Consider the following 43,842-nt stretch of genomic DNA (forward strand, 5'->3'; position numbering starts at 1 on the left):
CCATCAACGTCCCCCCGAAAGGTTCAGATGATTTCCTGCGCTCGACTTGCATGTATTAGGCACGCCGCCAGCGTTCGTCCTGAGCCAGGATCAAACTCTCCAAAGAATTTGATATAGCTCTTTAAAAATGACGAAGCTTGCGCTTCATTCAAAAATTGTAAAACATTTTTGCCTCATCGTTCAGTTTTCAAAGTTCGTCTGTCGCTCATTGGCGACTCTTAAAATAATACAAGTCATCGACACAGTTGTCAACCACTTTTTTTATTCTTTTCCGCTGCCATCAGCGGCAACGTTTATTACTTTACCGCATCCTTAAATAGAACGCAAGACTTTTTACAAAAGTTTTTCTAAAAAAGTTTTTAGTATCTTTAAACCGGCAACTACTCCCCATAGAAAAACCTCTCGCCCGTAAGAGCGAGAGGTTAAAACGATTCTTTACTGTTGGTGTCGCATCGTTGGGAACAATAGGACATCGCGAATCGATGGTGCATTCGTCAACAACATGACGAGGCGATCGATTCCGATTCCAAGACCTCCTGTTGGCGGCATTCCGTATTCGAGTGCTTCAAGGAAATCGTTGTCCAATTCATGGGCTTCATCATTACCGGCTTCTTTCTCAAGAAGTTGGGCCTCGAAGCGCTCACGCTGATCAATCGGGTCATTCAATTCCGTGAAGGCGTTGGCATGTTCACGACGAACGATGAACAATTCAAACCGATCCGTGAAGCGTGGATCTGTATCGTTCTTTTTCGCCAATGGTGATACTTCGACAGGATGTCCTGTAACGAACGTTGGTTGCAACAATGTTTCTTCGATTTTCTGCTCAAAGAATTCATTAACGATATGACCGAACGTCATGTGGTCTTGAATTTCGACACCGTGCTCTTTCGCAAGCGCACGTGCCTCTTCATCAGACATCTGTTTCCAGAAATCGACGCCTGTTTCTTCTTTCACCAAGTCGACCATATGCGCACGTTTCCAACCGACGGCCAAATGAATCGTATCTTCTCCATATTGAACGTCCGTCGTGCCGAGTACTTCTTGTGCTACGTGTGCCACAAGCTCTTCCGTCAAATCCATGATGTCATTATAATCTGCGTACGCTTCATATAGTTCAATCATCGTAAACTCTGGGTTATGGCGCGTTGAGATCCCTTCATTACGGAAGACGCGGCCAATCTCATACACGCGCTCGAGACCACCAACAATCAAACGCTTCAAGTGAAGCTCGATGGCGATTCGCATATACAATTCCATATCAAGTGCGTTATGGTGCGTCAAAAATGGACGGGCAGCAGCTCCACCGGCGATGGTGTGCAGCATCGGCGTCTCGACTTCCAAGTAACCGCGATGGTTCAAGAAGTTCCGAATTTCCGAGATGATTCGGCTACGCAAAATAAACGTTTGGCGTGAATCGTTGTTCGTAATCAAATCCAAGTAACGTTGGCGATAGCGTTGCTCGACATCTTTCAAGCCGTGATATTTATCAGGAAGCGGACGAAGTGCTTTCGTCAACAGTTCGAACTCTTCGACGTGGATCGATAATTCGCCGACGTTCGTCTTAAACAACTTCCCTTTCACCCCGACAATATCGCCAAGGTCAGATGATTTAAATAAATCGAACGGTTCGTCACCTACGTCATTTTTGCGCACGTAGATTTGGATTTGTCCTGTAACGTCTTGAATGTGGGCAAAGAAGACTTTCCCTTTTCCACGTTTCGTCATGATTCGTCCGGCAAGCGTCACTTCGACGTCTTGTTCAGCCAAGGCTTCTTTTTCAATTGCCTCATATTGTTCATGTAATTCACCGGCGTGGGCCGAACGTTCAAATCGACGTCCGAACGGGTCAAGCCCTTGTTCACGCATCTCGGTCATTTTTTCAAATCGAACCTGCATTTGGTCATTCATTTCCAACTCGTGACTCACTACTCCATTCACTCCTCTATACGTATTGGGGGATCTTCCTAATAAAAAACTGTCAGCCTCACGGCCAACAGCACAGCCTAAACCGTTTGCTTGTGTGGTTCACTTTTTCGCCAAACAAGCTTACCACAAATCAATTTTTTTCACTAGTTCACACTTCTTGCATTTGTCGCTCGAGTTGCTCCACAAAATGATATAACACAATGCCGAAAGCATCTCGCGATTCTGTTTCATTGATTTGCTTCCGAACCGGGCCGCTGCCTTTCAACCCTTTCAAGTACCACGCCGCATGTTGACGCATCTCGCGAACGGCTGTCACTTCTCCTTTGATGGCAATCAAACGATCAAGATGCAACATACAAATGTCGATCTTTTCACGCGCCGCTGGTTCTGGCGGAAGTTCTCCTGTCTCTAAGTATTGGACGGTTTGATACAACATCCACGGATTTCCTAGCGCCGCCCGTCCAATCATGACGGCATCGACACCAAAATGGTCAATCGCATGCTTCGCTTCTTGAGGTGTCGAGATATCGCCGTTCCCGATAATCGGAACCGTCGCAATCTTCTTGGCTTCGCCGATCCAGTCCCAATTCGCGGTTCCTTCATATTGTTGGGACCGCGTGCGACCATGAATCGCAATCGCTGCGGCACCACCCGATTGGGCGGCACGAACGTTATCAAGAATATAAATGTGATCATCATCCCAACCGAGTCGCATTTTGACGGTGACTGGTTTGTCGACCGCTTGCGACACGGCATTCACCATCTCATAAACTTTATTCGGGTCAAGCAACCATTTGGCGCCCGCCTCACACTTCGTGACTTTCGGGACCGGGCACCCCATGTTGATATCGATGATGTCCGCATTCGTATTTTGGTCCACATACTGGGCCGCCCTGACGAGTGTATCTTTCGAGCCACCAAAAATCTGAAGACTGAGCGGCTTTTCCCGCTCATCGACGTACAGCATCCGGAGCGTTCTCGCATTCTCCAATAAAATCCCTTTATCGCTGACCATTTCGGCACAGACGAGTCCCGCACCGAATTCTTTCGCGATCAAACGAAACGCAGGGTTCGTCACCCCGGCCATCGGGGCAAGGACAGCGCGGTTCTTTATATCAATGTTTCCAATTGTAAACCCTGACACTTCTCCACTTCCTTTGCTAACGTTAAACCGAGTTGACCAATGATTGTAACGGTCCGAGAGGGACGACATCTTGCCGTTCCGACTCTGGGAGGACTTCAAGCAACGCCCGCACCGTCATTCCCTTTACCTCGACCGACGGAGCAATCTCCGCGAACGGGGCAAGGACAAAAGCACGTTCATGCATCCGCGGATGCGGAACAGTTAACTGCTTCGATTGTATATCTTCGCTGTTATAGACCAAGATGTCAAGGTCGATTGTGCGTGGCCCATTTTTGAATAACCGCTCTCTACCTAAAGTCCGCTCAATCTGTTGGAGCTGGAGTAAGACGGCTTCTGCTGGTGCAATCGGCTCAACTTCGACAACCATATTATAGAAGGACGGCTGATCCGTATATCCGACTGGTGCCGTTTCATAGACGGACGATTCCTTGGTCACGCGAAGACCCGTTTCTGTCATCGCTTGAATTGCTTCCGCGAGGTAACGAGCACGATCTCCGATATTTGACCCGAGTGCCACGTATATCATACGTTTCTCCTCCGCGTCATCTCGATTGCGACCGAGTCGTAGTGGCCTGGGATGGGCGGGTCCGGCTTGATGACTTTAACGGTGACGCTTTGAATCTTGTCGCTGTGGGCTAAGACAGCCGTCGTGATACGCTCGCCCAGCGCTTCGAGCAGATTGACCGATTCCCCAGTGACGATGTCTTCCGTCAACTGATAGAGACCGGCATAGCTGACTCCTTCTGATAAATCATCCGTTTGCCCGGCCGGCGCCAAGTCCAACTCACACATCAAATCGATGTTGAACCGTTGACCGAGTCGATTCTCCTCCTCAAACACACCGTGATAGCCATAGAAACGCATCCCATTCACAAACATCTTATCCAATTTGTCCGCCTCCCAGCATTGCGTCCATCATAAGTGACGCTCGTTTATTCTCTCTTACGTCATGAACCCGGATCCACGCACAGCCTTTCATGATGCCTAAACACGTCGTCGCCAATGTCCCTTCCAATCGTTCTTCGGTCGGTAAATCAAGTGCTTGGCCGATAAATGATTTCCGCGACGTCCCGAGTAAAACCGGATAACCGAGGTTCGTGATCACGTCGAGTCGATTCATCAACTTCATATTTTGCGCATAGTCTTTCGCAAAACCGATTCCCGGGTCTAGCCAAATCATCTCATCCGGCACACCTGCCGCTTGAGCGATTTCAATCGATTCATGCAAGTCCCCGACGACCTCCTCGATGAAATGACCATAATTACGATTGTCACGATTGTGCATCAAGATAATGGGAACGTTATGCGCCCGTGCCACTTGTGCCATCGACTGATCTCCCCACTTCGAACCCCAGACATCATTGATGATATCGGCCCCGGCTTCTAATGCCGCCTTTGCCACCAACGGTTTGTACGTATCGATCGAGATGAGCACGTCAAGTTCTTGCTTCAGTTGACGAATGACAGGAACGACTCGCTCGATTTCTTCTTCCGCGGAGACGAACCGAGCTCCCGGCCGTGTCGATTCCCCGCCGATATCAATCGCGTCCGCTCCGTCTTGAACGAGTTGCTTGGCGTGAGCAACCGCCTGATCGAGCGCCGTGTACCGTCCCCCGTCCGAAAACGAGTCTGGCGTTACATTCAAAATGCCCATGATTTTTGTCATCGCGTTTCTTCCCTTTCAATCGCATGCAACAGTTTAGACCAACATGCTTTAAATCTCACTCCGTCCTTGCCCGGGTACGTCCTCCCGGCATAGTCTGTGACCGGAGCGATCTGTTGAACCGAATTGGTCAACCAAATTTCGTCCGCTCGAGCAAGTTCCGCAAACGTCACATCACGTTCCTTCACATCAAACGTATCCATCACCCAACGTCGCGTGACCCCAGCCAGAGGTCCCGTCGCGAGCGGCGTCGTCCAAAGTTGGTCAGCTTCGACCCAGAAGATATTCGAGACAAGCCCTTCCACCACATGTCCTGATTCATCGGCGAACAGACCTTCCGCCTCCCGATCGACGAGCATCCGTTTGCCTAATATATTGTTCATATAATGATGGGACTTTAAGCGGAATGCTGCTTCGGGCCGACTTCTTGGAAACGGGATGGCTTCCAACCGTTTTTCTGTGGGCTGGAACGATTCCGATAACGGTTTGACGATCAGCGTCACGTTCGGACGAGTGTAGCGTCCGTCATAGAGCCCGAGTGGCGCCACCCCTGCTGACACGTTCAAGCGCACATACAGGTTCGAGGTTCCGTTTTGCCGAACGACGTCTTGGATCGCCTGCTCCATCTCTTGTTTCGTATACGGTAAATCAATCCACAGTTCCGCCAAACTCCTCTCAAGCCGTTCCCAGTGGAGATCAAACAAGAACGGAATCCCGTCGAACGTTCGAAACGTCTCGAATAGGCCCATCCCATATAAAAATCCGTGATCCTCCACCGGGATCATCACTTCAGAACTGCCTCGCAGTTCGCCGTTATGCCAAAGCCACATGACGATACACCTCGATGAAGTTGCGAATCATGTCTTTGCCGTGTTCTGTCAAAATCGCTTCTGGATGAAACTGCACTCCTTCAATCGGCAACGTTTCATGCCGGAGTGCCATCACCTCTCCTAGGCTCGTTTCGGCCGTGACATGCAAGCATGCCGGTAGCGAATCTCGTTCGACCGCGAGCGAATGATACCGTGTCACAATCGTCTGTTGTGGGACCCCGGCAAACAGCGTCTGGCCGTCATGTCGAATCGCTGACGTCTTTCCATGCATGAGTCGTTCAGCATGGACGACTTTCCCGCCGAATGCTTGGGCAATCGCTTGATGGCCGAGACAGACTCCGAGAATCGGGATGCGACCGGCAAACGCTTGAATCGCGTCGATACTGATTCCGGCCTCGTTCGGTGTGCACGGTCCTGGTGAAATGACGAGATAACTCGGGGCGAGCGCCTCAATTTCTTCAAGCGTGATGTCATCGTTGCGACGGACGACGAGCTGTTCACCGAGTTCCCCAAAATATTGCACTAAATTGTATGTGAACGAATCATAGTTATCGATGAGTAAAATCATACCGTCGCCTCCGTCATTTCTTTCGCCGCCCATAGCGCTTTCGCCTTCGATAGTGATTCGGCATACTCCGCTTCCGGATCAGAATCAATCACGATCCCGGCCCCTGCCTGAACATGAGCCATCCCGTCCTTGACGACCATCGTCCGAATCGTGATGTTGAACACAAGGTCGTCATCCCAACTGAGCCAGCCGTATGAACCGGTGTAAATCCCACGTCGGACCGGTTCGAGTTCCTCGATGATTTCCATCGTCCGAATCTTCGGTGCCCCGGTGATGGTGCCTCCCGGGAACATCGCACCGAGTGCTTCAGCACCCGATACGCCATCCCGCATCAGACCGCGTACGTTTGAGACGATGTGTTGGACATGCGAGTACTTCTCGATGACCATCAACTCATCGACATGCACCGTTCCGTACACCGCGACTTTGCCCAAATCGTTTCGTTCAAGGTCGACGAGCATGACGTGTTCAGCTCTTTCTTTTTCATTGTCGAGCAACGTCCGCGCCAGTTCTAAATCCTCTGCCTCGTCTCGGCCTCTCGGTCTTGTCCCAGCGATTGGACGGGTCGAGATGGCAGCGCCATGTTTTTCGAGCAACAGTTCCGGTGAAGCCGACACCATCGTGAGCGAATCGTCAGCGAAATAACCCATATACGGTGAAGGGTTCACTTTCCGAAGCGTGTCGTAGATGTGACGCGGGTGTGCGAGGAGCGGTTCCGATTGCCGGACGCTCAAATTCACCTGAAACACATCGCCCTCGACGATATAGTCTTGAATCTTTTGCACCGCCGTCACAAACTTCTCTTGTGACAGCGAACGCGAACGTTCGAGCGTTCCACTCGCGACCGGCGGGAATGTATAATGCGTCTCCGTCCGCCAGAGGGCAGCAAAGCGATCGAGTTTCACCTCTAGCTGATCCTCTGCAGTAACGAGCATATATAAGAGCGACTCTTCTTCATCGAAGACCGCCACTTCATCGAATAATAAGAACGAGACGTCAGGGGTCGCCAAATCGTCTTCCGCTTGCCGTGGTAAACGTTCAAGCGTACGGGCTACGTCATAGCTCACATAACCGATCATCCCACCGAAAAACGGGGGCGCACCTTCTGGTCGCTCGGTGGCGTAACGGGCTCGAACCATTTCGACGATATCGAGCGGCTCACCATGTATCGTTTCCGTCATCTCTGACGTGACGAACGTCCCGACACCATCTTTCACGTGAAGCGTAGCGAACGGCTCGAATCCGGCCATCGTATAGCGGCCGACTCGTCCACTCTCTAACCACGCATAGTTTTTCTTCCCTTCAGTCAATGTCATATACGTGTCGTACATTTTCTCTTTTGTCATGCTCATGGTTTTGAACGCTGTTCGTCTCAAGCCACATTCCCCCGTTCCACTGATTCATGCCTTTAATTGTACACAAGAAAAGGCAGTTACCGAAAGAAGTTGTCTCCCGGTAACTGCCGTTTGTTTACGAACGTACGCTATCTGATTCTTCATCGAATTGGTAGAGCGGTGTGCTGAGGTAGCGCTCTCCGTTTGACGGGATGATCGCCAGCACGTTTTTCCCTTTGCCGAGACGTTTCGCCGTATCGACAGCCGCAGCAATCGCTGCACCTGACGAGATACCTCCGAGCACGCCGTTCGTTTTAGCGGCATGACGTGCATATTCAAACGCCTGATCGGTCGTGATTTGAAGGACACCTTCATAAATCTCTGTATCGAGAATCGACGGGATGAATCCGGCCCCGATGCCTTGGATTTTATGCGGGCCTGGTTTGCCACCCGACAAGACCGGTGAATCGACCGGTTCGACCGCTAGGATTTGAACGTTCGGGTAGTGGGCTTTCAACACTTTACCCGCTCCCGTGATCGTTCCACCTGTCCCGACGCCAGCGATGAACGCATCGACTTGAAGACCTGACGCATCGAACGCGTCGACGATTTCAGGCCCGGTCGTCATCTCGTGCACGTTCGGGTTGGCTTCATTGTTAAACTGCTGCGGGAGGAAATAACCATTTTGTTCAGCCTCTTCCGTCGCACGGCGAATCGCTCCGCCCATCCCTTCAGGACCCGGCGTCAAAATGAGCTCGGCACCGTAGCCACGAAGCAGATTGCGACGTTCCATGCTCATCGTTTCCGGCATGACCAAAATCGCTTTATAGCCTTTGGCCGCACTGACCATGGCAAGACCGATTCCCGTGTTTCCACTGGTCGGTTCGATAATCGTATCTCCTGGTTTCAAGACCCCTTCACGTTCCGCCGCTTCAATCATGGCGAGTGCAATCCGGTCTTTTACGCTAGAACCCGGGTTCATATACTCTAATTTCAAGTAAACCGTGGCATCTTCAGCGCCAGTCAATCCATTTAACTTCACAATCGGTGTCTTTCCAATCAAATCTGTTACTGAATCTACGATACGCATTTCATTTCCTCCTCCATAATTCCGACTATTCCGATATTGTAATCATACCCTATCGGATTCAAAATATGCAATTTGGAGCCAAGCGGTCAGCGTGCTTGTTGTTTCATCGCCTCTAACTGTTCCGCCGAGAAGTGGTATTTCTCGCCGCAGAAATGGCAGACCGCCTCAGCGCCGCCGTCTTCTTCAATCATTTGACGAATCTCTTCGGTACCGAGACCGATGATTGCACTTTCCATGCGGTCACGGCCACATGTGCAGTTGAATTGAACCGGCTTTTGGTCCAACACTTCGAGGCTGTCGCCAAGGAGCATATGGAGCATCTCTTCCGGCGTCTTCTCTTCACCGATCAATACAGATACTGGAGGGAACGTCTTCAAAGCGTTCTCAAGTGCTTGAATCGTTTCTTCTGACGCATCCGGCATCAATTGAACGATGATACCGCCGGCCGCAAGAATCGATTCATCTTCTGGAAGCACGAGAACACCGGCACCGACGACTGATGGCACTTGTTCTGACGTCGCGAAGTAGTATGTGAAGTCTTCGCTAATTTCGCCCGTTTGAATCTCAGACGAGCCTCCGACGTAGTCTTTCAAACCGAGGTCTTTAATGACCGAGATTGTCCCACGTCCGACCGCTTCGCCAACCTTCAATTTCGTCAAGCCGTGATCGTTCACGAACGTCCCACCTTCGACGCGAGGGTGTGACACGTAACCACGTACGTCTCCAGCCGTATCAGCGTCGACGATGATTTTCCCGATCGGCCCATCGCCTTCGACTTTAAGCGTCACGCGAGCGGCACCTTTTTGCATCGCACCAATCATCGCACCGACCGTCATTGTCCGACCGAGCGCTGCTGAAGCGACCGGTGTCGTCTGATGACGGAGTTGCGTTTCAAAAATTGTTTTCGTTGTCCGAACGGCAAACGCACGGACTTCACCGTTAAATCCGAGGGCCCGGACGAGGTAATCAGCTTTCATTTGGTCAAGTAATGCTTGTTGTTCTGGTTGAATCATATCGAGTAACTCCTTTAAGTTTATTTCTGGTTTCGTTCATAGATGAGACGAAGTCCATCAAGTGTCAAAAATGAATCGACAGTGTCAATCGTCTCGGCATGCTCGCTAATCAAACGCGCGAGACCACCTGTGGCGATCACAGTCGCTTCTCCGACTTCACGTTTCATGCGGCCGACAATCCCGTCGACTTGCGCGACATAGCCGTAATACGTACCCGACTGCATCGCTTGAATTGTATTTTTTCCAACGACCGTAGGTGGTGTCGCGAGCTCAATCCGCGGCAACTTCGCCGCCCGTTGATAGAGCGCCTCAACCGAGATCATGATACCCGGCGAGATGATTCCTCCGTGATAGCGGCGGTTCTCATCGATATAGCAGTATGTCGTCGCCGTACCGAAATCGACGATGATGAGCGGTCCATCATACTTAGCGATTCCTGCGACCGCATTGACGATGCGGTCCGCACCGACTTCCCGTGGATTGTCCACATGAATGTCGAGACCCGTTTTCACACCAGGACCGACGACAATCGGTCGGACGTTGAAATAGCGCTGCGACATCTGTTCGAGCGGAAAGATGACCGGTGGGACGACCGAAGACAGAATCACGCCGTCAATCTGATCGAACGAGACGTTCGAGTGATCAAACAGCGATTTTACGAGCATGCCGTATTCATCAGTCGTTTTCGTGCGGTCTGTCGAGATGCGCCAATGATGGACGAGTGTCTCGTCATCATACATCCCAAGGACAATATTTGTATTCCCAACATCAATCACTAAAATCATGATAGCGTTCCTCACTTTGTTGTCAATTACAGTTCGCTCGAATTATAACACGAAAAAAGACGAATGCCTTGTTTAGGGCATTCGTCTCTTTCACTTAGCGTGATTCGTTGTTCGGGCGTTCCGTCGGTGTCGCTTCAGGCTTATCGCCTTCAGGGACAACATCCGGTTTCGCTTCTTGGACGACTCCAGGTTGATCGATGACTTGTCCGTGCTTGACGGCCGCCTCATCTTTTTTCGCTTCGTCGTTCGCATCGTCGTTCGATGGTTCAGACGGCTCTTCCGGTTCGTGCGGAAGATATTCGCGCGTCTTGATCAAGTGACGAATTTGTTTCGAATCAAGCGTCTCGACTTCGAGCAACGTCTTCGCGACGAGCTCGAGATCGTCTTTACGATCCGTCAAGATTTGTTTCGCTTTCGCGTAACAACGGTTGATGATATCGCGAATCTCGAGGTCGATATCTTGCGCAATCGCATCCGAGTAGTTCTGTTCCGTTTGGAAGTCACGGCCGAGGAAGACTTGTCCACCATGGTTCGATCCAAGTTGGAGCGGTCCGAGCTTGTCGCTCATGCCGTAATCCATGACCATCTTCCGAGCGATACCAGTCGCGCGTTGGAAGTCATTGCTCGCTCCTGTTGACACTTCACCGAAGATGACGTCTTCCGCCACGCGGCCCCCGAGGAGACCAACGATTTTATCTTCAAGCTCAGGTTTCGTCATAAAGTAGCGATCTTCTTTCGGAAGCATGACGACATATCCACCCGCGTTGCCGCGAGGAACAATCGTCACTTTATGCACTTCGTCTGCGTTCTCGAGTTCAATCCCGATAATCGTATGACCCGCCTCATGATAGGCGACGATTTGGCGTTCTTTCTCCGAGATGACACGGCTCTTCTTAGAAGGACCGGCGATGACACGGTCGATCGCTTCCTCGACATCCACGACCGAGACCGCTGAACGGTTAGACCGGGCTGCGACGAGCGCTGCTTCATTCAACAAGTTTTCAAGGTCAGCACCTGAGAATCCAGGCGTACGCTGCGCGATTGACTTCAAGTCGACTGTCGAATCGAGCGGTTTGTTGCGGGCATGGACTTTAAGGACTGCTTCACGGCCCTTCACATCTGGACGATCAACCGTGATTTGACGGTCAAATCGACCTGGACGAAGAAGGGCTGGGTCAAGAATGTCCGGACGGTTCGTCGCGGCAATCATGATAATCCCTTCATTGTCGCTAAATCCATCCATCTCAACGAGAAGTTGGTTAAGCGTTTGTTCACGTTCGTCATGTCCGCCACCGAGACCGGCACCACGTTGACGTCCGACTGCATCGATTTCATCGATAAAGATGATACACGGTGCGTTCTTTTTCGCATTCTCGAATAAGTCACGAACACGTGACGCCCCGACACCGACGAACATTTCGACGAAGTCAGAACCTGAGATTGAGAAGAACGGTACACCGGCTTCTCCCGCAGCTGCACGAGCGAGTAACGTTTTACCTGTTCCTGGAGGACCAACGAGCAAGACGCCTTTCGGAATCCGTGCTCCAAGTTTCGAGAACTTGCGAGGGTCTTTCAAGAATTCGACGACTTCGATGAGTTCTTGTTTCTCCTCATCGGCCCCGGCAACATCTTCGAACGTGACGCGACGTTTTTCTTGATCGTAAAGTTTCGCCTTCGATTTCCCGAAGTTCATCACACGACCACCGCCACCGCCACCTTGGGCTTGGTTAAGCAAGAAGAAGAACAAGATAAAGATGATGATGAACGGTAAGATCGCGAATACGATGCTAAACCAGCTACCACTCGATTCTGCTTCTTCGACTTGAATGTCGGTATCCGCCCGAAGCAACGAGAGTACTTCGGCGTATTCGGCCTCGTTGGCCGGGATGTTCGTTTCAAAACGCTGATCTTCGTCTCCTGTAAGGTCACCTGTAATTGAAATAGCTCCCGGGATTTCCTGTACGGTTGCCGTTTCAATTCGATCATCCTCCACATATTCCAAGAACTTCGAATAAGAGAGCGTTTCGCTCTGGCTATTCGGGTTTTGTAAATATTGAAGGAACAAGATCAAGGCCAGGAAAATCACACCGAACACTAAGGTGTTTTTCACTGCACGATTCATTCTCTGCCTCCTATTCCGAGAAACGATGTTCTCGCCCATTCAGTATATGTGTATACTTTGGGTATTTCTTTTATCTTAACACGTCACATTTTCAAAAGAAAAACGTTAGCCCCCGTAAACACTCGGCTTGAGCACACCGACGTACGGAAGGTTACGATATTTCTCTTCGTAATCAAGACCGTAGCCGACGACAAATTCGTGTGGAATCACGAAACCGCTATAATCAGCCGACAATCCGTTCTTGCGGCCCGTCGGTTTGTCAAGAAGCGTCACGATTTTAACCGATTTAGCTTTGCGGTACTTGAGAAGATCAACGAGATAGCCGAGTGTGAGTCCACTATCAATGATATCTTCTACAATCAAGATGTCGCGTCCTTCTACAGATGTATTTAAATCTTTCTCAATTTTGACTTCACCAGTCGATGATGTTCCGCCGTGGTACGTCGACACGTCCATGAAATCCATTTCTAAATGAATGTCCATCTCTTTGACGAGGTCCGACATGAATGGCATCGCACCTTTTAACACACAGACGAGGAGTGGGAACTCTTCTTTATATTCTTCGCTAAGGGTTGCAGCGAGTTCTTTCACTTTACCTTGAATCTCTTCGTTTGAAATCAGTACTTTCTCCATATCGTTCATTAATGACATCTTAAAATCCTCCTCTTTCTTATCCGACACAATCATCATTTTACCATTAATCGTGGGCACATCGCACCCGACTTATCCGGAAAATCGGAAACTCTTACTCCTACTATAGCGATAACCTGTCCGGTTGCGTCAACTATCAACGGGACAAAAGGTCGTTTTTCTCGCGGAATCTTCGCGTCAATGAAGATACGAGAAACTTTTTTCGTCCCGATGGACAGTTTCATCACATCTCCAGCCTCGACAGAACGAATCACTAATGGTAACTCGACCGCCTCGAGCGGGATGCCCTGCGCCTCTTCAACGACCTCGAGTGAAAACCGACTTGTACCGAACGTCACATGCGCGGGGAACGCCGTCACCACTCGTTCATCCGGGGATGGCATCGGCCGACCGGTCGCCTGTAACGATAAGACTCCGTCGTGTTTCCGCAGTCGCCACGGACCTTCTAAATCGACATGCACTGAACCTCGCGAGCTCGCAAAAAGTCGTTCCATCGCTTCTCCTACTTCTACCCCATATCGAGTACAAAGTAATCGCCCTACGACGTATCGCTCGAGCCGATCCAAACTGATTATGTCCTCTAGTTTCACATGAAACGCTTTCATCTCAAAATGAACCGAGGTCTCCATCCACACCTTCATGCGTTGGTAACGTTCACCCCACAGGTCGCGCTGACGTCGGGCCGTTTCGCTCACGACGTGAACAAGATCCGGTTGTGCCATGAGGAGTTGCGGGACGAACTGATGGCGCAACTTGTTTCGTAAGTAATCCACTTCGGCATTGCTCGCATCTTCTCGCCATTCGAGTCGATGTCGGGTGGCATAAGCAATCAGTTCTCGTTTCGGTTCCGATAAGAGTGGGCGGACGAGTTCTCCTCCGGCAAACGGGCGGCGCTCCGGAATTCCTGTCACTTCGACGACGTTACGTTGAAGTTGGATGAGAACCGTCTCGAGTTGATCGTCTGCATGATGGGCCGTCATCAGTTGTGTATAACCGAATTCCTGCATAACTTGTTCAAAGAACGCATATCGTGCCGTCCGGTAACTCGCCTGTGACCCACCATCCGGAAAAGTGAGTCGCTTACCATGAAACGGGACGCCGTAAGAAGCAGCCAGACGTTGTACGAAACCATACTCTTCATCCGACTCGAGACGCAATCCGTGATGGACGTGGGCCACCCCGATCTCAAGACCGCTTTGAACAGCACGGTCTAACAAGACGACCGAATCGACTCCACCTGACACCGCAATCAATACTTTCGCCATCCGTCGCCCTCCTTGATATAACAAAAGAAGCCATCTCAAGTGAGATGGCTTCTTTTCGCTTAGGTAAGTGACCCGTACGGGATTCGAACCCGTGTTACCGCCGTGAAAGGGCGGTGTCTTAACCGCTTGACCAACGGGCCTAAATAAAATGGTAGCGGCGGAGGGAGTCGAACCCACGACCTCACGGGTATGAACCGTACGCTCTAGCCAGCTGAGCTACACCGCCATGTTATTGTTGTGTCCTAAGCACATTTTCTATAATAACCAGTACCCACGTCAGTGTCAATTCTTTTTTAAAAGTTTTTTTTAGAAAAAAATCGTGTACAGTGGCTTCTTATCCACTATACACGATTTTCAGTTCGTTGTGCATCAAGCTTCTGACGTCGTCAGCCGATATTTTTTCTTCCAAGCGATGTGGAAATATCCCCATAACAAGAAGAAACAAGCGGCCGATACGAACGACAGATACAAAATGGCTTGTTGCAAGTAACTCCAGCCATCCGCTGACAAAATCTCTTTATAACCTGCAACTGTATACGTCATCGGTAACCAGGCGTTGAACGGCTGCAACGCACTTGGAATGAGTTCGAGCGGGAATGTCCCGGCCGAAGTCGTCAGTTGCAGAATCAATAAGACAATGGCGACGAAACGACCTGGATTTCCGAGCGTCGTGACAAGCAGTTGCACGATCAACAAGAAAGTGATGCTCACGAGCCAACTGAATCCAAAGAACTGAAGGGGTGCCTCGACTTCAAGTCCGAGCAGCATGACCATCGCCACATCCAAGACGAGCGCTTGAATCAAGCCGACCACGAGCAACACACCTGATTTCGAGACGAGCCACGACAGGCTGCGCTTCGGTTTACCAGCTGGATCGTATAACGGGTAAACGATCGATAACAAGAGCGCCCCGACGAATAGACCGAGCGACATGAAGTATGGTGCAAAGCCGGTTCCATAGTTTGGAACAGGGTGGATGGATTCATTCACAATCGTGACCGGCCCCGCCATCATGTCGACGTTGTCTTCTCGAATGTCAATCGACGCGGCCGCGGCGCCTTCTGCAAGCGCGTCCCGTAACTCACTGTTGCCAGATTCTAAATCTGACAGTCCATTCGCGAGTTGAGTGCTTCCGGATTGTAGGTCTTTGCCCCCATCCGCCAAGCGTGAGGCTCCGTCCGCAAGCGTACTCGTTCCGTCGCCCGCGCTTTTCGCGCCGTCTGCGAGTTTTGAACTTCCTTCAGATAAAGCCCCCGTCGCTTCCGTCAGACGGTTACTACCCGTCGCAAGTTCTGACGTCCCGACTTTCAACTCACCAACGCCCGCACTTATCTGACTGCTTGCAGTAGCCAACTCTTTCGAGCTCGTAGCGGCCGTTTGAGCCCCTTGATCTACTTGGGTCGATCCTTCAGCCAACGCTTGTGCTCCGTTTGCCAATTCGATTTGTCCTTCCTGCAACGTCGCGAGTCCCGAGGCGAGCTCGCTCGCACCTGCCTCGGCTTGTGTCAACCCGTCACCGAGTGCGACTTGTCCTTCTTTCACGCGTGTTGCTCCCGCTGCCAGTTCATCGAATCCGGCTGCGGTTGCCGTTTGACCTTCCGTCAATTGCGCCACGATTGCTTGTAGCATTTCCGGTGGCGCCGATTGCCCAGACTCGGCGAGTGCCGATAGCTGCGTGATCAACTCGTCTTGGCTGGTCAACATCTTTGTTTTCATTTGACCGATTCCATTCACGAGTTGCGTCTCACCTGCAACCAGGCCGGCGTTGCCTTCTTTCGCCGACGTCATCGCCGCCGCTAATTCGTTCGAACCCGCGCTTAATTGAGCACTGCCATCCTTTGAACGAACAATTCCGGCTGCGAGCTCTTGTGCCCCTTGATTGAGGGATGCAGTACCACTCTGCAATTCTTCCAACTTCGATGCGAACGTGCTCGTCCCTTCGACAAGCTGACTCGTCCCATCTTGGAGCGCAGAGGCCCCGTCATTCACTTGACGTGCCCCATCCGCCAAGGCGGCACTGCCGTCATATACTTGCTGGCTCCCATTCGCCAACTCGGCCGTCCCAGACTCAAGTTGTGCGACACCTTCGTTTAACTGACTAGCCCCGTCAGCCAATTCACGTTGCTTCGAAGCGAGTAACGCCGTTCCATCGGCCAGTTCGGTCGCCCCGTTCTCAGCCGTCTTCGAGCCGTCCGCGAGCTTCGCGGCCCCGGCTGCGGCGTCATCGAGCCCCGAGGCGGCGTCTTGAATCCCGTCACGCATTGCACTGACGTACTGTTTGGCGACTTCGGTTGATAGTTCGCCTTTCACTTGTTCCATCGCCGAACCACCGATTTGAGCTGCTAAAAAGTTATATGATTCGTTAGCGATATACTTCAGTTCGAGCTTCTCCGGCTTGTCATCGAGTGCAGTCGTCGCTTTTTCCGAGAAATCCGCTGGAATCTCAATCGCCATGTAATAGTCATGGTCGTCTAATCCGGACGTCGCCTCTTGTTTTGTCGTCTCGACAAATTCGAACGCATCAGATGTCTTTAATTTCTCCACGAGCTCGTCACCGACAGCAAGCTGCTCCCCGTCGAACGTCGCCCCACGGTCCTCGTTCACGATTGCCACCGGCAAGTCTTCCATTTGTCCATACGGATCCCAAAACGCCCATAAAAACATCCCCGCATACATAAGCGGCACGAGCGCGACCGCAAGAATCGGAATCCACACGCGTGGATCTTTCCCGATACTTCGCCATTCTGCTGTCCACAGTTTCCATCCATTCATTTCAACTCTCACCTTTCACTTATAAAACATAACTATTTTTTCATGTTCCTTATTTTGCTCGCTTCCTTTCAAAAATGCAACCCTTTTTAGTTATTTTTTATAACAAAAAAATAAACGACAAAAAAACCACAGACTTTGAAAGTCTGTGGTTCGTCGTCTTCCTGATGAAGAACGTCTATCGTACGAGTAGAAGCTGATGGTTTACGAAGGGTTACCCGCGCTTGGCTCCACGTCCACCACGTTTTGAGTCAGTTTGACGTTTTAACGTCGTCAAGCGCTCGTCGCTGTCTTTCAAGAACTTGCTCATCAACGTGTCGAACGTTTCTGGTTCACGGCGTACTTCACGACGTCCGCCGCCACCACCACGTGGACCGCCACCGCGTGGGCCACCACCGCGTGGGCCACCTTGTCCTGGACCACCTGGGCGTGGGCCGCCTTGACCCGGTCCGCCCGGGCGTGGGCCACGAGAGAAACGCTCGCCGGCTGGGCGCTCTGGACGTTCACTGACAGGACGATCGACGGCCTTTTTGATAGACAACCCGATTTTGCCATCATTTTCGACGTTTAAGATTTTGACCGTCACTTCTTGACCGACCGTTAGAACCTCATTGATGTCTTTGACGTAAGAATCTGCCACTTCACTGATGTGCACCAAACCCGTTTTGCCATTTGGAAGCTCTACGAACGCTCCGAAATGCGTAATCCCTGTAACCTTACCTTGTACCTTGCTTCCTACTTCAATTGACATAAAATAATGTACTCCTTTTTTTGATTGATTCCCTACAATTATACGAGTCGATTCGCCAACGGTCAACGAACCCACTTATTCCTCTGGTGAGAAGTAAAAAATAATCTCGCCATCTTTCGAGAACAACAGCTCGTTGCGCGCTAGATTGGCGATGTATTCTTCGTCTTGTAAACGCTCGACCTGCTCTTTTAATTCCGATTGCTCGTCCTTCGTTTCCCGAAGTTCGACTTGCGCTTCATTTTGTTTCCGTTCCTGTTCGGACACATATCCGACTTTTGAGAAGTAACTCTGACCGATGAAGACAATCATCAACAAAAAGAGAAGCGAGGCTGCAGCCAGGCGGCGTCGAAGATGGATACGTTGCCGGCTCTTTTCTTTTTCCAGCTGTTCTCTTCGTTCATCAAGAGCCCGAATCCGCTGTTTGCGTTCCATCGGGTTACGTCCATTCATCGAATCACCTTCCTCCTGTCCTGTTACGTCCAGTATACCTTTTTTTTACGCTTCCGTACCACTGTTCACCTTTTCTTCTTTGAGCAAGCGGTACATTTCTTTCGCGTCCTCTTTGCGGGCATGCTCGGCAATCGAGTCGATGACGACCGTGACGAGCTTGTTCCCAAATCGAATTTGCAACTCGTCACCGACTTTGACGTCCGTGCTCGCTTTCGCCACTTGTCCGTTCAATTGAATCCGGCCTTGGTCGGCGACTTCTTTCGCCAACGTACGCCGTTTAATCAAACGGGATACTTTCAAAAACTTGTCTAGTCTCATAATCCCTTCTCCTTCGCTTCATCCCAGAGTCGATCCATCTCGTCGAGCGTCATCTCTCCGATGGAGCCGTTCGCTTCAATATATTCGAATCGTCTCTTAAATTTTTGGTTGGTCCGTTCGAGCGCCTGCTCGGCGTTCAAATTGAAATAACGCGCTACGTTGACGACCGAGAACAGGACATCGCCAAGCTCTCGTTCATCTTCAGGCTGACTTCTCCACTCGTGAAGCTCTTCTTCTAACTTCTCGAACGCACCTTGCACATCGTCCCATTCGAAACCGACTTGAGCAGCTTTCTTCTGCAATTGCTCGGCCCGCATCAACCCAGGTTGCGTCATGAGGACACCATCTAGCTGCGATTTTCTCTTTTCCCCTTTTTCCACTTGTTTAATCGCATTCCAATTCGTCACGACTTCATCGGCATCATCGACCGTCACGTCACCGAACACATGAGGATGACGGCGTACCATCTTCTCACTGACGGTGCCAATGACATCCCGAATATCGAAATAGCCTTCGTCCGCCCCGATTTGGGCATGTAACATGACTTGAAGCAAGACGTCACCGAGCTCTTCGACGATGGCATCATCGTCTTCCTCGTCGATCGCTTCAATCAATTCGTACGCTTCTTCAAGCAAATATTTGCGAAGCGATTCGTGCGTCTGCTTTCGATCCCATGGGCACCCGTCCGGTCCACGGAGTGTCGCGATGATGTGCTTCAACGTCGAAAACTCGCGGGCGAGATGTGCTTCGTCCATCAACGGCGGCACATAGAGCGTCGTCAAGTTATCGACCTCTGCCACGCGGTCCATCTCGTAGAGTGGGATTTCACTGACCCGCTCGCGTTTCGTCCCAGCAGCCGTCACGAGTTTGACGACATGCTCATCCGGATACCGTTCCATCAGTTGTACTTTCACATCGCCGGCCACGAACCCGTCATACACTTGACCGATCAATACGTGTTGGGTCACTTGAATCCGTTCCACATCGAGCGCAGTCGCATCGAGTAATTGGAAGCCGTTGATTGGGTCGATGCGAAGGGCTTGGAACATGGCGTCCAAAAAGCTCTGTCCCCCGAGGAACGTGACGTTCGCATCTTGCTCGACGAGCAGTTCGACCGTGCGCTCCGCCACGAACGGATGACCCGGCACGGCATAGGTGATGGCCATCTCTTCACTCTTCTCGAGCAATGTCGCAACGATTTGGGTATACACTTCCTCAAACGTATCGCACGATTCGTAAATCGAATCGAACGATTCAAAGTGAACGCCTTCCATCTCAAGCTCTTTGACGACCGGGTGCTCTTTCGTACGCAACCAAACGAGCGGTTGCTGTTTCAAGTGACGATAGACACCGAGTGGTAATTGCTCGAGTTCGCCAGACCCGAGGCCGACGACCGTAATTCCGTAACTCATATTTAATTCTCCTTTTTTTCTAACAGATTGATGAGTCGACCTCCGAACGGAATCATCTCCCACTCTTCTGTCGTCAATACTTGTTCTTTCCATAATCGCCAGACATAACTGCCGGCCCCAAGCAAGAGCATGGATCCAAGCCAGACGAGGGCGTCAAGACGGTCTGTCAACCAATCAAGCGCAATAACATTCAAGCCGAGCAAGACGACGCCCATCGGCGCCACCGTTTTGACGAGACGCCCATAGTGTTTAAATCGGAGCATGCCTAGCGGGATGATTTGATCGAGCCGATTGAAGTTGAAGGCGGCCATCGCTAAAAAGGCAATCGACGTTCCAATGGCGGCCCCTTCAATACCGTAGTGAGGAACGAGCCACAGGTTGCTGATCAGCTTGACACCGATTGCGAGAAGCATGCCGATTGCGGCCGTCCGTTCCCGGTCAATCGCCTGTAGACACGTCATACTCGCTACGGCAAGCGATGCGGCAAACGTGCTCGTCGAGAGTAAGACGAGCGCCATTGTTCCGGCCGCATTTTCAAATAAGGCGATATTTAACGGGAACATGACGCCCATCAGGCCAACCGTCGCCGCTGCGGCAACTGTCGTCGTCACGCGAATCATCGAGCTGAGTCCGAAAGACGTCGCCTCGACCCGACCGGCACGATAATGGCGCACCAAGTTCGGTACGTTCGCCATCCCGAGCGCCGTCGTGAAAAGAATCGCGAATTGAACGAGCGGATAGCCTCGGTCAAATACCCCTTTCCCGACTTTCGCCGCGTAATCCCCACCCATCAGATTGACAATCGTGAATGAGTCGACGAGTTGCATCCATAAAATCCCGAGCGAGGCGAATCCGACGGCAAAGCCGGTCGTCAGTAAGATTCGAAGGACAGACCGCAACGTCGCGGATTGTACCGGGACGACTCTTAGCTGCTTCGCCCATAACGACAAGATGACAATGGCGATGACACCCCCGACGAGCGTCGCTGCGTACGCATAACGGCTCAACGTATAGGCGTCTTGTCCAAAGCGGACGCCAATCAACAAGGCGATGAGCAAAACTGTGACGCGGACAAGATTTTCGAGCACTTGCGAAATGGCGCTTGGTCTCAAGTCATCGACCGATTGAAACGAACCGCGGAGCACCGCCAACGCGGGCATGAGCAAATAACTCAGACTGATCACGCGTAACGTCGGTGCGAGTTCTACATCACCGAGGAGACGGGCAATAACCGGCGCGAGCGCCCACATCGCGATGACAAGTGTGAGAGCGAGACCGAGCAAGACATAAAAACTTCCCCATAACACTTCGAGCTTTCGCCGCGGCCCTTGGGCCCCGACACCGATTTTCGCAATCACGACCGGCATCGCATACATGCCGAGCGAGGCGACGATTGCGGCAAATGGATATACCGTCTGATAGGCATATAACCCGAAGTCTCCCGCGATATTTTGGTACGGGACCCGATACGCAAAACTGATGAACTTTGAAAGATAGCCCGCGAGCGCAAATAAGACGACCCCGGTCGCAAACTTACTTGGCGACCGCATGCGCCAACCTCTTCACGAGCTCTTCAAGTACAGTATCGGCATCATTCAACAGCTCGACGACTGGCATCCGACCGCTGAGCGACAACTTGAGCGCGCCGTTGTCTTGACCGACACCGAGCTTCCGGCCGAGCGGCATCGTCCATTCCATGAATGATGGGACGTCAAGCGCCGTCGTCGATTCGAGCGACAATACCATCTCGATGCGACCCGGTGTCTGTTTGATACGGGCCACTTTCGCCATTTCCCCGTAAATCCGTAGACGCGTCAGTTGGATGAGGAGGGAGACCGGTTCTGGGAATTCGCCGAACCGTTCAATCAACTCGTCTTGAAGGGCGAACAAAGCCTCTGGTGTATCAACATATTTGAAACGTTTGTACATCTCAATTTTCAATTCGCTATCTGACAAATACTCGTCTGGGATATACGCGTCCGCTTGGAACGTGATCTCCGGTTTGAAGACGACTTGTTTCGCCTGACCGCGCATCCGGTCTTTCCGTTCTTCGATGGCTTCAGACAACATTTGCGAGTATAAATCGAACCCGACCGAATCAATAAAGCCGGATTGCTGGGCTCCGAGCAAATTGCCGGCGCCGCGAATCGATAAGTCGCGCATCGCGATTTTGAACCCGCTCCCGAGCTCCGTGAACTCCTTGATGGCCTGTAACCGGCTCTCCGCGACCTCGGTCAAGCGCTTGTCTTTCCGATACGTGAAGTAGGCGTAGGCAATCCGGTTGGAACGGCCGACTCGACCACGCAACTGATACAGTTGTGACAGCCCCATCTTATCCGCATCGTGGACGATAAGCGTGTTCACGTTTGGGATATCGATGCCGGTCTCGATGATCGTCGTCGAGACGAGCACGTCTGCTTCTCCTTCAAGGAAGCTGATGAGCTGGCTCTCGAGTTCCGTCTCGGTCATCCGACCGTGCGCCGTCGCGATACGCGCTTCCGGTAACAAAGCGCGAATCTCTTCAGCTTTCCGTTCAATCCCTTCAACGCGGTTGTAGAGGAAGAACGCCTGCCCGCCTCGTGCGAGTTCGCGCTCCAGTGCCTCACGCAGCACGATGCCGTCATACTCCATGACATACGTCTGGACCGGGTAGCGGTTCTCTGGCGGTGTCTCGAGAACCGACAAATCTCGAATCCCAATCATTGACATATGGAGCGTCCGCGGGATCGGTGTCGCTGTGAGCGTCAAGACATCGATGTTCGTCTTCAACTGCTTGAGTCGCTCTTTATGTTTGACCCCGAAACGTTGTTCCTCATCGATGATGACGAGACCGAGGTCGGCGAACGTGACGTCTTTCGACAAAACACGGTGCGTCCCGACTACGACGTCAATCGTCCCTTCCTTTAAACCTTTCTTCGTTGCAGCCATCTCGCTTTTCGAGCGGAATCGGCTCATGACGGAGACGTTGATTGGAAACTCACTGAACCGCTCGAGCATCGTCTCGTAATGTTGTTGTGCGAGCACGGTCGTCGGCACGAGAAAAGCGACTTGTTTGCCGGCAAGAACCGCTTTAAATGCGGCTCGAATCGCCACTTCTGTCTTTCCATAACCGACATCGCCACAGAGGAGACGGTCCATCGGTCGCGATCGCTCCATGTCGGCCTTGATTTCAGCGATAGAACGGACCTGGTCCTCTGTCTCCGCATACGGGAACGAACCTTCAAATTGGCTCATCTCCTCATCATCGGTCGGGAATGCATAGCCGACGGACGCTTCCCGCGCCGCATACAGCTTGATCAGCTCATCGGCGATATCTTCGACCGATTTGGCGACTTTCGATTTGACCTTCTTCCACTCGGTTCCACCAAGTTTATAAATCTTCGGCTCTTTCCCTTCGGCCCCGACATATTTTTGGACGAGATCGATTTGATCGACGGGGACATAGAGCGCATCGTCGCCGGCGTAGACAAGATGTAAGTAGTCTTGGTGAATGCCGCCGACTTCGATGGTTTTGATGCCGAGGTACTTCCCAATCCCGTGATGGATGTGGACGACGTGGTCGTTCGGTTTTAATTCTTGATAACTTTTAATCCGTTCAGCGTTCGTCAAGTTCTTCGTCTGTCGTTTCCGTTTCGTGACACGCTTGAACAGTTCCTCTTCGGAAACGACGACGAGACGGCTCGTCGAGAGTTCGAATCCGCCTTCGATTTGCCCGATCATGACGTGGACGTGACGCGGCAACAGCTCGCCATCCACATTCGTGAACGTGGACGAGATGCCATAGTCTTCAAGCAACGCCACGACTTTATCGGCTCGCATTTGATCTCCTGCTAAAAAGACGAGGCGATGGTCACCTTGTTGCCACCGTTCAACTTCTTGCTTCAGCAAATGCATCTGTCCGTGGAACGCCGGGAGCGGACGGCAACTGAGATGGACCGTGTTCGTCTCCGGAATTCCCGACCGTCTCGATGGGAGGAGCGAGAACGCCACTTGCTTCAAATCACGAAACACTTTATGCATCGGGACAGCGAGCGTATAGTTGCTGACGGACTCGCCGCGTTCAATGAGCGACGAGAACCATTCGGCTTCCTCACGGTCTTGCACATCGGCAGCATCTTCAATCCGTGCCACTTCATCTAAAATTAAGACAGCATCCGGTCCGACGTAATCAAGGAGCGTCGAACTATATAGGAGCGGGGTATACTTCCCGACCTTCTCAGGTGCTTCGCCACGGCCAAACTGTTCGATGTCCCGGGCAATCCCGTCCTCGAGCGCTTGACGAATCGTCTCCGTCTCGATCAACGAGAGCGTCCGATCGTATTGACGTTCGAGTGCCTGTCCGGCTTTTTTCAGTTGTTCTGTCGACGCGATAAACTCGGTGGCTGGGGGAATGACCGCTTCAGCGACGACCCCGAGTGAGCGTTGTGTCTCAGCATCGAACGTAAAGATGGAATCCACTTCGGTATCGAATAAATCGATTCGATACGGACGCGCCTCCGTGAGCGGATAGACGTCCAAAATGCTTCCCCGTACAGAGAACTCACCCGGCGCGGTCACGGTGGCCGTTCGTTCATATCCGAGCGTGATGAGCGTCTCGGCAAACGGCTTCAAATCGAGTTCTTGCCCTGGTTTGATGATGCGATGGCTCGTCTGCCAGTCCGTCGGGCTCGGGATAAAGCGACGTAACCCACCAAGTGGCACGACAAGGACGCCTCCCGTTTCGTTAAGGAGACGTGTTCGAGCTTCAATCCGCGCGGCAAGCAGTTCCGGGCTCGATGTGAGTGACAGTTCGCCAGCGAGCGTCTCATCAATCGGATAAAGCAACGTGTTGCTCGGGCCGACGAGCGACTCGAGCTGATCATACATTTTTTGCGCTTGATACATGTTATGCGTGACGACAACGAGGCGTCTTGGCGAATTTTTCGCCAAACCTGCCAACACGAGCGCCTTAGCACTCGTTGTCAGACCGGTGACGAGTTGACGATCGACTTTTGGCAACCGCTCCCGAATCACGTTCGTCTCAGGCAATGCCAACATGAATTTCTCTAAAGCATTCATTTGATTTCCTCCACCTCATACGACAAAAAAGGGTACGTTGACCCTTTAGTTATATCGATTCATGAGCGCGATCCATTCCGTGTCCACAAAATCAGTCGCGGCGGACACCGCTTGATCGAGCGTATCATTCAATTCTGGCATATCTTCTTTTCGGTAGTTCATCAGTACCCAATCGACGACTTTAATCGGATGCGGCGGACGACCAATCCCGAGTTTCAGACGTTTGAAGTCTTGGGTCCCCAGATGCTGAATCAGTGACTTGATCCCGTTATGCCCTCCGGCACTGCCTTTCGGACGGAATCGTAGTTTCCCCGGCACCATGTCTAAGTCATCATAAATGACGAGTAAGTCATCGATTTCAATCTTATAGTAATCTAAAATCGGACGAACCGACTCCCCTGACAGATTCATGTAGGTGAGCGGTTTGACGAGGACGACACGTTCTCCATTGATTCTTCCCGTTCCGATTACTGCTTTAAACTTAGCTTCATCGAGTTGAATCCCATGTTTATCAGCTAAGCGATCAATCGCTAAAAATCCAACGTTGTGACGGGTCATCTCATATTTTTTGCCTGGATTCCCGAGGCCGACGATACATTTCATCTTATTCCTCCTGAACAAAAAAGCCCAAAGGCGAACGCCTTCGGGCCTCGTTTTTTTAATCGAACAGCGTGCTCACCGATTTGTGCTCGTGGACACGCATGATCGCTTCCCCAAGCAAACGGGCAACCGACATCTGCTTGATTTTGCTCGAACATTCGCGACCTTCTAAATCGATCGTGTTCAAAACGACGAGTTCTTTGATTGACGAATTGTCAATCCGTTCCATCGCAGGTCCAGATAAAACCGGGTGTGTACACGAGGCGTACACTTCTTTTGCTCCCGCTTGAACGATGGCATCCGCTGCGAGCGTGATCGTTCCAGCTGTATCGATGATGTCATCGATCAAGATGGCCGTCTTGCCTTCGACGCTGCCAACGATGTTCATGACTTCCGCCACGTTCGCCTCTGGACGACGCTTATCGATGATGGCGATTGGTGCCTTCAAACGTTCTGCGAGCTTACGGGCACGCGTGACGCCACCGTGGTCTGGTGAAACGACAACAATGTCTTTCGCTTTGAATTCTTCTGTCTCGAAATACGTCGAGATGAGTGGAACACCTAACAATTGATCTACTGGGATATTGAAGAAACCTTGGATTTGAGCAGCGTGCAAGTCCATCGTGATCAAACGTGTCGCGCCTGCGACCGTCAACAGATCAGCGACGAGTTTCGCTGTGATTGGCTCACGTGAGCGCGCCTTCCGGTCTTGGCGAGCATAACCGTAGTAAGGCATGACCACGTTGATTGTCCGGACTGAAGCCCGCTTCAACGCATCGATCATGACGAGTAACTCCATAAGCGTCTCGTTCACCGGTGAGCTTGTCGATTGAATAATGTATACATCATCGCCTCGTACGCTCTCCTCGATGTTGATGTAAAGTTCTCCGTCGCTAAACCGCTTCACTTGGCAATCGCTGAGCGGGATGCCAATTTCTTTGGCAATCTCTTCGGCGAGTGGGCGGTTTGAGTTTAAGCTAAATAGGCGAATTTCACGTTCATATACAGTAGACATGTTTAGGATTCTCCTCCATCGTTTTCCATAATAATAGGCAGCAACTTATCGTTTCGTGTAACCTTCTTTGTTCGTTTGGCGCTCGCGAGCAATCGCGAGTGCCTCTTCTGGCACATCATCTGTAATGGTCGAACCAGCTGCAACAATCGAACCTTTCCCGACTTTCACTGGAGCAATCAAGTTGACGTTACATCCGACGAAAGCATCGGCTTCGACGACCGTTTCAAACTTGTTTTTGCCATCATAGTTGACCGTGATGGATCCACAGCCGAGGTTGACGCGTTCCCCGATCGAAGCATCTCCGATATAGCTGAGATGTGATGCTTTTGCACCGTCCCCGAACGTCGATTTTTTGATTTCCACGAAGTTACCGACGCGCGTGTTGGCGCCGAGCACTGCTTGTTGACGAAGATGGGCGAACGGTCCGACCTGTGCTCCACTTCCGACACGGCTATCACTGACGACCGACTGACGAACAATCGCTCCGTCTTCGATGACGCTATTACGAATATCTGAGTTTGGACCAATCACACATTCCGAACCGATGATCGTCTTCCCGAGAATGACCGTCCCTGGATAGATGATTGTATCCGAGCCGATGACCGCATCCGGTGAGATGTACGTCGAAGCAGGATCCATGAATGTCACACCGTCTCGCATAAGGCGTTCATTCGTCCGCTTGCGCATGACCGCTTCAGCTTGTGAGAGGGCGACCCGGTCGTTGACCCCGATCGTTTCATCAAACGTCGGCGCCGTATGTGCTGCCACGACTTCGCCTGCTTCTTTTGCGATTGAGATGACGTCCGGCAAATAGTACTCGCCTTGAGCGTTATTGTTTCCGACTTGTTTCAAGGCATCGAACAAGAGCTCGTTATCAAACACGTACGTACCTGTGTTGATTTCTTGAATTTGTAGCTCAGTGTCAGACGCATCTTTATGCTCGACAACTTTTGTGACGTTCCCGTCTTCGCCACGAATGACGCGACCATATCCTGTCGCATCGTCAGCGATGGCTGTCAATACAGTCACTTTTGCTTGTTGAGCTTCATGATGAGCCAACAGCGCCTCGAGCGTTTCCGCTGTCAACAGTGGCGTATCCCCGCAAACGACAAGTGTCGCGCCGGGCTTACCGGCGAGTTCGCCTTCTGCCATCTGCACGGCATGGCCTGTACCGAGTTGTTGTTCTTGGACCGCATACTCCACGCGTGAGCCCAACGTCTCTTGTACCGCTTCAGCCCCATGGCCGACGATGACGATTTGACGACTGACCCCGATTTTATCGAGTTGATCGACGACGTGTTCGACCATCGGTTTTCCGAGGACCGGATGAAGCACTTTATAGAGTTTCGACTTCATGCGCGTTCCTTTACCTGCTGCCAAAATGACTGCAAAACGATCCATTCTTGATTCGCTCCTATCTCATATCGACTGTAATGTACTCAACCGTTCGGTTTTTTCTGCATTCAAACCTTTATTTACACCGTATCTACTATATCGAAACCGTGACATGGTTTCAACAGTTGTAACCATTCGTAACCAATGAAACGTAAAAAGGCAGCGGAAGGGTCCCCATCCGCTGTCAAAAATTACTCATTCATGGCATTGTGCCGTACTCGCGTCTCGGCGATGGCGCTGTCCTCTCGGTCATATGCCTCCAAAACAGCCGCCTCGACTTTTTGACGCATATCTCCATTGATCGGGTGAGCAATGTCGCGAAAAATCCCCTCTGGCGTTCGCTTGCTCGGCATCGCTACGAAAAGACCGGTACTTCCTTCAATGATTCGAAGGTCATGTACGACAAATTCATGGTCAAGTGTAATGGAGGCGAGTGCCTTCATTCTACCTTCCGTCGCGACTTTGCGAATTTTTACGTCTGTGATCTGCATGTTTCGCATCCCCTTTTCATCGTTGTCTAGACCATGGTGTACTTTCTAAAAGGCTGAGATGATTCCAAGCGAACCGGTGTGACTTCGTACGAACCTTATACCCTTTCATCATAAAACGAAATCAAATTTTTGCCAATCACTTTAAGAACTGTTCGACGTTTCCGCGCGAAATCGTGACAAGCCCTTCATCTGAATCGACGTTCGTCAATTTCATCAAACTGACGTATTCGCTCACCATCTTCTTCTCGGCGCCTTCCGCTTCCATGAGAACACCGACACCCGCAAGATTCGCCTCGAATTCGTTCAAGAGACTCATCATCCCGCGAATCGTACCACCGGCTTTCATAAAGTCATCAATCAATAGGACGTTCGCGCCACGAGGCAGACTGCGACGAGCGAGCGCCATCGTACGAATCGCCTTTGATGAGCCCGAGACGTAGTTGATGCTAACCGTTGAGCCTTCGGTGACACGACTATCAGAGCGAACGATGACGAACGGGACACCAAGTTGCTCGGCGACAGCATAAGCGAGCGGAATCCCTTTTGTCGCGATCGTCATGACGACATCGACTTTTCGATCGGCGAACACGGATGCAAAGACTTGCCCCATCGGCTTCACTTGACTTGGGTTACCAAGGACATCTGTCAAATAGAGGTACCCTCCCGGAAGCAGGCGTTCCGGTTTCGACAACTGTTCACACAAGCCATCGATCATCGAGAGCGACTTTTCCTTGCTCCATCCTGGAATAAACATGACACCCCCGGCTGCTCCTGGCACTGTGACAAGTTTTCCGGTACCATCATGCGAAAGCATTTCACTGACGATGACCAAATCTTCACTGATCGATGACTTAGCTGCTTTATAACGACTCGAAAACATCGATAATGAGACAAGCTGGTGTGGATGGTCCAGCAAATAACGGGTCATATCGACAAGACGACCACTTCTACGAATTTTCATACGGATTCCCCTTCACTTCTTCAATAATAAACGAATGTTCTAAACAGAATATATCACTCTCATTCGTCTTTGTTCAATGTTTTTTGCCGAGAATCCGAACGACGAACACTTCAGGACAAAATCCTTTCAGACCATTATAGACACGATGTGCTTTTTGCTCGTGCTCAATCAATGCGAACACCGTCGGCCCACTGCCACTCATGAGCACCCCATCCGCTCCACAGTGGAGCATCGTCTCTTTGATTTGGCGAACTTCCGGATGAAGTTCGAGCGTGACCGCCTCGAGGGCGTTCCCGAGATGTGAACAGATGCCCTCGAAATCACGATCCCGAATCGCCATGACCATCGCCTCGGTGTTCGGATGGACAATCTTCTCCATCTGCACGGCACGATAGACGTCAGCAGTCGACACGCCGATTTTCGGCTTCGCCAATACGACGTAGCACGGCGGCGGTGATGGAATCGTCTCTAACTGTTCGCCGCGACCGCGCGCGATCGCAGTTCCTCCCATGACACAAAACGATACGTCCGATCCAACGGCGGCCCCGAGTTCGGCCAACTCTTCTAACGAAAGGCCGAGGTCGAACAGTTCGTTCATCCCCCGAAGTGTAGCCGCCGCGTCGCTCGAGCCGCCGGCCAATCCTGCCGCGACCGGGATTTGCTTGTCTAATACAATTTCGACGCCTTGTTTGATGTTGAATCGCTTCCGTAACAGCTCAGCCGCACGATAAGCTAAATTTCGATGGTCGTTCGGCACATAGGCATGCTCGGACTGAATCCGAATCTCATCCGTATCGAGCACGGTCAATTCCAACCGGTCCGATAAGTCTACTGTCGTCATTACCATTTCCACTTCATGATAGCCGTCCGTCCGCTTCCCAAGGACATCGAGCGTCAAGTTGATTTTTGCCGGCGCTTTCACACTGATCGTGCGCATATCGTTCACCCTTCCCATGTATCTCCTGTTCGCCATTGTACCGTAAACGAGCGCACAAAAAAAGAAGCAGCTGCCAATGCATCCGCCCCTCATTTATCGATCAATTACTGAATTCAATTTTAACTGTATCCGTTAGGACATCAGCGTAGCTATATGAGACACGTTCCACGTTATGGTGGTCTTCATCCAATTTGACGACGAACACCGCGGGATACGTCTCAACGAGCGTTCCAAACCGAGTAACGACTTTCTTACGACCGCCGTTTGCTTTCAACGTCAATCGTTCTCCAACATGCGATTCGAGTTTCTGTCTGATTTCTTGCAACGTCTTTGGCATACGCTTCACCTCACTGTTACAAGTATAACACATTCAAAAAAGAAAATAAAGATTAATATTATATCGATTCGTTATCCGGTCGTCAACTGTTTTTAAGTGGTAAAATTGTGTCAGCTAACCGTGCAAACTCCTCAAGCGAAAGCGTTTCGCCTCGCCGTTTCGGATCGATTCCGGCTTCACCTAAAAACTGTTCGATTTCCATTTTTTTGTCTTTCCCAAGATGATTCGTCAAGTTATTTAGAATGGTTTTTCGACGTTGTGCGAAACTGGCCCGGGCAAGTTCGAAGAAGAAGGCTTCATCTTTCACATCAACGGCCGGCTTTGGACGCATTTTCAATGTGATGACCGCTGAATCGACGTTCGGCGCCGGCATGAACACACTTTTCGGGACGATAAAGCTCACATTCGCCTCGGCGTAATACTGAATCGCAATCGAGAGCGAACCGTACGCTTTCGTCCCCGGCTTCGCTCCGATTCGCTCGGCCACTTCTTTTTGAATCATCATGACGAGGGAGCGGAATTTAATCTGACTCTCGAGTAACCGCATGATGATTGGCGTCGTCACATAGTATGGCAAGTTCGCCACAACTGAAATGTCTTCGATTCCTTGGCTAAAAAACTCACGTTCCACGATACTTTGAATATCGAGTTCAAGTGCATCGCCGTGAATGACGTGCACATGTGGATAGGGCGACATCGTATCTTCCAGAATCGGAAGCAGGCGTTGGTCGATCTCAAGGGCGACGACTTTCTTAGCCCGCTTGGCAGACTGTTCCGTCAACGACCCGATGCCCGGACCGATTTCGAGCACCCCGCTCGCCTCACCTAACTCAGCCGCATCCACGATTTTGTTCAAAATATTTAAGTCGATTAAAAAATTTTGTCCGAGCGACTTTTTGAAAGAGAAGCCGTGACGTTCTAAAATTGATTTCGTGCGTTGGATGGTTGCAATGTCTTTCAATGATTTTCCTCCTCTAACTGAGCCAATGCCCGTTCCCATTCTTCAATCGTGACCCGTAACGCCTCCACGCGCTTTACAAACTGTTTGGCGTTCGGTTCACCGATGCGGAGTAACACGCCAAGCCGTTTACGACGCCGAGCTGCATCCGCCCCGCCAATCAAATCGGCTTCGAGTACCATCTGACGGGTAACGAGCGGCATGTCGGTCTCGACTCGCTGTTCATACACCGCTTCGAGCACACGACGAATCGTTGCCGGCGACGCATGTTCAACACCGATTTTGCCGCGTTTATCTTTCGCTTCGGCCCGCGGCAAATAAGCATGCTTACATCCTTTAACCTGCTCCTCGACAATGGCCCGGATTCGGTCACCTGGATAGTCTGGGTCCGTCAAAATGATGACGCCGCGCGTTTCTTGGGCGCGTTTGATTCGTTCAATCGTCTGTTTCGAGACGGCAGACCCATTCGTTTCAATCGTATCGACGTCATATACTTCTTGAAGTCGCGTCGTGTCATCTCGTCCTTCGACGACAATCACTTCTTGTATCTTTTCACGCATCATCATTTCCTTCTTTCTCTTCTTGCTTCGGGATGACCCAAATCGTGAGCGGTTTACGTCCAAACGTCACCGCTTCTTCTTTCGTGTCCATCATCACATCAATCTTATGCCCTTTGATCGCACTGCCCGTATCTAAGGCAATCGCCATGCCAAATCCTTCGACATACACACGTGTGCCAAGGGGAATAACAGCTGGATCGACAGCAATGATTCGCATCCCTTCATACAAGATCGTGTCCGTTACATCATAACCGCTGCGGGTCAGTACCCTGCCGTCAAATGTGACCGTGTCTTCCGCATTGTTCGTATACGCCGTCGCTTCGACAAGAAGTTGTTTCGCGGAGGTGAAATCCAGAGCATCCTCGGCTCGAGGCGTCTCTTCGATTTTAATCTCCGCCTCTTCTCGAAACGGGCTCGACGGTTCGAGTGTGGCTGTCGTCTCTTGATTCGTTACCGGTTCCGTCTCCGGGTCGGCCACGACTTTCGTCCCACGTTTAATGATTTGTGGACGTACAGTCTGTAATACGTCAACGCTCGTTTCGGTCCGATTTGTAATTGTACCATTTTCCACTGTTAGTGCATACCGCGTCCGTTCGAGTCCTGGGATGCCGACTTGTACGACTTCGGTCTCTCCAATTTCGAGCGTGTCGTCCTCTTCCATGACGATTTCAAACGGGATCAGACGACTTTCATATTGTACGACGTCTCGACTCACGTTGACGGTGATGGTCATGCCCTCACGTACCGGTGTCGTTAGCGCCGGGACGACCGTATCTTGGTCAGAAATCGTGACATTCGCTTCTTGTAGCGCCTGTTCGACAGTTTGAGCCATCGTATACAAGGTGTTTGCCTCGTCCCCGACAATGACATCAAGGGCGACGACAGGCTGGTAACGAATTGTCATCCCTGATGTGACCGGTGCACGTATGCCCGGATACACATCGTCCCCTTCACGCACACTTACTCCATAGCGAAGTAATACGTCTTCGACGGTGCGTTCGCGCGTTTCGATCGTCTCAACTTGCCCGTAACCGATTTGAAGCGATACGGTGCGGGCCCGCTCAATCTGAATCACTCGATCCATCGGGATGTCGGCACTTAAGGCGGGCGTCACCACATCCGCCTCGTCAATGACAATACCGGTCTCTTCAAGCACCTCTAATACCGACTCGCTGCGACTCTCGTACACGGTCGTCACACCGTCGTCCACGATGGTGATCGGTTCAGGCTGCATCGCCATATACGCGAACACCGCCGTCGCTACGACACCAATACTCAATATGATGCGCCTGAACATCATGGGAGACGAAATAGACGCTTCGCATTGGCTGTCGTTGCTTCAGCGAGCGCATCATAGGACATGTCGCGCAATGATGCAATCTCTTCGGCGACATATGTGACGTAAGCTGGTTCGTTCCGCTTACCTCGGAACGGTGTCGGCGTTAAATACGGACAGTCCGTCTCGACAAGGAGACGATCGAGCGGCACTTGTTGCGCCACTGCCTTCGGGACTTTCGCATTTTTAAACGTCACCGGTCCTCCGAGCGAGATGTAGAAGTTTAGACGCAGACAGCGTTCCAACAGTTCGACAGACATGCTGTAACTATGGAACACACCACCGACCGCTTCGGCGTGTTCTTCCTCTAAAATATCGAGCACGTCGGCTGTCGCTTCCCGATTATGAATCACAATCGGCATGTTCGTCCGCTTCGCGATGGCGATTTGCTGACGGAATACGCGTTGTTGGACCTCTTTCTCCGATTTGTCCCAATGGTAATCGAGTCCGATTTCTCCAAGCGCCATCACTTTCGGATGGGCCATTAACGTCTCGATTCTCTGCAAATCAGCATCCGTACAATCGACGGCATCGACCGGGTGCCACCCAACGATGGCGTAAATATCCTCATACGTTTCCGCGAGTTCGATTGCCCGCGTGATGGTCGGATTATCGAATCCGACGACGAGCATCGGGGAAACGCCCGCAGCACGAGCCCGCTCGATTGTCGCTTCGACGTCCTCATTGAATTGCTCGGCATTGATATGGGTATGCGTATCAATCAACATGATGCTTCCTCCTTCTATAGACAAAGAGGGAGACCGAAGTCTCCCCCAAACGATTATTTGACGATGGCCCCGTTCGGCATATTCTCAGATACGGTCGCAAGTTCAAGCTTTCCGTCTTTATCTGCCGCTAAAATCATCCCTTGTGACAACTCGCCACGCAGTTTGACCGGCTTCAAGTTGGCGACGACGATGACTTTCTTCCCGACTAAATCTTCCGGCGCATACCATTCAGCGATACCTGAGACGATTTGGCGCGTCTCCCCGCCAAGGTCGACTTGAAGTTTCAACAATTTCTTCGCCTTCTTGATTTTGTCGGCTTCGATGATTTGACCGACACGGAACTCGACTTGGTCAAAGACGTCGATTGTGATTTCTGGACGTACGTCCTCATCTTCGATATCGCCTTCCACTTCCTCTTCTTCAACGCGTGCTTTCGATGCTTGACGCATCATCTCTTGAATCGCATCGATTTCTTCCTTCACGTCACGACGTGGGAAAATCGGCGTTCCGTCAGTGACAGTCGCTCCATCGAAAGCCGCGAACGTATCGAGCGCTTCCCATGACATGTCTTTTCCTTCAAGCCCGAGCTGGCGGAACATCTCTTTTGGCGCCCGTGTCATGAACGGCTGAATCATGATCGCCACGTGACGAAGTACGCCGGCAAGGTGGGTCATCACCGATGCCAGTTCATTCCGTTTCGCTTCGTCCTTCGCAAGGACCCACGGTTGCGTCTCGTCGATGTATTTATTGGCACGGCTGACGAGTTGCCAAATACTTGTGAGCGCGACTGAAAACTCCATGTGCTCCATGGCAGCTTCCGTCTTCTCTGTCGTCTCCTTGACGACTTGAAGCAGCGAGGCATCGAACTCCGTCACATTGCCCGTATAGGCAGGGATCTCGCCATCGAAATACTTCTTAATCATCGCCACGGTCCGGTTGAGCAGGTTTCCGAGGTCGTTCGCGAGGTCAAAGTTCAAGCGATCCACAAACGCTTCCGGTGTGAACGTTCCATCTGCTCCAAACGGAACTTCACGAAGAAGATAGTAACGGAGCGAATCGAGTCCGTAGCGGTCGATGAGTGGAATCGGGTCGACGACGTTGCCTTTTGATTTCGACATTTTGCCATCTTTCATGAGCAACCATCCATGCGCGAAAACTTGTTTCGGCAACGGGAGGTCAAGCGCCATGAGGAGTGCCGGCCAAATAATCGTATGGAAACGGACGATTTCTTTCCCAACCAAATGGACGTCGGCTGGCCAATAACGGTTGAACAACTCGTCGTTGTCCGACCCGTATCCGAGGGCAGAGATATAGTTCGTGAGGGCATCGACCCACACGTACACGACGTGCTTCGGATTCGACGGCACTTGGACACCCCAATCAAACGTCGTCCGTGAAACGGCCAAGTCTTGAAGGCCTGGCTTCAAGAAGTTATTGATCATCTCGGTTTTACGCGATTCCGGTAAGATGAAATCGGGATGTGATTCGAAGTACTCAATCAAACGATCCGCGTATTTGCTGAGACGGAAGAAGTAACATTCTTCACGTACGAGCTCGACCGGGTGTCCGCTGTCCGGGCTCTTCCCGTCAATCAGCTGAGACTCCGTATAATACGTCTCATCAGGAATCGAGTACCAGCCTTCGTATTCACCAAGATAAATATCATCATTCTTCAGAAGCGTCTCAAATACGTGCTCGACGACGGCCTTATGGCGCGCATCCGTTGTACGGATATAGTCGTCATATGAGATTTCAAGACGGTCCCACAACACTTTGATGTCTTTGACGACTTCATCCACGAACGCTTGCGGTGTCACACCTGCTTCTTTCGCTTTTTCTTGAATCTTTTGACCGTGCTCATCTGTCCCGGTCAAATAGCGAACGTCAAATCCTTTCAGACGTTTATAGCGCGCAATCGCATCGCCGGCCACCGTCGTATAAGCGTGACCAATGTGTAGTTTAGCACTCGGATAGTAAATCGGAGTCGTAATATAAAAAGTAGGCTTCGCCATTGTATGTTCTCCATCCTTTCGACATTTGCAATTTCCATTATACACGGTTCGACAAAAGAATTTCCAAACCAATTGTTTGGAATTATTTTGTTATTCCCTCATTAAAAATGTTCCAGATAAACCCTTTCTTTGTTTCAGGTCCTAACTTTCGGGGAATTTTAGGTATATATCACTCTTACATCGTCATTTTTCGAAAATGTAGATTTCCAATAGTAAGCAGTTGACTACAATTGGAAAGTTTAGTATGCTTTTTGCTGTAGTAACATTGTCGAATTTTGACGACTCATGTCACCAAGAGATTTCGACACCATTGGAGGAGGAAACACAAAATGAAATCTACAGGTATCGTACGGAAAGTTGATGAGCTCGGTCGTGTCGTTATTCCAATCGAATTACGCCGCACACTCGGGATCGCTGAGAAAGACGCTCTTGAAATCTACGTCGACAACGAACAAATCGTATTGAAAAAATATAAACCGAATATGACTTGTCAAGTGACGGGCGAAGTATCGGACGACAACTTCAAGTTGGCAGACGGTAAATTGATCCTTTCACCAGAAGGCGCGCAACGCGTTCTCGTCGAGTTGAAAAACATGCTCGAAAACTACTACAGCGAAGAGTAAGCAAGGGATTCCTTGCTTACTCTTTTTTGTCCACTTGATGATAGGCATCGTAAACCTCGCTGCGCGACAGACCTCGTTCTTTAGCGGCTTGTTTAATGGCCGCGTTCGGTTTCAATCCGTCCTCGATATAACGATCGACGTGCTCGAGCGGCGATAACGCCTCCCACCAGTCGTGTGTCGGTGCCGCTTCCGTCGAGCCAGCCACCATGACGACGAACTCACCACGTACTTCGCCTTCACACCAGACTAGCGCTTCTTCTACCGTCCCACGTAAAAACTCTTCAAACGTTTTCGTCAACTCGCGTCCGAGAACGATTTGCCGATTGCCGAACACGTCCTGGATCCCGGTTAACATCTCTTTCAACCGATGCGGCGCCTCATAAAAAATGATGGTGCCCGGCTCGTATTGCAACGACGTCAATATGTCGAGACGTTCTTTCTTTTTACGCGGTAAAAAGCCGTAGTACAAGAACCGCTCGGTCGCAAGACCTGAAGCGACAAGCGCCGTGAGCGCTGCGTTCGCACCCGGTAGGACGACGACGGGGAGCTTCGCCGAGATGGCCAACCGCACGAGATCACTCCCGGGGTCCGAAATACCCGGCATGCCAGCGTCTGAGACGATGGCAATCGACTTACCTGCCTCGATGTCTTCAATCAGGCGTGGTCCGCTCACGTGCTTGTTGTGCTCGTGATAGCTGACCAGCTTCGTTTCGATTCCAAAATGACGGCACAATTTCATCGTTTGCCGCGTGTCTTCGGCTGCAATCAAATCCACTTCCCCTAGAATTCGAACCGCTCGGTACGTCATATCTTCTAAATTTCCGATTGGCGTCGGCACAACGTAGAGCGTGGGTCCGTCAGTCTGATAACTTTTTTGTGAGTTCATTACTCGTCCCCTCCATCAATTGCTGTTTTTGAGCCCGAGTGAGTTGTTTGATGGACCATTCATACTGCATGGCCGCACGCTTCGTCTCGAACGACTTGACGTACCGTAACGTCACTGGGAGACGGGCTCGCGTGTATTTCGCACCTTTTCCTGCGTTATGCGTCTCCATCCGTTTTTCCACATTTGTCGTATACCCGGTGTAATACGTGCCATCCTGACACTCAAGGATGTACGCGTAGTGTTTACGCATCGAGGATTGCCCGCATGTCACTCGTGTACGTATCATCTTCCTCATAAACGACAAACGGAGGTAAGATTGTGAGCCCTGCTTTTCCATCTTTTGACCCCTCTATTAACAATGTGTTCGCGTCTCGACCTTGTTTTGGGTAAACGAGTTGCATTCGCTTCGGTTCGATCCGATACGCCCGCATGAGCGTTATAATATCGAGCAGTCGCTCTGGCCGATGGACGAAGGCTACCTTCCCACCCGGCTTAACGAGCTGGCTGGCTGAACGGATACAGTCTTCTAACGTGCAGAGCACTTCATGACGCGCAATCGTATGGTGCTCATTTTGATTACGGAGTGATGTCTCGTTCGCCAAAAAGTAAGGCGGGTTACACGTGACGACGTCATACCGGGCATGCCCTAATACGCTTGCCGCATGTTTCACATCCCCTTCAACGATATGAAGCCTGTCGTCTAGATCATTGACGCCAATGCTCCGGTTCGCCATATCGACGAGACGAGGCTGGATTTCAACGCCCGTGACCGTCCCTTTCGTCCGATACGATAAAAAGAGTGGAATCGCTCCCGTGCCGGCGCACAAATCAACGAGCTTCCCTTTTTGAATCGGAACCCACACAAATTCGGCGAGCAGCACCGCATCCAATGAAAATGAAAACACATCATCACTTTGAATGATTTTTCCGGGACGTCCCAACAGATCATCAAGACGTTCCCCTTGTTTTACAGTCACGCCATTTCCCTCCTACATAACGTACAAAGGCGACGGACGGGTGTATGCCCGTCTATCGCCCCTTTATTAATGTTTATTTAGCATTGACATGCAGAACAGACAATCTCCATCTTTTCTGACTTGTCCATAGTGCAGGTTGCAGATATGAAACCCTTCTTGATATAATGCCGCCAAATTGTTTTGTCCTTTTCCGGACAAGGCAATTTGAGGATCGCCGTCGGGTGTATCGACTTCTGCGAGTTGCTCCACTTTTTCGCGCAAATGATGGTTTTCGAGATACATGTGTTGGTTTTCTTCGAGCAAGTAGGCGAGTTGCTCTTTGAGCACCCCTAAATGCTCCGTCAACAATTGCATCTGTTGCTCGATCGCGTCGACCCGCATCATGACTTCCTTTTTATCCATTCTTTCCACTGCTCAGCACCCCATCACTGTTTCAACGGTTTTCGTTTGACTGCACCGACTTCAACGAGTTCGTCGATTGTATACGTCACAACACGGGTTCGATCATTCAATTCGACTTGAATCAACTGATCCAAGATGTTGAGACCGATGACACGTCCGTCACCTTCTGGAATTTTGATTCGTTTTCCGACGTCTGGCAAATCCCGCTTCAATTCTTCATACGTATCATTCTCGTATTTCAGACAGCACATGAGACGACCACATACACCGGAGATCTTATTCGGGTTCAAGGATAGATTCTGATCCTTAGCCATCTTAATGGATACCGGTTCAAATTCCCCTAAGAACGAGGAGCAACACAACACACGACCACAAGGTCCGATTCCGCTCAAGAGTTTGGCTTCATCTCGAACTCCGATTTGACGAAGTTCGATGCGAGTCCGAAACACACTCGCCAAATCTTTGACAAGCTCACGGAAGTCAACACGGCCTTCTGCCGTGAAATAAAAGATGACTTTATTACGATCAAATGTATACTCAACATCTACTAACTTCATCTCAAGTCGATGTTCACGAATTTTTTCTTCACAGACGGCGTGAGCGTCAAAAGCAGCCAATCGATTGTCTCGTACGATTTCGGCATCTTTTGAATCAGCGACACGAAGGATTGTCTTTAGCGGTAAAACCACTTCGTCTTCACCAAGTTGTTTACCAACTTGGACGATTTCACCGTATTCGATGCCTCGTACCGTCTCTACGATGACATGGTCCCCACGTTCAAGCGTTGCTTCGCCTGGTGAAAAGTAATAGATTTTTCCCGCTTCTTTAAAACGGACTCCAACTACTTCAAGCACGCTCTCCTATCCTTTCTGCAAATCGAACGTTAACCGTTCGAACGTTAATTGAGGATTGACGTTTGCCTCTAGTCGTCGAATCGCCTCATGGACATACTCAATGGCATGGACGATTTTATGCACCGGACGATCTTTAACAAACGCGATATAAAGCGCTTGTTCTTTCGTAAATAACTCCGGGACATAATCTGTTCGTACTTTGAAATGGAGCGCTTGCTCCAACCAGTTTTCGAACAGCTCGAGACCAACTCGCAACTCGTTCCGCCCTTTGAAATGGCCAAGCCATTTTTCCTGGGCGAATAAAAGTAATTCCTGCGGGCGTTTTGTCAATACTTCAACTAATTGTACCACTAGCCCGTACGCCTGTACAAACCAGTCGTTGTGAAGCGCCTCACGCGCATCTTCCCATTTCGGATACGTCTGTAAGGCAAGACGTGCCAAATCGCTTGTACACTGCGCTTCCGTTACTAACGTTTCTACGAGTCGCTCCCGATCAATCGGACGGAACACTAAATGCTGAGCTCGCGAACGGATTGTCGGCAAAAGGAGTTGTGGCTGGGTTGTTACTAAAATTGCTAGTTTCCCCACACCAGGCTCTTCAAAGAACTTCAATAGGCTGTTGGCGGCCTGTGGGGTCATTTTATGGGCTTGGTGAATGACATACACTTGACGGTCACCTTCTGCACCACGTAAAGACAAGTCACTCAATAGCTGTTGCACCTGTTCTTTCTTGATACTGGCCCCATCCGGTTCGACTTCCATGTAGTCGACAAGGTTTCCCGAATCCATCCGTCTACAGTTTCGGCAGCTACCACAAGGCTCTACCCCATCTGGCGACTCACAAAAAAGAGACTTCGCAAATAGTTGCGCCGTTTCAATCAAATAAGGTTCATAGTCACCAGAGAAAATATAAGCGTGACCGACCTTTTGAGCAACAATCGAGTTTTCAATTACTTTCGCAATAACTGTTTGAGTTTTCGTCAATTCTTGAAAGCTCATATTCGTGACCGTTCCCATTAAAACTGATGGAATCCTTCAATCGGCAAGACAAACACAGTCGCTCCGCCAACTTGGACTTCTACAGGATACGGAATATATGAATCGGCGTGACCACCCATCGGTGAAATCGGCGTAATCATTTGATCCCGGCTCGAGCAATTCGATTTAATTAGCGCAAGGAGGTCATCTAATCGTTCTTTCGGTACACCAATCATAAACGTGGTGTTTCCTTCTTTCAAAAAGCCACCCGTCGTAGCTAATTTCGTAGCGCGGAAATCTTCTTCAATCAAAGCATCTGACAAGCGTGCACTATCCTTATCATGTACAATCGCGATTACCATCTTCATTATTGCATCACTCCTCTTTCATTTAATCGTTCTAACGTAATATCTAACACTTCATCCTGAATCATTTCAATCGTGGCACTAGCATCGATGCGAACCATTCGTTCCGGATGTTGTTCTAATAATTTTTGAAATCCTTCATATACGCGTTGGTGGAAGGACTCGTCACGGCTCTCAATCCGATCCAATTGACCTCTCTCTTTCATGCGATGACTCGCTTGATCAGGGGTCAAATCAAAGAGGAACGTCAAGTCAGGTTTGATCCCGGCTGTTGCCCACTCGTTTAATGACAAAATTTGCGACAAGTCATATTGGAGTCCGTATCCTTGATAAGCAACCGAGGCGTCGACAAATCGATCACATACGACAATCGCTCCGCGGTGGAGAGCCGGTCGAATCACTTGGTCGACATTTTGGGCTCGGGATGCGGCATAGAGCATCATTTCGACGCGTGGTGTCATCTCATCATGTTCTGGCGAGAGTAAGACTTCTCGGATGCTATTTCCGACTTTCGTTCCTCCTGGCTCACGGGTGACGACCACTTCGTATCCTTGCTCAGTCAACGACTGAACTAACAATTGGAGCTGTGTTGTTTTCCCAGAACCATCTGGTCCTTCCACAGTAATAAACATACCTTTCACGCTTAAAACTCCTCTACGATAACTTCAATTTGTTTCATCATAACATGTCTACTTGCCTGCAGGTTCCGTCCTAATGAAATCCATTCATTCAAAACTCTTATTTTCTCATGAGTGATGACTTCCCCTCTTAGAATCCAAGGAATTCCCGGGGGGTATGGAATAACGGTCTCCGCAGCAACATGTCCAATCGCTTGCTCAAACGAGAGACGGACAATGTCGGCGTCATCCGATATAGCATGCAACAGTGATACGCGTTCGGTCATCGGATAAGGAAAAATTGTCTCATCTTCGACGATGAGCGGAACGTGCTGCGATGCATTTTTAATCAGTTTGACCCAATGGTGAATCTCTTGGCTGTTTAATTCCCTTAACGGCAAACAGAATAACACGTGATCTTCTGCAGCCAGTTCTACGTCAATCCCAATCGATGCTAAGTGTTGGCTAAACACGAGACCATTTTTCGGATATGTTAAAACAGTCATCTTCGTGAAGTCATCGCCCACTTTGATAGAAAACCCAGCTCGTCTCATTTCCATGATGAACGCGAAATGGCTAGTTTGAATATGCGCCCAATCTTGATCACTTAAATTTTCGAGATACTCCCTCGCATAATCAAGAGAGGCCATAATCAAGTAAGATGGACTAGACGTTTGAAACGACGAAAGTGCATGAAACAAACGCTTTTCATCAATTTCTTCTTTGTAGTGAATCCATGCGCCCATCGTGAGAGCCGGCAGCGTTTTATGAGCTGATTGTACGACGGCACTAGCCCCTTCAAAAATGGCCGATCGCTTTGGAAATGTAGGGTGAATCAAATGAGCGCCATGTGCTTCATCTACTAATAGAGGAATGCTCAACGAACGCAAATACGCACTAATTTGCGGAATATTTGCCATGTCTCCGTAATAGGTAGGGGATGTTAGAAGGAGAGCTTTTCCTCCTGGGTACTGCGTGATGGCGTCTTGAATTGTTTCCAATGCGACAACAGTAGGCAAGCTACTTCCTCTATCTAATTCGGGTGTGAGTAAAATCGGCTCTAGACCGAGCCACTCAATGGCGTTCCAAACCGATTTGTGAGAATTTCGTTGTACATATACTCGCTCTCCACGCTTTACGGTTGCTGCTAACAAACTCCAGTTTCCTGAAGTAGACCCATTTACTAACCATTTACTTTTGCTCTGATAAAGGGAGCCTAATGCCTTTTCACCTTCTAGGATAATCCCTTCCGCATGATGTAAATCATCCAAGTGCCCAAGTTCTGTTAAGTCATATGGCATAATTTTGTGAAAAACAGTAGGAAGCCTCTCATCTCTCACCGTTCCATTGTGATGACCAGGTACATGGAAAGAGACACGTCCTTCTCGCACATGTTGCTCCAGCGTTTCCATAAATGTAAAAGGATTATGTTTAGGTTTCCGAGTCATATAGGCACCCTTCCAATCTGAAATAAATGCGACTTAACTATACAAAAAGAGACGACCAAGCGGATGCTTGATCGTCTTTCGCGTTGGCCTGGCAACGTCCTATCCTCACAGGGGGAGACCCCCAACTACTTTCGGCGCTGAAGCGCTTAACTTCCGTGTTCGGCATGGGAACGGGTGTGGCCGCTTCGCTATCGCCACCAGACAAAAGAATAT

General features: G+C 50.5%; 43 protein-coding genes, 2 tRNA genes and 2 rRNA genes. 1 reads left to right on the forward strand and 46 read right to left on the reverse strand.

The genetic code is table 11. From position 1 onward, the window contains the following. From EVJ34_RS14960 to metG, 36 genes are all read right to left on the reverse strand, one after another. Positions 1-106, reverse strand: a 16S ribosomal RNA gene (locus EVJ34_RS14960); the annotation flags it as partial. Positions 107-435: 329 nt separating this feature from the next. Continuing rightward, the gene (gene lysS / locus EVJ34_RS14965) at positions 436-1,926 is read right to left on the reverse strand and encodes a lysine--tRNA ligase (protein ID WP_131438124.1); all 1,491 of its coding nucleotides are present in this window, start codon (positions 1,924-1,926) and stop codon (positions 436-438) included. A 148-nt stretch (positions 1,927-2,074) separates the two neighbouring features. Then, positions 2,075-3,013 (reverse strand): tRNA dihydrouridine synthase DusB, encoded by a 939-nt coding sequence (gene dusB, locus EVJ34_RS14970; protein ID WP_236636729.1) that lies wholly within the window; start codon positions 3,011-3,013, stop codon positions 2,075-2,077. A gap of 79 nt (positions 3,014-3,092) precedes the next feature. After that, entirely contained in the window at positions 3,093-3,596 is a 504-nt protein-coding gene (gene folK / locus EVJ34_RS14975; RefSeq protein WP_131486141.1) for a 2-amino-4-hydroxy-6-hydroxymethyldihydropteridine diphosphokinase, read from the reverse strand. Further along, a complete protein-coding gene (gene folB, locus EVJ34_RS14980) occupies positions 3,593-3,958 on the reverse strand; it encodes a dihydroneopterin aldolase (protein WP_236636727.1) in 366 nt (121 codons plus the stop codon). Before folB ends, folK begins: the two co-directional genes overlap by 4 nt. Continuing rightward, a complete protein-coding gene (gene folP, locus EVJ34_RS14985) occupies positions 3,951-4,736 on the reverse strand; it encodes a dihydropteroate synthase (protein WP_131486142.1) in 786 nt (261 codons plus the stop codon). The genes folB and folP overlap by 8 nt, the downstream gene beginning before the upstream one ends. Beyond that, positions 4,733-5,563, reverse strand: coding sequence for an aminotransferase class IV (locus EVJ34_RS14990; RefSeq protein WP_131486143.1), 831 nt, complete (start codon positions 5,561-5,563; stop codon positions 4,733-4,735). The genes folP and EVJ34_RS14990 overlap by 4 nt, the downstream gene beginning before the upstream one ends. Beyond that, complete coding sequence (pabA, locus tag EVJ34_RS14995) at positions 5,547-6,131, reverse strand: aminodeoxychorismate/anthranilate synthase component II (protein ID WP_131486144.1); 585 nt, start codon at positions 6,129-6,131, stop codon at positions 5,547-5,549. The genes EVJ34_RS14990 and pabA overlap by 17 nt, the downstream gene beginning before the upstream one ends. Next, a complete protein-coding gene (locus tag EVJ34_RS15000) occupies positions 6,128-7,507 on the reverse strand; it encodes an anthranilate synthase component I family protein (protein WP_201739956.1) in 1,380 nt (459 codons plus the stop codon). The genes pabA and EVJ34_RS15000 overlap by 4 nt, the downstream gene beginning before the upstream one ends. Before the next feature lie 94 nt (positions 7,508-7,601). Beyond that, positions 7,602-8,555, reverse strand: coding sequence for a cysteine synthase A (gene cysK, locus EVJ34_RS15005; RefSeq protein ID WP_131438116.1), 954 nt, complete (start codon positions 8,553-8,555; stop codon positions 7,602-7,604). Positions 8,556-8,641: 86 nt separating this feature from the next. Next, positions 8,642-9,568: an Hsp33 family molecular chaperone HslO gene (hslO, locus tag EVJ34_RS15010; protein WP_131438115.1), complete on the reverse strand. Its 927-nt coding sequence runs from the start codon at positions 9,566-9,568 to the stop codon at positions 8,642-8,644. A 20-nt stretch (positions 9,569-9,588) separates the two neighbouring features. Beyond that, the gene (locus EVJ34_RS15015; protein ID WP_131438114.1) at positions 9,589-10,353 is read right to left on the reverse strand and encodes a type III pantothenate kinase; all 765 of its coding nucleotides are present in this window, start codon (positions 10,351-10,353) and stop codon (positions 9,589-9,591) included. 94 nt (positions 10,354-10,447) lie between these two features. After that, positions 10,448-12,475 carry an ATP-dependent zinc metalloprotease FtsH gene (ftsH, locus tag EVJ34_RS15020; protein ID WP_131438112.1) on the reverse strand — a complete coding sequence of 676 codons (2,028 nt, stop codon included), beginning with the start codon at positions 12,473-12,475 and terminating at the stop codon, positions 10,448-10,450. Positions 12,476-12,580: 105 nt separating this feature from the next. After that, the gene (gene hpt / locus EVJ34_RS15025; RefSeq protein ID WP_131438110.1) at positions 12,581-13,126 is read right to left on the reverse strand and encodes a hypoxanthine phosphoribosyltransferase; all 546 of its coding nucleotides are present in this window, start codon (positions 13,124-13,126) and stop codon (positions 12,581-12,583) included. Between the two features lie 35 nt (positions 13,127-13,161). Further along, positions 13,162-14,391 carry a tRNA lysidine(34) synthetase TilS gene (tilS, locus tag EVJ34_RS15030; RefSeq protein ID WP_201739957.1) on the reverse strand — a complete coding sequence of 410 codons (1,230 nt, stop codon included), beginning with the start codon at positions 14,389-14,391 and terminating at the stop codon, positions 13,162-13,164. A gap of 68 nt (positions 14,392-14,459) precedes the next feature. Next, positions 14,460-14,531 (reverse strand) — tRNA-Glu (locus tag EVJ34_RS15035). Positions 14,532-14,540: 9 nt separating this feature from the next. Beyond that, positions 14,541-14,617 (reverse strand) — tRNA-Met (locus EVJ34_RS15040). A gap of 143 nt (positions 14,618-14,760) precedes the next feature. Beyond that, entirely contained in the window at positions 14,761-17,163 is a 2,403-nt protein-coding gene (locus EVJ34_RS15045) for a YhgE/Pip domain-containing protein (protein WP_131486147.1), read from the reverse strand. Between the two features lie 211 nt (positions 17,164-17,374). Beyond that, positions 17,375-17,911, reverse strand: a complete 537-nt coding sequence (locus EVJ34_RS15050; RefSeq protein ID WP_131438105.1) for a S1 domain-containing RNA-binding protein — start codon at positions 17,909-17,911, stop codon at positions 17,375-17,377. Between the two features lie 75 nt (positions 17,912-17,986). Further along, complete coding sequence (locus EVJ34_RS15055) at positions 17,987-18,361, reverse strand: FtsB family cell division protein (RefSeq protein ID WP_131438103.1); 375 nt, start codon at positions 18,359-18,361, stop codon at positions 17,987-17,989. A 45-nt stretch (positions 18,362-18,406) separates the two neighbouring features. Beyond that, a complete protein-coding gene (locus EVJ34_RS15060) occupies positions 18,407-18,679 on the reverse strand; it encodes an RNA-binding S4 domain-containing protein (RefSeq protein ID WP_021065741.1) in 273 nt (90 codons plus the stop codon). Then, positions 18,676-20,091, reverse strand: coding sequence for a bifunctional methyltransferase/pyrophosphohydrolase YabN (yabN, locus tag EVJ34_RS15065; RefSeq protein WP_131486148.1), 1,416 nt, complete (start codon positions 20,089-20,091; stop codon positions 18,676-18,678). Before yabN ends, EVJ34_RS15060 begins: the two co-directional genes overlap by 4 nt. Positions 20,092-20,093: 2 nt before the next feature. After that, entirely contained in the window at positions 20,094-21,641 is a 1,548-nt protein-coding gene (locus tag EVJ34_RS15070; protein ID WP_131486149.1) for a polysaccharide biosynthesis protein, read from the reverse strand. Next, on the reverse strand, positions 21,625-25,149 hold the full coding sequence (gene mfd / locus EVJ34_RS15075; RefSeq protein WP_131486150.1) for a transcription-repair coupling factor: 3,525 nt from the start codon (positions 25,147-25,149) through the stop codon (positions 21,625-21,627). The genes EVJ34_RS15070 and mfd overlap by 17 nt, the downstream gene beginning before the upstream one ends. Before the next feature lie 45 nt (positions 25,150-25,194). Then, the gene (pth, locus tag EVJ34_RS15080) at positions 25,195-25,752 is read right to left on the reverse strand and encodes an aminoacyl-tRNA hydrolase (protein WP_131438096.1); all 558 of its coding nucleotides are present in this window, start codon (positions 25,750-25,752) and stop codon (positions 25,195-25,197) included. A gap of 55 nt (positions 25,753-25,807) precedes the next feature. Continuing rightward, complete coding sequence (locus EVJ34_RS15085; protein WP_029594403.1) at positions 25,808-26,764, reverse strand: ribose-phosphate diphosphokinase; 957 nt, start codon at positions 26,762-26,764, stop codon at positions 25,808-25,810. A 45-nt stretch (positions 26,765-26,809) separates the two neighbouring features. Continuing rightward, the gene (gene glmU, locus EVJ34_RS15090) at positions 26,810-28,165 is read right to left on the reverse strand and encodes a bifunctional UDP-N-acetylglucosamine diphosphorylase/glucosamine-1-phosphate N-acetyltransferase GlmU (RefSeq protein WP_131486151.1); all 1,356 of its coding nucleotides are present in this window, start codon (positions 28,163-28,165) and stop codon (positions 26,810-26,812) included. 185 nt (positions 28,166-28,350) lie between these two features. Further along, positions 28,351-28,650, reverse strand: a complete 300-nt coding sequence (spoVG, locus tag EVJ34_RS15095; protein WP_131486152.1) for a septation regulator SpoVG — start codon at positions 28,648-28,650, stop codon at positions 28,351-28,353. A 136-nt stretch (positions 28,651-28,786) separates the two neighbouring features. Further along, entirely contained in the window at positions 28,787-29,611 is an 825-nt protein-coding gene (purR, locus tag EVJ34_RS15100; protein WP_131438092.1) for a pur operon repressor, read from the reverse strand. 73 nt (positions 29,612-29,684) lie between these two features. Further along, the gene (gene ispE / locus EVJ34_RS15105; RefSeq protein WP_201739721.1) at positions 29,685-30,548 is read right to left on the reverse strand and encodes a 4-(cytidine 5'-diphospho)-2-C-methyl-D-erythritol kinase; all 864 of its coding nucleotides are present in this window, start codon (positions 30,546-30,548) and stop codon (positions 29,685-29,687) included. 100 nt (positions 30,549-30,648) lie between these two features. Beyond that, positions 30,649-30,885 (reverse strand): Veg family protein, encoded by a 237-nt coding sequence (locus tag EVJ34_RS15110; RefSeq protein ID WP_021065751.1) that lies wholly within the window; start codon positions 30,883-30,885, stop codon positions 30,649-30,651. Positions 30,886-30,967: 82 nt separating this feature from the next. Beyond that, entirely contained in the window at positions 30,968-31,846 is an 879-nt protein-coding gene (gene rsmA, locus EVJ34_RS15115) for a 16S rRNA (adenine(1518)-N(6)/adenine(1519)-N(6))-dimethyltransferase RsmA (protein ID WP_131486153.1), read from the reverse strand. Then, complete coding sequence (rnmV, locus tag EVJ34_RS15120) at positions 31,843-32,403, reverse strand: ribonuclease M5 (RefSeq protein WP_034781784.1); 561 nt, start codon at positions 32,401-32,403, stop codon at positions 31,843-31,845. The genes rsmA and rnmV overlap by 4 nt, the downstream gene beginning before the upstream one ends. Further along, positions 32,396-33,682, reverse strand: a complete 1,287-nt coding sequence (locus tag EVJ34_RS15125) for a 3D domain-containing protein (protein WP_236636728.1) — start codon at positions 33,680-33,682, stop codon at positions 32,396-32,398. The genes rnmV and EVJ34_RS15125 overlap by 8 nt, the downstream gene beginning before the upstream one ends. Before the next feature lie 17 nt (positions 33,683-33,699). Next, positions 33,700-34,467 carry a TatD family hydrolase gene (locus EVJ34_RS15130; protein ID WP_131486155.1) on the reverse strand — a complete coding sequence of 256 codons (768 nt, stop codon included), beginning with the start codon at positions 34,465-34,467 and terminating at the stop codon, positions 33,700-33,702. A 53-nt stretch (positions 34,468-34,520) separates the two neighbouring features. Continuing rightward, positions 34,521-36,479 (reverse strand): methionine--tRNA ligase, encoded by a 1,959-nt coding sequence (metG, locus tag EVJ34_RS15135; protein WP_131486156.1) that lies wholly within the window; start codon positions 36,477-36,479, stop codon positions 34,521-34,523. Positions 36,480-36,808: 329 nt separating this feature from the next. Here metG and EVJ34_RS15140 point away from each other — a divergent pair, with 329 nt between their 5' ends. After that, the gene (locus EVJ34_RS15140; RefSeq protein WP_024372343.1) at positions 36,809-37,102 is read left to right on the forward strand and encodes a transition state genes transcriptional regulator AbrB; all 294 of its coding nucleotides are present in this window, start codon (positions 36,809-36,811) and stop codon (positions 37,100-37,102) included. A gap of 16 nt (positions 37,103-37,118) precedes the next feature. On the opposite strand, the gene rsmI is transcribed toward EVJ34_RS15140, so the two are convergent. The 10 genes from rsmI to rrf all read right to left on the reverse strand — a co-directional run bounded on the left by rsmI (position 37,119) and on the right by rrf (position 43,831). After that, positions 37,119-37,988 (reverse strand): 16S rRNA (cytidine(1402)-2'-O)-methyltransferase, encoded by an 870-nt coding sequence (rsmI, locus tag EVJ34_RS15145; RefSeq protein ID WP_131438080.1) that lies wholly within the window; start codon positions 37,986-37,988, stop codon positions 37,119-37,121. Then, positions 37,960-38,238, reverse strand: coding sequence for a GIY-YIG nuclease family protein (locus EVJ34_RS15150; protein WP_131438078.1), 279 nt, complete (start codon positions 38,236-38,238; stop codon positions 37,960-37,962). The genes rsmI and EVJ34_RS15150 overlap by 29 nt, the downstream gene beginning before the upstream one ends. Beyond that, entirely contained in the window at positions 38,231-38,965 is a 735-nt protein-coding gene (locus EVJ34_RS15155) for a tRNA1(Val) (adenine(37)-N6)-methyltransferase (protein ID WP_131486157.1), read from the reverse strand. The genes EVJ34_RS15150 and EVJ34_RS15155 overlap by 8 nt, the downstream gene beginning before the upstream one ends. A gap of 66 nt (positions 38,966-39,031) precedes the next feature. Then, positions 39,032-39,367, reverse strand: coding sequence for a DNA replication initiation control protein YabA (yabA, locus tag EVJ34_RS15160; protein WP_131438074.1), 336 nt, complete (start codon positions 39,365-39,367; stop codon positions 39,032-39,034). A gap of 23 nt (positions 39,368-39,390) precedes the next feature. Next, complete coding sequence (locus tag EVJ34_RS15165; protein WP_131438072.1) at positions 39,391-40,221, reverse strand: PSP1 domain-containing protein; 831 nt, start codon at positions 40,219-40,221, stop codon at positions 39,391-39,393. A gap of 6 nt (positions 40,222-40,227) precedes the next feature. Continuing rightward, a complete protein-coding gene (locus EVJ34_RS15170) occupies positions 40,228-41,220 on the reverse strand; it encodes a DNA polymerase III subunit delta' (protein WP_145963187.1) in 993 nt (330 codons plus the stop codon). A 17-nt stretch (positions 41,221-41,237) separates the two neighbouring features. Next, on the reverse strand, positions 41,238-41,567 hold the full coding sequence (locus EVJ34_RS15175) for a cyclic-di-AMP receptor (RefSeq protein WP_029594397.1): 330 nt from the start codon (positions 41,565-41,567) through the stop codon (positions 41,238-41,240). After that, entirely contained in the window at positions 41,567-42,205 is a 639-nt protein-coding gene (tmk, locus tag EVJ34_RS15180) for a dTMP kinase (protein ID WP_131438068.1), read from the reverse strand. Before tmk ends, EVJ34_RS15175 begins: the two co-directional genes overlap by 1 nt. 2 nt (positions 42,206-42,207) lie before the next feature. After that, positions 42,208-43,629 (reverse strand): aminotransferase class I/II-fold pyridoxal phosphate-dependent enzyme, encoded by a 1,422-nt coding sequence (locus EVJ34_RS15185; RefSeq protein ID WP_236634642.1) that lies wholly within the window; start codon positions 43,627-43,629, stop codon positions 42,208-42,210. An 86-nt stretch (positions 43,630-43,715) separates the two neighbouring features. Then, positions 43,716-43,831: ribosomal RNA gene (gene rrf, locus EVJ34_RS15190) — 5S ribosomal RNA — on the reverse strand. Positions 43,832-43,842: the final 11 nt, after the last annotated feature.

Source organism: Exiguobacterium sp. SL-9 (assembly GCF_004336985.1).
GTDB lineage: Bacteria > Bacillota > Bacilli > Exiguobacteriales > Exiguobacteriaceae > Exiguobacterium.

Coding starts and splice junctions, on each gene's coding strand:
- spoVG (WP_131486152.1), bottom strand. CDS start 28,650: ATGCAGATCACAGACGTAAAAATTCGCAAAGTCGCGACGGAAGGTAGA.
- tilS (WP_201739957.1), bottom strand. CDS start 14,391: ATGGCGAAAGTATTGATTGCGGTGTCAGGTGGAGTCGATTCGGTCGTC.
- EVJ34_RS15050 (WP_131438105.1), bottom strand. CDS start 17,911: ATGTCAATTGAAGTAGGAAGCAAGGTACAAGGTAAGGTTACAGGGATT.
- pabA (WP_131486144.1), bottom strand. CDS start 6,131: ATGATTTTACTCATCGATAACTATGATTCGTTCACATACAATTTAGTG.
- yabN (WP_131486148.1), bottom strand. CDS start 20,091: ATGAGTTACGGAATTACGGTCGTCGGCCTCGGGTCTGGCGAACTCGAG.
- dusB (WP_236636729.1), bottom strand. CDS start 3,013: ATGGCCGGGGTGACGAACCCTGCGTTTCGTTTGATCGCGAAAGAATTC.
- EVJ34_RS15140 (WP_024372343.1), top strand. CDS start 36,809: ATGAAATCTACAGGTATCGTACGGAAAGTTGATGAGCTCGGTCGTGTC.
- folK (WP_131486141.1), bottom strand. CDS start 3,596: ATGATATACGTGGCACTCGGGTCAAATATCGGAGATCGTGCTCGTTAC.
- ftsH (WP_131438112.1), bottom strand. CDS start 12,475: ATGAATCGTGCAGTGAAAAACACCTTAGTGTTCGGTGTGATTTTCCTG.
- EVJ34_RS15045 (WP_131486147.1), bottom strand. CDS start 17,163: ATGAATGGATGGAAACTGTGGACAGCAGAATGGCGAAGTATCGGGAAA.
- EVJ34_RS15015 (WP_131438114.1), bottom strand. CDS start 10,353: ATGATTTTAGTGATTGATGTTGGGAATACAAATATTGTCCTTGGGATG.
- EVJ34_RS15110 (WP_021065751.1), bottom strand. CDS start 30,885: ATGCCAAAGACGTTGCAAGAAATCAGACAGAAACTCGAATCGCATGTT.
- rnmV (WP_034781784.1), bottom strand. CDS start 32,403: ATGCGTGAAAAGATACAAGAAGTGATTGTCGTCGAAGGACGAGATGAC.
- EVJ34_RS15070 (WP_131486149.1), bottom strand. CDS start 21,641: ATGCGGTCGCCAAGTAAGTTTGCGACCGGGGTCGTCTTATTTGCGCTC.
- yabA (WP_131438074.1), bottom strand. CDS start 39,367: ATGGATAAAAAGGAAGTCATGATGCGGGTCGACGCGATCGAGCAACAG.
- pth (WP_131438096.1), bottom strand. CDS start 25,752: ATGAAATGTATCGTCGGCCTCGGGAATCCAGGCAAAAAATATGAGATG.
- EVJ34_RS15085 (WP_029594403.1), bottom strand. CDS start 26,764: ATGTCTACTGTATATGAACGTGAAATTCGCCTATTTAGCTTAAACTCA.
- mfd (WP_131486150.1), bottom strand. CDS start 25,149: ATGAATGCTTTAGAGAAATTCATGTTGGCATTGCCTGAGACGAACGTG.
- cysK (WP_131438116.1), bottom strand. CDS start 8,555: ATGCGTATCGTAGATTCAGTAACAGATTTGATTGGAAAGACACCGATT.
- metG (WP_131486156.1), bottom strand. CDS start 36,479: ATGGCGAAGCCTACTTTTTATATTACGACTCCGATTTACTATCCGAGT.
- glmU (WP_131486151.1), bottom strand. CDS start 28,165: ATGGATCGTTTTGCAGTCATTTTGGCAGCAGGTAAAGGAACGCGCATG.
- rsmI (WP_131438080.1), bottom strand. CDS start 37,988: ATGAACTCACAAAAAAGTTATCAGACTGACGGACCCACGCTCTACGTT.
- EVJ34_RS15170 (WP_145963187.1), bottom strand. CDS start 41,220: ATGAGCTTTCAAGAATTGACGAAAACTCAAACAGTTATTGCGAAAGTA.
- ispE (WP_201739721.1), bottom strand. CDS start 30,548: ATGCGCACGATCAGTGTGAAAGCGCCGGCAAAAATCAACTTGACGCTC.
- EVJ34_RS15185 (WP_236634642.1), bottom strand. CDS start 43,629: ATGACTCGGAAACCTAAACATAATCCTTTTACATTTATGGAAACGCTG.
- EVJ34_RS15175 (WP_029594397.1), bottom strand. CDS start 41,567: ATGAAGATGGTAATCGCGATTGTACATGATAAGGATAGTGCACGCTTG.
- hslO (WP_131438115.1), bottom strand. CDS start 9,568: ATGATTCAACCAGAACAACAAGCATTACTTGACCAAATGAAAGCTGAT.
- EVJ34_RS14990 (WP_131486143.1), bottom strand. CDS start 5,563: ATGTGGCTTTGGCATAACGGCGAACTGCGAGGCAGTTCTGAAGTGATG.
- EVJ34_RS15150 (WP_131438078.1), bottom strand. CDS start 38,238: ATGCGTAAACACTACGCGTACATCCTTGAGTGTCAGGATGGCACGTAT.
- EVJ34_RS15060 (WP_021065741.1), bottom strand. CDS start 18,679: ATGAGACTAGACAAGTTTTTGAAAGTATCCCGTTTGATTAAACGGCGT.
- EVJ34_RS15055 (WP_131438103.1), bottom strand. CDS start 18,361: ATGAATGGACGTAACCCGATGGAACGCAAACAGCGGATTCGGGCTCTT.
- EVJ34_RS15130 (WP_131486155.1), bottom strand. CDS start 34,467: ATGTTGATTGATACGCATACCCATATCAATGCCGAGCAATTCAATGAG.
- hpt (WP_131438110.1), bottom strand. CDS start 13,126: ATGTCATTAATGAACGATATGGAGAAAGTACTGATTTCAAACGAAGAG.
- purR (WP_131438092.1), bottom strand. CDS start 29,611: ATGAAAATTCGTAGAAGTGGTCGTCTTGTCGATATGACCCGTTATTTG.
- folP (WP_131486142.1), bottom strand. CDS start 4,736: ATGACAAAAATCATGGGCATTTTGAATGTAACGCCAGACTCGTTTTCG.